At 69.0% G+C, this 56,215-nt stretch carries 57 protein-coding genes and 1 riboswitch (2 of these 58 running past the window's edge); of the genes, 35 read left to right on the top strand and 22 right to left on the bottom strand.

The features are described from left to right. The 5 genes from BM417_RS23105 to map form a co-directional block, all read left to right on the top strand. On the top strand, window positions 1-410 hold the 3' portion of the coding sequence (locus BM417_RS23105) for a GNAT family N-acetyltransferase (RefSeq protein ID WP_177320545.1). 442 nt of this gene lie to the left of the window's left edge; 410 of the gene's 852 nt are visible here — the last part of the coding sequence; its start codon lies off the left edge, out of view; it ends in the stop codon at window positions 408-410. Window positions 411-428: 18 nt separating this feature from the next. After that, on the top strand, window positions 429-2,219 hold the full coding sequence (locus BM417_RS23100) for a penicillin-binding transpeptidase domain-containing protein (RefSeq protein ID WP_177320544.1): 1,791 nt from the start codon (window positions 429-431) through the stop codon (window positions 2,217-2,219). Between the two features lie 158 nt (window positions 2,220-2,377). Continuing rightward, window positions 2,378-2,650: a type II toxin-antitoxin system Phd/YefM family antitoxin gene (locus BM417_RS23095; protein ID WP_093597867.1), complete on the top strand. Its 273-nt coding sequence runs from the start codon at window positions 2,378-2,380 to the stop codon at window positions 2,648-2,650. Next, on the top strand, window positions 2,626-3,042 hold the full coding sequence (locus BM417_RS23090) for a type II toxin-antitoxin system VapC family toxin (RefSeq protein ID WP_281251344.1): 417 nt from the start codon (window positions 2,626-2,628) through the stop codon (window positions 3,040-3,042). Before BM417_RS23095 ends, BM417_RS23090 begins: the two co-directional genes overlap by 25 nt. 10 nt (window positions 3,043-3,052) lie before the next feature. After that, window positions 3,053-3,910, top strand: a complete 858-nt coding sequence (map, locus tag BM417_RS23085) for a type I methionyl aminopeptidase (protein WP_093597861.1) — start codon at window positions 3,053-3,055, stop codon at window positions 3,908-3,910. On the opposite strand, the gene BM417_RS23080 is transcribed toward map, so the two are convergent. Next, the gene (locus tag BM417_RS23080; RefSeq protein WP_093598110.1) at window positions 3,897-4,577 is read right to left on the bottom strand and encodes an alpha/beta fold hydrolase; all 681 of its coding nucleotides are present in this window, start codon (window positions 4,575-4,577) and stop codon (window positions 3,897-3,899) included. The two genes, map and BM417_RS23080, sit on opposite strands and share 14 nt — an antisense overlap. Before the next feature lie 28 nt (window positions 4,578-4,605). Here BM417_RS23080 and BM417_RS23075 point away from each other — a divergent pair, with 28 nt between their 5' ends. Next, a complete protein-coding gene (locus tag BM417_RS23075; protein WP_093597858.1) occupies window positions 4,606-6,105 on the top strand; it encodes a cobyric acid synthase in 1,500 nt (499 codons plus the stop codon). Here the strand turns inward: BM417_RS23075 and BM417_RS23070 are convergent. Further along, complete coding sequence (locus tag BM417_RS23070) at window positions 6,029-6,922, bottom strand: EamA family transporter (protein ID WP_093597855.1); 894 nt, start codon at window positions 6,920-6,922, stop codon at window positions 6,029-6,031. The genes BM417_RS23075 and BM417_RS23070 overlap by 77 nt on opposite strands. Before the next feature lie 73 nt (window positions 6,923-6,995). Between BM417_RS23070 and BM417_RS23065 the strand changes: the two genes are divergently transcribed. Beyond that, window positions 6,996-7,886, top strand: a complete 891-nt coding sequence (locus BM417_RS23065) for a LysR family transcriptional regulator (RefSeq protein WP_093597852.1) — start codon at window positions 6,996-6,998, stop codon at window positions 7,884-7,886. Here the strand turns inward: BM417_RS23065 and BM417_RS23060 are convergent. The 3 genes from BM417_RS23060 to BM417_RS23050 are packed head-to-tail and all read right to left on the bottom strand — an operon-like array spanning window position 7,883 to window position 10,798. Continuing rightward, a complete protein-coding gene (locus tag BM417_RS23060) occupies window positions 7,883-8,974 on the bottom strand; it encodes a winged helix DNA-binding domain-containing protein (RefSeq protein ID WP_093597850.1) in 1,092 nt (363 codons plus the stop codon). The two genes, BM417_RS23065 and BM417_RS23060, sit on opposite strands and share 4 nt — an antisense overlap. Then, window positions 8,971-10,074 (bottom strand): epoxide hydrolase family protein, encoded by a 1,104-nt coding sequence (locus BM417_RS23055; protein WP_177320543.1) that lies wholly within the window; start codon window positions 10,072-10,074, stop codon window positions 8,971-8,973. The genes BM417_RS23060 and BM417_RS23055 overlap by 4 nt, the downstream gene beginning before the upstream one ends. Before the next feature lie 52 nt (window positions 10,075-10,126). Further along, window positions 10,127-10,798: a FadR/GntR family transcriptional regulator gene (locus BM417_RS23050; protein WP_093597847.1), complete on the bottom strand. Its 672-nt coding sequence runs from the start codon at window positions 10,796-10,798 to the stop codon at window positions 10,127-10,129. 117 nt (window positions 10,799-10,915) lie between these two features. Here BM417_RS23050 and BM417_RS23045 point away from each other — a divergent pair, with 117 nt between their 5' ends. After that, window positions 10,916-12,091, top strand: a complete 1,176-nt coding sequence (locus BM417_RS23045) for an MFS transporter (RefSeq protein ID WP_245822088.1) — start codon at window positions 10,916-10,918, stop codon at window positions 12,089-12,091. A gap of 57 nt (window positions 12,092-12,148) precedes the next feature. Next, the gene (locus BM417_RS23040; RefSeq protein ID WP_093597844.1) at window positions 12,149-12,553 is read left to right on the top strand and encodes a VOC family protein; all 405 of its coding nucleotides are present in this window, start codon (window positions 12,149-12,151) and stop codon (window positions 12,551-12,553) included. 6 nt (window positions 12,554-12,559) lie between these two features. Here BM417_RS23040 and BM417_RS23035 read toward each other — a convergent pair whose 3' ends face one another. The 3 genes from BM417_RS23035 to BM417_RS23025 all read right to left on the bottom strand — a co-directional run bounded on the left by BM417_RS23035 (window position 12,560) and on the right by BM417_RS23025 (window position 15,385). After that, window positions 12,560-12,973 carry an NADPH-dependent FMN reductase family protein gene (locus BM417_RS23035; RefSeq protein ID WP_093597841.1) on the bottom strand — a complete coding sequence of 138 codons (414 nt, stop codon included), beginning with the start codon at window positions 12,971-12,973 and terminating at the stop codon, window positions 12,560-12,562. Window positions 12,974-13,036: 63 nt separating this feature from the next. Continuing rightward, window positions 13,037-14,410, bottom strand: a complete 1,374-nt coding sequence (locus BM417_RS23030) for a mycothione reductase (protein ID WP_093597839.1) — start codon at window positions 14,408-14,410, stop codon at window positions 13,037-13,039. Window positions 14,411-14,857: 447 nt separating this feature from the next. Continuing rightward, the gene (locus BM417_RS23025; RefSeq protein WP_093597836.1) at window positions 14,858-15,385 is read right to left on the bottom strand and encodes a YbhB/YbcL family Raf kinase inhibitor-like protein; all 528 of its coding nucleotides are present in this window, start codon (window positions 15,383-15,385) and stop codon (window positions 14,858-14,860) included. 194 nt (window positions 15,386-15,579) lie between these two features. On the opposite strand from BM417_RS23025, the gene BM417_RS23020 reads away from it, so the two are divergent. From BM417_RS23020 to BM417_RS23005, 4 genes are all read left to right on the top strand, one after another. Then, window positions 15,580-16,245 (top strand): polysaccharide deacetylase family protein, encoded by a 666-nt coding sequence (locus BM417_RS23020; RefSeq protein ID WP_245822113.1) that lies wholly within the window; start codon window positions 15,580-15,582, stop codon window positions 16,243-16,245. A gap of 66 nt (window positions 16,246-16,311) precedes the next feature. Continuing rightward, window positions 16,312-16,764: an AMIN-like domain-containing (lipo)protein gene (locus BM417_RS23015; RefSeq protein ID WP_143138763.1), complete on the top strand. Its 453-nt coding sequence runs from the start codon at window positions 16,312-16,314 to the stop codon at window positions 16,762-16,764. A 12-nt stretch (window positions 16,765-16,776) separates the two neighbouring features. Next, on the top strand, window positions 16,777-17,247 hold the full coding sequence (locus BM417_RS23010) for an AMIN-like domain-containing (lipo)protein (RefSeq protein ID WP_143138762.1): 471 nt from the start codon (window positions 16,777-16,779) through the stop codon (window positions 17,245-17,247). 62 nt (window positions 17,248-17,309) lie between these two features. After that, the gene (locus BM417_RS23005) at window positions 17,310-17,786 is read left to right on the top strand and encodes an AMIN-like domain-containing (lipo)protein (RefSeq protein WP_143138761.1); all 477 of its coding nucleotides are present in this window, start codon (window positions 17,310-17,312) and stop codon (window positions 17,784-17,786) included. A 63-nt stretch (window positions 17,787-17,849) separates the two neighbouring features. On the opposite strand, the gene lon is transcribed toward BM417_RS23005, so the two are convergent. Together lon and BM417_RS22995 are read right to left on the bottom strand one after the other, a co-directional pair. Then, entirely contained in the window at window positions 17,850-20,198 is a 2,349-nt protein-coding gene (gene lon, locus BM417_RS23000; protein WP_093597822.1) for an endopeptidase La, read from the bottom strand. Between the two features lie 76 nt (window positions 20,199-20,274). Next, window positions 20,275-20,985, bottom strand: coding sequence for a cytochrome P450 family protein (locus BM417_RS22995; RefSeq protein ID WP_143138760.1), 711 nt, complete (start codon window positions 20,983-20,985; stop codon window positions 20,275-20,277). Window positions 20,986-21,070: 85 nt separating this feature from the next. On the opposite strand from BM417_RS22995, the gene BM417_RS22990 reads away from it, so the two are divergent. Continuing rightward, window positions 21,071-21,868, top strand: a complete 798-nt coding sequence (locus tag BM417_RS22990) for an SAM-dependent methyltransferase (RefSeq protein ID WP_093598101.1) — start codon at window positions 21,071-21,073, stop codon at window positions 21,866-21,868. Here BM417_RS22990 and srmL read toward each other — a convergent pair. The 8 genes from srmL to BM417_RS22950 all read right to left on the bottom strand — a co-directional run bounded on the left by srmL (window position 21,841) and on the right by BM417_RS22950 (window position 30,997). Further along, complete coding sequence (srmL, locus tag BM417_RS22985; protein ID WP_093597816.1) at window positions 21,841-22,869, bottom strand: PheS-related mystery ligase SrmL; 1,029 nt, start codon at window positions 22,867-22,869, stop codon at window positions 21,841-21,843. The genes BM417_RS22990 and srmL overlap by 28 nt on opposite strands. A gap of 130 nt (window positions 22,870-22,999) precedes the next feature. Continuing rightward, complete coding sequence (locus BM417_RS49895; protein ID WP_093597813.1) at window positions 23,000-24,880, bottom strand: patatin-like phospholipase domain-containing protein; 1,881 nt, start codon at window positions 24,878-24,880, stop codon at window positions 23,000-23,002. A 77-nt stretch (window positions 24,881-24,957) separates the two neighbouring features. After that, window positions 24,958-25,635, bottom strand: coding sequence for a hypothetical protein (locus tag BM417_RS22975; protein WP_093597810.1), 678 nt, complete (start codon window positions 25,633-25,635; stop codon window positions 24,958-24,960). After that, the gene (locus BM417_RS22970; protein ID WP_093597807.1) at window positions 25,632-26,141 is read right to left on the bottom strand and encodes a SigE family RNA polymerase sigma factor; all 510 of its coding nucleotides are present in this window, start codon (window positions 26,139-26,141) and stop codon (window positions 25,632-25,634) included. The genes BM417_RS22975 and BM417_RS22970 overlap by 4 nt, the downstream gene beginning before the upstream one ends. A gap of 87 nt (window positions 26,142-26,228) precedes the next feature. Further along, window positions 26,229-27,443, bottom strand: coding sequence for a chymotrypsin family serine protease (locus BM417_RS22965; RefSeq protein ID WP_143138759.1), 1,215 nt, complete (start codon window positions 27,441-27,443; stop codon window positions 26,229-26,231). 119 nt (window positions 27,444-27,562) lie between these two features. Beyond that, the gene (locus BM417_RS22960; RefSeq protein WP_093597801.1) at window positions 27,563-28,195 is read right to left on the bottom strand and encodes a CatB-related O-acetyltransferase; all 633 of its coding nucleotides are present in this window, start codon (window positions 28,193-28,195) and stop codon (window positions 27,563-27,565) included. Beyond that, window positions 28,192-30,066 (bottom strand): ABC transporter ATP-binding protein, encoded by a 1,875-nt coding sequence (locus BM417_RS22955; RefSeq protein ID WP_093597798.1) that lies wholly within the window; start codon window positions 30,064-30,066, stop codon window positions 28,192-28,194. The genes BM417_RS22960 and BM417_RS22955 overlap by 4 nt, the downstream gene beginning before the upstream one ends. A gap of 34 nt (window positions 30,067-30,100) precedes the next feature. Further along, a complete protein-coding gene (locus tag BM417_RS22950) occupies window positions 30,101-30,997 on the bottom strand; it encodes an alpha/beta hydrolase (protein WP_218164521.1) in 897 nt (298 codons plus the stop codon). Window positions 30,998-31,066: 69 nt separating this feature from the next. Between BM417_RS22950 and BM417_RS22945 the strand changes: the two genes are divergently transcribed. Genes BM417_RS22945 through BM417_RS22935 form a run of 3 tightly spaced genes read left to right on the top strand, consistent with a single transcriptional unit; the run spans window position 31,067 to window position 33,630 of the window. Then, entirely contained in the window at window positions 31,067-32,089 is a 1,023-nt protein-coding gene (locus tag BM417_RS22945) for a M48 family metallopeptidase (protein WP_093597795.1), read from the top strand. Between the two features lie 15 nt (window positions 32,090-32,104). Next, window positions 32,105-32,881, top strand: a complete 777-nt coding sequence (locus BM417_RS22940; protein ID WP_093597792.1) for a S1 family peptidase — start codon at window positions 32,105-32,107, stop codon at window positions 32,879-32,881. Between the two features lie 23 nt (window positions 32,882-32,904). Next, window positions 32,905-33,630: a S1 family peptidase gene (locus tag BM417_RS22935; RefSeq protein ID WP_093597789.1), complete on the top strand. Its 726-nt coding sequence runs from the start codon at window positions 32,905-32,907 to the stop codon at window positions 33,628-33,630. Here BM417_RS22935 and BM417_RS22930 read toward each other — a convergent pair. Further along, window positions 33,602-35,797, bottom strand: a complete 2,196-nt coding sequence (locus tag BM417_RS22930) for an ATP-binding protein (protein WP_143138758.1) — start codon at window positions 35,795-35,797, stop codon at window positions 33,602-33,604. The genes BM417_RS22935 and BM417_RS22930 overlap by 29 nt on opposite strands. A gap of 93 nt (window positions 35,798-35,890) precedes the next feature. Here BM417_RS22930 and BM417_RS22925 point away from each other — a divergent pair, with 93 nt between their 5' ends. Further along, window positions 35,891-36,739 carry an RICIN domain-containing protein gene (locus BM417_RS22925; RefSeq protein WP_177320542.1) on the top strand — a complete coding sequence of 283 codons (849 nt, stop codon included), beginning with the start codon at window positions 35,891-35,893 and terminating at the stop codon, window positions 36,737-36,739. A 5-nt stretch (window positions 36,740-36,744) separates the two neighbouring features. On the opposite strand, the gene BM417_RS22920 is transcribed toward BM417_RS22925, so the two are convergent. Next, window positions 36,745-37,353, bottom strand: coding sequence for a LysE family translocator (locus tag BM417_RS22920; RefSeq protein WP_093597780.1), 609 nt, complete (start codon window positions 37,351-37,353; stop codon window positions 36,745-36,747). 148 nt (window positions 37,354-37,501) lie between these two features. Here BM417_RS22920 and BM417_RS22915 point away from each other — a divergent pair, with 148 nt between their 5' ends. Further along, window positions 37,502-38,236: a serine protease gene (locus BM417_RS22915; protein ID WP_093597777.1), complete on the top strand. Its 735-nt coding sequence runs from the start codon at window positions 37,502-37,504 to the stop codon at window positions 38,234-38,236. Window positions 38,237-38,249: 13 nt separating this feature from the next. Next, window positions 38,250-38,708 carry a GNAT family N-acetyltransferase gene (locus BM417_RS22910; protein WP_245822087.1) on the top strand — a complete coding sequence of 153 codons (459 nt, stop codon included), beginning with the start codon at window positions 38,250-38,252 and terminating at the stop codon, window positions 38,706-38,708. Here BM417_RS22910 and BM417_RS22905 read toward each other — a convergent pair. Further along, a complete protein-coding gene (locus BM417_RS22905) occupies window positions 38,662-39,855 on the bottom strand; it encodes an 8-amino-7-oxononanoate synthase (RefSeq protein WP_245822085.1) in 1,194 nt (397 codons plus the stop codon). The genes BM417_RS22910 and BM417_RS22905 overlap by 47 nt on opposite strands. Before the next feature lie 43 nt (window positions 39,856-39,898). Here BM417_RS22905 and BM417_RS22900 point away from each other — a divergent pair, with 43 nt between their 5' ends. Continuing rightward, window positions 39,899-40,960 (top strand): cytochrome P450 family protein, encoded by a 1,062-nt coding sequence (locus BM417_RS22900; RefSeq protein ID WP_218164520.1) that lies wholly within the window; start codon window positions 39,899-39,901, stop codon window positions 40,958-40,960. Here the strand turns inward: BM417_RS22900 and BM417_RS22895 are convergent. Continuing rightward, window positions 40,944-41,777, bottom strand: a complete 834-nt coding sequence (locus BM417_RS22895) for a quinone oxidoreductase family protein (RefSeq protein ID WP_093597771.1) — start codon at window positions 41,775-41,777, stop codon at window positions 40,944-40,946. The genes BM417_RS22900 and BM417_RS22895 overlap by 17 nt on opposite strands. A gap of 80 nt (window positions 41,778-41,857) precedes the next feature. Between BM417_RS22895 and BM417_RS22890 the strand changes: the two genes are divergently transcribed. The 14 genes from BM417_RS22890 to BM417_RS22825 all read left to right on the top strand — a co-directional run. Then, window positions 41,858-42,364 carry a helix-turn-helix domain-containing protein gene (locus BM417_RS22890; protein ID WP_245822084.1) on the top strand — a complete coding sequence of 169 codons (507 nt, stop codon included), beginning with the start codon at window positions 41,858-41,860 and terminating at the stop codon, window positions 42,362-42,364. 10 nt (window positions 42,365-42,374) lie between these two features. Beyond that, window positions 42,375-43,334, top strand: coding sequence for a threonine aldolase family protein (locus tag BM417_RS22885; protein WP_093597768.1), 960 nt, complete (start codon window positions 42,375-42,377; stop codon window positions 43,332-43,334). Window positions 43,335-43,412: 78 nt separating this feature from the next. After that, window positions 43,413-43,937, top strand: a complete 525-nt coding sequence (locus BM417_RS22880; RefSeq protein WP_093597765.1) for a hypothetical protein — start codon at window positions 43,413-43,415, stop codon at window positions 43,935-43,937. 147 nt (window positions 43,938-44,084) lie between these two features. After that, window positions 44,085-44,200, top strand: a riboswitch (cobalamin riboswitch). A gap of 38 nt (window positions 44,201-44,238) precedes the next feature. Next, window positions 44,239-46,143, top strand: a complete 1,905-nt coding sequence (locus BM417_RS22875; protein WP_093597762.1) for a putative cobaltochelatase — start codon at window positions 44,239-44,241, stop codon at window positions 46,141-46,143. Window positions 46,144-46,154: 11 nt separating this feature from the next. Next, window positions 46,155-46,769, top strand: coding sequence for a cob(I)yrinic acid a,c-diamide adenosyltransferase (gene cobO / locus BM417_RS22870; protein ID WP_090074249.1), 615 nt, complete (start codon window positions 46,155-46,157; stop codon window positions 46,767-46,769). A gap of 100 nt (window positions 46,770-46,869) precedes the next feature. Further along, window positions 46,870-48,249 (top strand): cobyrinate a,c-diamide synthase, encoded by a 1,380-nt coding sequence (locus tag BM417_RS22865; protein WP_245822083.1) that lies wholly within the window; start codon window positions 46,870-46,872, stop codon window positions 48,247-48,249. A gap of 31 nt (window positions 48,250-48,280) precedes the next feature. Beyond that, window positions 48,281-49,324, top strand: a complete 1,044-nt coding sequence (locus tag BM417_RS22860; RefSeq protein ID WP_093597759.1) for a cobalt-precorrin-4/precorrin-4 C(11)-methyltransferase — start codon at window positions 48,281-48,283, stop codon at window positions 49,322-49,324. After that, on the top strand, window positions 49,324-50,145 hold the full coding sequence (locus tag BM417_RS22855; RefSeq protein WP_093597756.1) for a hypothetical protein: 822 nt from the start codon (window positions 49,324-49,326) through the stop codon (window positions 50,143-50,145). The genes BM417_RS22860 and BM417_RS22855 overlap by 1 nt, the downstream gene beginning before the upstream one ends. Then, entirely contained in the window at window positions 50,142-51,398 is a 1,257-nt protein-coding gene (locus tag BM417_RS22850) for a cobalamin biosynthesis protein (protein ID WP_093597753.1), read from the top strand. Before BM417_RS22855 ends, BM417_RS22850 begins: the two co-directional genes overlap by 4 nt. 103 nt (window positions 51,399-51,501) lie before the next feature. Further along, window positions 51,502-52,875, top strand: a complete 1,374-nt coding sequence (locus BM417_RS22845; RefSeq protein ID WP_093597750.1) for a M36 family metallopeptidase — start codon at window positions 51,502-51,504, stop codon at window positions 52,873-52,875. Window positions 52,876-52,999: 124 nt separating this feature from the next. Beyond that, window positions 53,000-53,776, top strand: coding sequence for a S1 family peptidase (locus tag BM417_RS22840; RefSeq protein ID WP_093597747.1), 777 nt, complete (start codon window positions 53,000-53,002; stop codon window positions 53,774-53,776). 51 nt (window positions 53,777-53,827) lie between these two features. Then, entirely contained in the window at window positions 53,828-54,541 is a 714-nt protein-coding gene (locus BM417_RS22835) for a PIG-L deacetylase family protein (RefSeq protein ID WP_093597744.1), read from the top strand. Window positions 54,542-54,592: 51 nt separating this feature from the next. Beyond that, entirely contained in the window at window positions 54,593-55,801 is a 1,209-nt protein-coding gene (gene cobA / locus BM417_RS22830; protein WP_093597741.1) for a uroporphyrinogen-III C-methyltransferase, read from the top strand. Window positions 55,802-55,923: 122 nt separating this feature from the next. Beyond that, window positions 55,924-56,215, top strand: partial view of an RICIN domain-containing protein gene (locus BM417_RS22825; RefSeq protein ID WP_245822081.1) — the 5' end (the start) only. Its footprint extends 572 nt past the window's final position; 292 of the gene's 864 nt are visible here — the first part of the coding sequence; the start codon lies at window positions 55,924-55,926; its stop codon lies off the right edge, out of view.

Genomic DNA, 56,215 nt, shown 5'->3' with positions numbered 1-56,215 from the left:
GTCCCAGCGAGATCGGCCGCTACCTGCCGGCCGCGATCTCCATGTTCATCGAAGAGGTCGGCATCGACCCGTGCGCTGAGGACGGCGGTGCGGGCTATCGGGCTCGTGTGTCGGAGCTGATCGCCGCGGGCCGGGCGTTCGCGCGGTTCGAGCACGGCGAGGTCGTGTTCAAGGCCGAGATCGGCGCCATGTCGTCGCGCGTCGGCCAGATCCAGGGCGTCTGGGTTCGCCCGGACCGCCGAGGTGAGGGCATCGGCACCGCCGGAACGGCCGCGGTGGCGGACCGGCTCGTGCGCGTGCTCAACAGGACGGCCAGCCTCTACGTGAACGGCTACAACCACGTGGCCCAGGCCGCCTACCGGCGAATCGGTTTCGAACAAGTCGGGCAATACGCCACTGTCCTCTTCTGAACGGGCATACTCGCGCGAGTGCGACTTCTCGCGACGATCACGGTGGTGCTGGTGACGGTGAGCGGCTGTGGGCTGTTCAAGTCGGAACCGGGGGCTCCGGAGATCACCAACGACTTCCTGGCGAAGCTCGCGTCCGGTGACGTGCAGGGTGCCGCCGGGATGACCGACAACCCGGCCGACGCCAAGGAGACCCTGGACAAGTTCCGGGGAGCGCTCAAACCGGAAGGCCTGAGCAGCAAGGTCGACCAGATCCGCAAGAACGGCGAGCTGGCGTCGGAGGCGTCCGTCACGCTCGACTGGAACCTCGGCAAGAACCGCCACTGGACGTACTCGACCAAGTTCGACGTGCGCCAGGAAGGCGACACGTGGAAGGTGCACTGGGCGTCGTCGGTGGCGCACCCGAAGCTCGCCCCGCAGCAGTCCATCAAGCTCGCCGAGCTCACGCCGGACCCGGCGCCGGTGCTCGACCGCGACGGCACGCCGTTGCTCGCACCGGAACGCGTCGTCTCGGTGATGCTCGTCCCGAAGGAGGCCGGTGACGTCGCGGCGGTCACGAAGTCCCTCGCGGACGCGCTGAACCCGCTCGACAAGGCCATCACCCAGCAGACGATCACCGACGGCGTGGCCAAGACCCCCGAGGGCCAGGCCTACCAGGTGGCGGCGCTGCGCGACCCGGACTACCAGTCCGTGAAGCCGCTGATCTACGAACTGCCAGGCGTGCGGTTCAGCTCGCAGACGTCGTTGCTGGCACCGAGCCGCAACTTCGCCACCCAGGTGCTGCCCGCGGTGCGCAAGCTCGTCGAGAACGACATCGCCGGCAACGCGGGTTTCCGGGTCAGCACCGTCGACGCGCAGGGCACCGAGGTCGAGGAGCTGCACTCGAAGGCCCCCGAGCCCGCCAAGGCCGTGAACATCGCGCTGTCACGGGCGATCCAGGCCGCCGCCGAGGACGCCGTCGAGCCGGTCACGCAGCCCGCGATCCTCGTGGCCATCCAGCCGTCGACCGGCGACATCCTCGCCGTCGCGCAGAACGACCCCGCCGACGCCCAGGGCGCCCTCGCGCTGACCGGGCGTTTCCCGCCGGGCTCCACGATGAAGGCGGTCTCGGCGCTGGCCGTGATCCAGTCCGGCAAGGTCAACGCCGACACCCCGGTCCCGTGCCCCGGCAAGACGACCATCGACGGCCGGCGGATCGTGCCGAACTCCAGCGAGTTCGACAAGGGCACGATCCCGCTGCACTCGGCGTTCGCGTTCTCCTGCAACACCACGTTCGCGACGCTCGCCGTCGACATGACGCCCGAGTTGCTGCCGAACGCCGCGTTGTCGCTGGGACTCGGCGTCGACTTCGACATCGCGGGCCTCACCACCATCACCGGTTCCGTGCCACCCGCGACCGACGTCGTGGAACGGGCGGAGGACGCGTTCGGCCAGGGCAAGGTGCTGGCCTCGCCGTTCGGCATGGCGCTGGTCGGGGCGTCCATCGCGAAGGGCTCGATGCCGGTGCCACAGCTGGTGCGCGGCAAGGAGACCAAAGCGGACAAACAGCCCGCCGCACCGCCCGTGGCCGCGCTCGACCCGGTGCGCGCGATGATGCGCGAGGTCATCGAGTCGGGCACTGCACCGCAACTCAAGCCGTACGGGGACGTTCGCGGGAAGACTGGTACCGCACAGTTCGGTGACGGCGTGCACTCACACGGGTGGTTCATGGGCTACCGGGGCGATCTCGCGTTCGCGACCTTGGTGCTCAGTGGAGAAACTTCGACTCCAGCCGTGGACGTGGCGGCGAGGTTCCTCAAGGCGGTGCCGTGATGGGCAAGACCAAGGATCTGACCATGCGTGAACGCCTGCTCCGGGCGGGCATCCTGCTGCCCGCGCCGCGGGTGCCGGAGCCGCGTGAGGCAGCTGAAGAGCGGCGGTGGCTGCGGCGGAGCCAGGCCTGAAACCCTCCATGTGCTACCATGTAGCACATGGAGACCGTCGGTGTGCGCGAGCTGAGGCAGAACGCCAGCGTGTACCTGCGTCGCGTGGCTGCGGGCGAATCGATCACGGTGACCGATCGCGGTGTGCCGGTGGCGATGCTGGTTCCGCCGCCGCGAGACGTGATGTTGCGGGAGAAGCTGATCCGCACTGGGGAGCTCATCCCTGCTGAGGGAGATCGAGGCATTCTGACCTCGCCGCCGATCGAGTCGGACGTTGACATCTCGGCAGAGCTGCAGTGGCAGCGAGAGGACAGGCTTTGATCTACCTCGACTCGTCCGCACTGGTGAAGCTGGTGCGGACGGAGGCTGAGAGTGCTGCGCTAGGGCGGTGGCTCGGACTGAACCCCGATCCTGTCGTCAGCAGCGCGTTGGCGCGGACCGAGGTCGCGCGTGCAGTGCTGAACGGAGAAGAGCGACTCCGGGTTCGAGCACGTTCCGTTCTGTCCGCGGTCGACTTGGTTCCGATGACCAACGACCTGCTGGACGAAGCGGCCACGTTGACAACCGTGTTGCGCACGCTCGACGCCATACATCTGGCAACGGCGTGCCGCTTGCGTGCGGACCTGCACGCGTTCGTCGCATATGACAAGCGCTTGCTCTCCGCTGCCGCTGACGTGGGACTCCTGACCGTGGCTCCCGGCGCGGACGGCTAATCTGGAGCGCATGTCTGTTCGTGCCCCTCTGCAGCCCGGTGTGCAATCTCCGCGGCGTCAGGTGCCCTCGCGCATCGTGCGTCCCGAGTACGTCGACAAGCCCGCGCCGCAGCGCGGCACCGACCCGTGGGTGCAGACGCCGGAGATCATCGAGGCCATGCGGGTCGCCGGGCGTCTCGCGGCCCAGGCGCTGCAGGAGGCCGGCAAGGTCGTGGTGCCGGGCGTGACGACGGACGAGATCGACGCCGTGGCGCACGAGTTCCTGTGCGACAACGGCGCGTACCCGTCGACGCTGGGCTACCGCGGCTTCCCGAAGTCGTGCTGCACCTCGCTCAACGAGGTCATCTGCCACGGCATTCCGGACACCACGGTCGTCGAGGACGGCGACATCGTGAACATCGACGTCACCGCGTTCATCGGTGGCGTGCACGGCGACACGAACGCCACGTTCCTCGCGGGCAACGTCTCCGAGGAGGCCAAGCTCCTCGTCGAGCGCACGCACGAGGCGACCATGCGCGCCATCAAGGCCGTGAAGCCCGGTCGCGAGCTCAACGTCGTCGGCCGCGTCATCGAGGCGTACGCGAACCGGTTCAACTATGGCGTCGTGCGCGACTTCACCGGCCACGGCATCGGCCGCACGTTCCACAGCGGGCTCGTGGTCCTGCACTACGACGAGCCGTCGGTGAAGACCGTGCTGGAGCCCGGCATGACGTTCACGATCGAGCCGATGATCACGCTCGGGGACTACGAGGGCGAGATGTGGGACGACGGCTGGACCGTCACCACGAAGGACAAGAGCTGGACCGCTCAGTTCGAGCACACGATCGTCGTGACCGAGACCGGCTCGGAGATCCTCACAGTTTGCTGATCACTGCCTTCAGCGCGGCCGCGACAGCCGAGGGCGACGTCGCGGCCGCCAGGTGGTGCGACTCCAGGCGTTCGACGGGCCAGCCGAGCGCCGTGGCCTGGGCCGCCGCGTCCTCGTAGGCCGACGACAGCTGCACGTATCCGCACGCCCCGGACCACTCGACGCTCGGGCGCTGCTCCTTCAGGAACTCCCACGGCACCTCGGGTGCCTCGTCGCGCATCTCCTCGCGCAGGCCGGCGGGCACGAGCACCAGCGGGTCCGAGTCGAACCAGCGGTCCCAGCGCGGCAGCTTGCCGTCCCGCACGGACGCCTTGATCTTGTTCACGAGGGCGGGATCGACGGTCTCGCGCCACGACCTGCCCGGCGTCGGCAGGTCGGAGTCGAGGAACACGAGGCCCGCCACCTCCACTTCGAGGGCGTCGGCGAAGCACGGCAGCAACGGGCCCGCGCCGCTGTGGCCCACGAGCACCAGCGGGCCGCCGACGCCGGAGTCCTCCAGGGCGTCGGAGAAGGCGCCGATCAGCCGCTGGTGCACCGGTGCCTCGTTGATCGTCATCTGCAGGTCGGCCAGCAGGACGGCCACCCCGTCGGAGGCCAGTTCGTCGGCGAGCGGGCGCATGCTCGACGGGCCGAGGAACGGGCTGTGCATGAGCACGACGGTGAGCATGGGGGTGATGATGGCAGCATTGGCGTCCATGCGGGGCGCGATGTTGATCTGTGGGACGACCTCGGACGCGGGCAAGAGCGTCCTGGTGGCCGGTCTGTGCCGCTTTCTGGCACGCCAGGGCGTCGACGTCGTGCCGTTCAAGGCCCAGAACATGTCGAACAACTCGTTCGTCACACTCGACGGTGGCGAGATCGGGCGCGCTCAGGCGGTGCAGGCGCGAGCGGCGTTCAAGGAGCCCAGCGTCCGGTTCAACCCGGTGCTGCTCAAGCCCGGCAGCGACCGCACGTCCCAGGTCGTCGTGCTCGGCCAGGCGGTAGGTGAGGTCTCCGCGCTGAGCTACCGCGAACGCAAGCAGCAGCTGCTCGGCACCGTTTTGTCCACTTTGGACGGGCTGCGGCGGGACCACGAGGTCGTCATCTGCGAGGGCGCGGGCTCGCCGGCCGAAATCAACCTGCGCCCCAACGACATCGCGAACATGGGGCTGGCCGTCAACGCGAACCTGCCGGTGCTCGTCGTCGGCGACATCGACCGCGGTGGCGTGTTCGCCCACCTCTTCGGCACGGTCGCGGTGCTCGACGCGGCGGACCAGGCGTTGATCTCCGGTTTCGTCGTCAACAAGTTCCGCGGCGATCAGCGGTTGCTCGAACCCGGCCTGCGTCAGCTCAAGCAGCTGACCGGACGGCCGGTGCTCGGCGTGCTGCCGTGGCGCGAGGAACTCTGGCTCGACGCCGAGGATTCGTTGTCCTACAACGCGGACGGCGTGATCGGCAGGCCGCAGCCGCCGAAGCGCGACTGGCTGCGGGTCGCCGTGATCCGGTTGCCGCGCATCTCGAACGCCACCGACGTGGAGGCGCTGGCCTGCGAGCCCGGCGTCTCGGTGCGGTTCGTGACGGAGCCGTCCCGGCTGGCCGACGCGGACCTGGTCGTGCTGCCTGGCTCGAAGGCCACGGTCTCCGACCTCGCGTGGCTGCGGGAAACCGGTCTGGCGCAAGCGATCCAACGCTTCGACGGATCGGTTCTCGGCATCTGCGGCGGCTTCCAGATGCTGTCGAAGCACATCGAGGACGACGTGGAGTCGGGGTACGGCACGGTCGACGGACTCGGCCTGCTCGACGTCGACATCCGGTTCCAGCCGCGCAAGACGCTCGCCACGCCGTCGGGCACCGCGTGGGACGAACCCGTCGCCGGCTACGAGATCCACCACGGCCAGGTCGTCCGCAGCGCCGAGGAACCGTTGATCGGAACGGAAGGCGCGCAGACCGAAAGGATCATCGGCACCCACTGGCACGGCCTGCTGGAGAACGACGCGTTCCGCCGGAGGTTCCTGCGCTGGGCGGCCGAGCGCGCGGGCCGCGACTTCGAACCGGGTGAGGTGAGCTTCCAGGCCGCCCGCGAGGCCCAGCTGGACCTGCTGGGCGACCTGGTCGCCGATCACCTCGACACGAAGGCGGTCATCGACCTGCTGGAACGAGGGGCTCCGGCAGGACTTCCGTTCGTGCCGCCCGGCGCCCCAGCAGCAGCGGAATAGCGAGCCCGGCCAGCACCAGGCCACCGGCCGCCGCCTGCAGCCAGCTCAGGTCCTCGCCGAGGAACGCCCACGCCGAGAGCATCCCGAACACCGGCACCAGCAACGAGAACGGCGCCACGACCGAGGACTCGTACTGGCGCAGCAGGAATCCCCAGATGCCGAACCCGAGCAACGTCGAGATCCACGCGACGTACCCGACGGCGGCTGCTCCGCTCCAGTCGAGGCGGCCGAGCGCGCTCATGTCCTCGGTCAGGGCCGACAGCGCGAACAACGGCAGCACCGCCACCGCGCTCACCCACACCATGAACCGCAACGTGTCCGCGGGCCGCGCGTACCGCATCAGCACGTTCGACACGCCCCAGCAGGCCGCCGCCGCGATGATCAGCGCGAACCCGAGCAGCGGCGACGAGAGGCCGTAGTCCCACGCGATCACCCCGATGCCCGCGACGGCCAGGGCGATGCCGGTGATCTGCACGCGCTTCGGCCGTTCGCGCAGCACGATCGCCGCGAACACCGTCGTGAAGATCACCTGGCTCTGCAGCACCAGGCTCGACAGCCCGGACGGCATGCCGGCCTTGAGGCCGATGAAAAGGAAGCTGAACTTCGCGACGCCCAGCACCAGCCCGACCGAGATGACCCAGCGCCACGGCACCGACGGCCGGCCGACGAAGAAGATCGCGGGCACCGCCGCCGCGAGGAACCTCAGCGCGGAGAACAGGATCGGCGGGAACTCGTCCAGGCCGACCTTGAGCACGACGAAGTTGAAGCCCCAGATGGCGGCAACCAGCACTGCGAGCAGGACGTGACGGGGACTCATGCCCTCAAGCTTGCGCGTGACAACTATTTAGCACTAGTTCCGATTTCTAAGGACCTGGGTTTAGCATTGCTACATGCTCGATCTGGGAAGGCTGAAGGCCCTGAACGCCGTCGCCGTGCATGGCTCGGTCGGCGCCGCGGCCGAGGTGCTCGGCTACACGCCGTCCGCGGTGTCACAGCAGATCGCCAAACTCGAACGCGAGACCCGCACCACGCTGCTGGAACGCAGTGGCCGCGGCGTCCGCCTCACCGACGCCGCCCGCCTGCTCGCGGACACCGCGAGCCAGGTCCTCAAGCTCGTCGAGGAGGCCGAGGTGGCGCTGGAGGAACAGCGAGGCGCCGCGATCGGCCGGCTCTGCATCGGCGCGTTCGCCACGGCCGCGCGCGGACTGCTCCCCGGCGTCCTGGCGGGCCTGATCGACCAGCACCCGGCCCTCGACGTGCGGCTCACGGAGATCGACCCGCCCAACGCCACCGAGGCCGTCGCCCGCGGTGAGCTCGACATGGCGATCGTGCACGACTGGGCGAACACGCCACTGCCGGTGCCGGAGTCGCTGTCCCGCGTCTTCATCGCCGACGACGTCGCCGAGGTGCTGATCCCGGCCACGAACCCGTTGTCGCACAGGGAGTTCCTCGAACCCGCCGACCTCGCCGAGCAGCGGTGGATCTGCCAGACCGAAGGGTCGATCTGCTACGACTGGCTGGTGCGGACGTTCCACGGCGCGGGCATCGAACCGGTGGTGGCGTACCAGATCAGCGAGTACCGGACGCAGATCGCGTTGCTGGCCAAGGGGATCGGGGTCGCGCTGATCCCGCAGCTGGGCAGGGGCGAGGTGCCGGACAGCGTCAGGGCCGTGCCGTTGCGGCCCACGCCCACGCGGCGGCTGTACGCGGTGTGGCGGACCCAGGCCTCGCGCAGGCCCGCCATCACCGCGGCTCTCGACGTGATCAGGCAGGTTTCCTAGGGTGCGATGATCACGTGCGGTTTCTTGGGGGACATCACCTTCAGCACCGCCTTGGCCTCGCGGACGACGCCGGCCATGTCCTTCTTCGTGGTCTTGAAGTACGGCTCGATCGTGAGCGTCGCCGCGTCCTTGTTCTCCACCACGTTCCAGGTGCCGCGCAGGAACCCGTCCACGAGGAACGTCGGCGGGAACACGCCGTTGCGCACCGCGCCCCACCGCGACCGCGCGTCCTCGCTCATGATCCGCTTGCGATCGGCGTGACCCAGCAACACGTTGTCGAACGCGGGCAACAGCCGTGCGGGCGCCGGCACGTCCTCGGACACGATCACGCCGCCCGGCACGTCGAGCAGCACCTTGCCGTCCTCGTTCTTGTACTCCACCAGGTCGAGGTCCGCCGCGTGCGCCTTGAGACCGATCAACCTCGACCAGGCCTGCATGTCCGCGAGCGTCGCCGGTCCGAACGCCCGCAGGTACCGCTTGATCAGCTCCGGCACCGCGGCCTGCTCGGGAAGTTCGCGCCCGAGCCACGACGCCATCGCGACGTTCTGCGGAACGCCGCCCACGCCCCAGATCCCGCGCGGCGGCACCTGGATCATCGGCACCAGCATCTGCGCCTGCGTGGACATCTCGCGCGCCTTGGCCTCGGGGAAGTGCTCCTCCAGGTGCGCGCCGATCTCCGCGACCGTGCGTGGTTCGGCGTCGATGTACTCGCGGGTGATCCGGGCCAGCTTGTCGAGGTCGATCTCGACGCGGGTGGCCGGCGGCATCACGATCTTCGCCCACTTGTTGAGCTCCGGCTGCAACGCCGTGCGCATCAAGTACACGTCGTTGGCCGAGATCAGGTGCAGAGTGCCGCGCCACAACGTCATCCGCACCAGCGAACGGTCGGTGATCAGCTTGCTCAGCGCATCGACCTTGTACGGCTTGAGCCGCGTCCACAGCGCGAGGTACGGCGGAATCGGTGCCTGGGCCTGGAGTCCGCCGAGGTGCTCGACGGCCTCCACGATCGGCATGGACGTCCGCTCCAGCAGCATCTGCCGCGCGAGCAGCGTGCGGTTGAGGGTGCGGTTCGAAAGTGTTGTGCTCACAGCGATCCGAAGAACTTCCTGATGTCTTGGACCAGAAGGTCCGGCTCCTCCATCGCGGCGAAGTGGCCGCCGCGGTCGAACTCCGTCCAGTGCACGATCGACGGGATCATCTTCTCCGCCAGCGACCGCACCGGCAGGCTCAGGTCGTGCGGGAAGACCGCGACGCCGGTCGGCACGGTCGAAGGCTGTTGCTGCCCCCAGGACGCAGACTGCTCCTTGTACAGCGCCGCCGACGAGCCCGCCGTGCCGGTGAACCAGTAGATGGACACGTTGGTCAGCATCTGGTCGCGGTCCACCGCGTCCTCGGGCGCGCCCTCGTTGTCCGTCCAGTCGTGGAACTTCTCCGCGATCCACGCCAGCTGCCCGACGGCCGAGTCCGTCAGCGCGTAGGAGAGCGTGCGCGGCCGGCTGCGCTGCAGGTGCATGTAGCCGGAGAGGTCCTTCTGGTAGTGGTCGAGCGACTCCAGCGCCCGCAGTTCCTCGGGCGAGAGGTCGTTCACGCCCTGAGGCCGGAACGTCTGCAGCATGTTCACGTGCACGCCGATGACCTGCTCGGGGAAGACCCGGCCGATCTCCTGCGCGATGCCGGAACCCCAGTCGCCGCCCTGCGTGCCGTAGCGGTCGTACCCCAGGCCCTCCATCAGCTTCGCGAACGCCCACGAGACGCGCAGGACGTTCCAGCCGGGCTTGCGCACGGTGCCGGAGAAGCCGAAGCCGGGGATCGACGGGATGACGAGGTGGAAGTCCTCGGACAGCGGCCCGATCACGTTCAGGAACTCGACGAACGAGCCCGGCCAGCCGTGGATCAGCAGCAACGGCGTCGCGTCCGGGTTCTGCGAGCGGACGTGCAGGAAGTGGATGCGCTGCCCGCTGATCTCCGTCGTGAACTGCGGGAAGGAGTTGAGCCGCTCTTCCTGCGCGCGCCAGTCGAACCCGTCGCGCCAGTACTCGGCCAGCGGGCGCAGGTAGGTCAGCGGGATGCCATAGGACCAGCCGACGCCCGGTAGGTCCTCTTCCGGCCATCGGGTGTTCGTCAGCCGTGTCCGGAGGTCGTCGACGTCGGTCTGCGGGATCTCGATGCGGAACGGCGTGATCTCCATGGCCCCCACGCTATGAGCTCATGCGGACAGCCATTGTCCGCGGTTCAGCGATTCAGCAGAACTTCTCGATCAGCTCCTCGAAGAAACCGCCTGCCTCGATCGCCGCCTTCTCCTGGTCACCGTCCCGGACCGCGTGCAGCAGCCCGGTGTGCGACACCTGGTCGGTACCAGGCTGGCTGGTGTCGACAGACGCCGCCACCGAAGCTTTGACGGCCTCGGTCAAGCCCTGGTAGAGCTCGGCTAGAAGCGTGTTGTGCGAGCACTGCACGAGCAGCACGTGGAACGCGGTGTCGTGCTCGATCACCTCGGCCCACTGCTCGTCCTCCATCGCCGCGTCGCGCTTGTGCAGCAACTCGGTGAGGCGCGCCAGTTCGGTGTCCGTGCGGTGCTTGGCGGCCAGGCGCGCGCCCTCCATCTCGAGGGTGCGGCGGACCTGGAGCACCTCCTTCAGCTCCGTTCCGCACATGCGGCGGACCGCGCCGGAGATCTCGCTGGTCGCGCGGACGAACGTGCCGTCGCCCTGCCGCACCTCCAGCAGTCCGGCGTGGGAAAGCGCGCGCACGGCCTCTCGGACCGTGTTCCGACCCACCCCGAGCGCGGTGACCAGCTCGGGCTCGGGCGGGATGCGCTGCCCGACGGGCCATTCACCAGTCGTGATCGCGCTGCGCATCTGCTCGATCACCTGGTCGACGAGGCCCGCCCGTCGGGTAGTGGCCAACGGCACAGCGTCATCCTTTCATCCGAACATCCTACGTCTGCGATAGTGGTGCCCGTGACGATGAAGCAGACGACTCTTGCCGCACAGACTGCCACCGATCCAGGTCGCAGGGTGACGGTCGTCATGAATCGTCACGTTCCGCTGGTCGGGTCCGCGTTGCTCGCGATCGGGGTCGCCCTCGCTGCCGCGAATCTCCGCCCTGCGGTGACCAGTCTGGCCTCGGTGCTCGGTGATGTCCGCGCCGCCCTTGGGGTTTCGGCCGCTTGGACCAGTGCTCTGACGGCCGTTCCGGCGCTTTGTTTCGGCTTCGCGGCGTTCGCTGCCCCTTGGCTGGGTCGCCGCCTCGGCATGGCTCGTGCGATCGGACTGTCATTGGGGGTGCTCACGCTCGGCCTGGTGCTGCGCGTGATCGACGGTCCGTGGGTCGTGCTGGGCGGCACCTTTATCGCGTGTGCGGGCATCGCGGTGTCCAACGTGCTGATCCCGGTGGTGGTGAAGGCGTCCTTCCCCTCGAAGGTCGGCCTGATCACCGGTGTCTACACGGGAGCGCTCGCCGCTGGTGCGGCTTTGGCCGCGGCGCTGACTCCTCGACTGGAGGACTGGCTCGGCTCCTGGCGGCCGGCCGTCGGCGCGTGGGCGTTGTTGTCGGCCGGCGCGGTGGTCGTGTGGTTCGCCGCGGCACGGCACGGTGAGGCGGCTTCCGTGGTGCGGTCGGTCGCGCCGGTCGAGAAGCGCTCGTTGCTGCGCAGTCCGCTGGCGTGGGTGATCACGGTGTTCTTCGGCCTGCAGTCGTTGTTCGCCTACACCGTCATGGGCTGGCTGCCCGCGATGCTCGTCGACTCCGGCGTCGACCGGAACACCGCCGGCATGCTGCTCGCCGGTTCGATGCTGCTGAGCGTTCCGGTGAGCCTGTTCGTGCCGCCGATCGCCGCCCGGTTCTCCAGCCAGGCGCCGGTGGTGCTGGCGCTGGGAGTCCTGTCGTTCGCCGGGATTCTGGGCATGCTGGTGGCGCCCGCCGCCGCACCCGGACTCTGGGTGGTGCTGATCGGGTTCGGCATGGGCATGTTCCCGCTGGCGCTGCTCGTCATGTCGCTGCGCACCAAGTCCACTTCGGACACCGCACGGCTGTCGGCCATGGCGCAGAGCATCGGCTACCTGATCGCGGCGTCCGGGCCGTTCGCGTTCGGTGTGCTCCGCGAGGCCACCGGGACCTGGACCGCGTCGCTGACGCTGCAGCTGGTGCTGCTGGCCGCGCTGACCGTGCTGGGCATGATCGCCGGCCGGCCCCGGTACGTCTGACCCAGTCGGTCAGGAATCGAGAAGCGGCACGTTCTCGCTGGTCCTAGCGTTGCAGCCATGGACATCAGCATTCACGCCACGTTCCTCCCGCACACCGACCCCGACGCCTCGCTCGCGTTCTACCGCGACCTGCTCGGCTGGGAGGTCCGCGCCGACGTCGGCCAGGGCACGATGCGGTGGATCACGGTCGCGCCCGCCGGCGCGGGCTCTGCCGTGGTCCTGGAACCGCCCGCCATGGCCGATGGTCTGACGGACGGTCAGCGCACCGCGATCGCCGAGATGATCGAGAACGGCTCGTACGCGTTCATCAACCTGTCCACGCCCGATCTCGAAGGCGCGTTCGACAAGCTTCAGGCCGGTGGCGCGGACGTCGTGCAGGAGCCGGCCGATCAGCCGTGGGGTGCGCGTGACTGCGTGTTTCGCGACCCGGCGGGCAACACCGTCCGGATCCAGCAGGCCTGAGTCGCCTCAGTTGGAAACAAACCCGCGGTGCAGCACCGTGAGCTGGTCGGCCAGGTAGCGGGCCCACGCCTTCGCCCGGTCCCAGTCCGGTGCGGCGCCGTCGAAGCTGATCGGCCCGTGGGCGTTGAGCTTCCGGGCCATGCGCGTGACGTCGTTCGGTGCCGGGGCGATGCCGCGGTGGAACAACCACACGGGCGTGTGTTTGAGGGAAACCTTGTGCCGCCGCACGAACCGATGCGCATCGCGCGTCGCGGCGTCACCCAGAATCACGGCACCGAACCCGTACAGCGTTTCGGCCGCGGTGACCGGGAGCACGATGACTCGCAGTCCGCAGCCCGCGAGTTCGGTGCCGATGATCTGGGCGATCTCGTCGGTGGCGGCGACCTTGGAGGTGTAGGCGACGAGGACTTTGTCTGTCATCGCTGCATCTTTGTCGGTGATTCCCGTTCGCGGCAGCGGCGGAAGTCCTGTCGTTCAAGGACTTCAGTCCAGCGGCAGGTTCAGCAACGCGTTCTCGACCAGCTCGGGCATCGCCGGATGGATCCAGTACTGCCCCTGCGCCATGGACTTCGCGTCCAGCCCGAAGCTCATCGCCTGGATCAACGGCTGGATCACCGTCGACGCCTGCGGCCCGATGATGTGCGCGCCGAGCAGTTGTCCGGTGGCCGGGTCCGCGATCAGCTTCGCGAAGCCGGTCGTGTCCTCCATCGCCCAGCCGTACGCGATGGACGCGTAGGCCTGGCTCGCGGTGACGTAACGGATTCCGCTCGCCTTGGCCTGTTCCTCGGTGAGCCCGACGCTCGCGATCTGCGGGCTGGAGAAGACGGCGGCCGGCACGAAGCGGTGGTCGCTCTTGATCTGCTCGTCGGGGTTCAGCAGGTTGTGCCGGACCACCTTGGCCTCGTGGTTCGCGACGTGCTTGAGTTGGTGCTCCGAGCTGATGTCGCCCAGGGCGTAGATGTGCGGCTGGGTCGTTTTCTGGAACTCGTCCACCTTCACGCGGCCGTCTTCGTGCGTGTCGATGCCGGCGTTGTGAGTTTGGAGCAGGTCGCTGTTCGGCTGCCTGCCCGTTGCGATGAGGAGCTGTTGTGCCTCAACGGTTTCCTCGCCGTTGGGGCCCTCCAGGTGGAGCTTCACGCCGGTCGCCGTCTTCTCGGCGCGGGTGGTCTTGCGGTTGAGCAGGACGTTCCACTTCTGCTTCGCGATCTCCGTGAAGCGCGTGGCGATCTCCAGGTCCTCGTGGCGGAGGAGGAGGTTCGAGCGGGCGATCACCGTGACCTCGACGCCGAAGCTGCTGAAGACGTGCGCGAACTCCGACGCGATGAAGCCGCTGCCGACGATGATCAGGCTCTCGGGGAGCTCGTCCAGACGCATGATCGTGTCGCTGGTGTGGAAGCCCGTGGTGTCCAGGTCCGCGATGTCCGGGACGGTGGGGCGGCTGCCCGCTGCCACGACGATCCGGTCCGCGGTGATGGTCTCGCCGGTGCCCGTGTCGATCGTGTGGGCGTCGATGAAGTGCGCGGTGCCTTCGTAGACCGTGACGTTCGCGTTCTCGTTGGCGCGCCAGTTGCGGCCGCCTTCGGCGATCGGGTCGATCCTGTTGAAGATGCGGTCGCGGATTTCTGGCCAGTGGACTGCGTCTGTGTGCGCGTCTACGCCCAGTTTTTTGGCGTTGGCCGGGGCTGCGGCCTGGTCTGCGGTGTGGACGAACATCTTTGTGGGGATGCAGCCCACGTTCAGGCAGGTGCCGCCGAAGGTCCCCTTTTCCAGGATGGCGATCTGCCAGCCTGCCATGGCGTCCGTCGGGATGCTGTTGCCGGAGCCGGTGCCGATGATGACCAGGTCGAAGTGCCTCACGTGTGGATCCAACCATTTTGGGATGGGTCGTGTTCCCTTGATGGGGTTACGTGGGGCTTACGGGATTGTCGCGGCTTTGTTTGCGTTCCCCGGTTGCGTGCGGCGGGCCTGCGGTTGAGTGCTTCCCTCTGGGGGCTCTGCCCCCAGACCCCCGGCAATCTGATCGGGGGAGGGCGCCGTGGGTGGGTTGATGGCACGCCTGTTGATTTGGGCGGCCGCCGGTTGCTTGGAGAGTTGCGTTGGCGGTGGGGTCCCGTCACGAGCCGCACCAAGAGCGGGCCACATGCAGGTAGGGGTGTCAACTCGACGAAAAGCGTGTCGAGTTGACACCCCTACCTGCATGCAGCAAGAGCTATGGCGCGACTCGTGACGGGACCCCACCGCCCTGACCGCGCGGTAAGGACGGCTCGCCTTCGGCTTCGCGGGCAGGCGGGTGGGTGGGTGCTGTCAGTGTTGGTAGGTCGGGGTGATGATCGCCCTTGCCAGGGTGTGGAAGGCCAGGTTGAAGCTGACCACTGCTGGGGAGGCGTCGCCGTCCACGTCCAGCTTGTCTACGTCTACGGCGTGCACCACGAAGTAGTAGCGGTGCGGGTGGTCGCCCTTGGGTGGGGCGGCGCCGCCGAAGGCTCGGGTGCTGTAGTCGGAGCGGACGTGGAAGGCGTCACCCGGAAGTGTGGCGTCCGAGGTGCCTGCGCCGGTGTCCAATTGAGTGGTGGTAGCCGGGAGGTTGACTGCCACCCAGTGCCAGAAGCCTGAGGGGGTGGGGGCGTCCGGGTCGTAGCAGGTGACTACGAAGCTGCGGGTCTCCTCCGGGAAGCCCGACCAGGAGAGCTGAGGTGAGGTGTTGCCGCCCTCGAAGACCTGGGCGTCGTCCAGCTGTTCGCCGTCTCGCACGTCCGTCGAGGTGACGGTGAAGGTGCCGACCTGCGGGAGCAGTTCGTAGGGGTCGGGAGCGACTGGGCGCTCGAGGCTCATGGGAGTCCTCCTTTTGTGATCAGTTCGACCCTATCCCCGTGCAACCATGGAGGCCTGCGCGACGTCTTTCGCGTGGAGGGGGATTTTTGATGTCGAGGTTGCGGCTTTTTGCTGCCTTTTTGCTGGTTGCCGGGGTGGTGGCGTGTGCGGACGCGCCCGATTCCGGGGCCGGTTCGCCTGTGCTGACCACGTCCATGCCGCCGGTGAGCACGACTGCGCCGGAGCGGCCCAAGCGGATGTTCGAGCCGCCGTATCCGTACGGGACTGTGCAGGCCAAGGCGCCTGCGATCGCCGACGGGATGGTGCCCGTCGTCACGCACATCCAGACTGACAAGCCGTACGTGTTCATCACGATCGACGACGGGGCCGTGCAGCATCCGAAGGCTCGTGAGCTGATGATCGAGGCCGGGGTGTGGCCGTCGGTCTTCCTGAACACGAAGTACGCCGAGGGGCACAAGGACTACTTCAAGCAGTTGCCCGTCACGGTCCACAGCCACACGTCGAACCATCCGAACCTTCAGGGCAAGGGGTTCGAGTTCCAGAAGCACGAGATCTGCGGCAACGCTGACTTCCTGGCGGGGGACTACGGGAAGCGGCCCACGTTGTTCCGGCCGCCGTTCGGGAACTACGACGCGACCACTCGCCATGCGGCGGCCAGTTGTGGGTTCAAGGCGCTGGTCAACTGGACTGCGGCGGTCAACGACGGGCGCGTGCAGTTCCAGCAGGGGGACAAGCTCAACCGCGGCGACATCGTGCTCATGCACTTCCGGACGACGTTCGTCGAGGATTTCACGGCGTTCCTGAACCGGGCCAAGCAGGACGGGCTGACGCCGGTGCCGCTGGAGGACTTTCTGGGGTAGCGGGGCAACCAGGAGGCCTGGCCGGGCGTGACCTGTGCGGGCGTCTTCTGGGGAAGAGGGGGAGCGATGAAGCGGATCGCAGCAGCAGCGCTTGTCGCCGTGGGGATGGCGGTCGGTGTCGTGCCGGCCGTGTCGGCGGCTGAGGGGAACGAGCTGACGGCCATTCGGACCGGGCTGCACGCCGGGTTCGACCGGGTGGTGTTCGACTTCACCGGGCCGCGGCCGAGCGTGACGGAGTACCGGACGACCTCGCTGGAGCACTGCGCGTCCGGCAAGCCGATCACGGCCACGGGCGACGAGTTCCTGGTCGTGAGCATGCAGCCGGCGAACGCGCACGACTACGCCGGGCCGCGTGCGTTCGACACGCCTGGCCTGTCGAAGGTCCGGAGCGTCACGAACACGTGCGATTTCGAGGCTCACCTGGACTTCGCGATCGGGTACGCCACGAAGGGGAGGGCGTACCGGATCTCGTTCCTGGACAACCCGACCCGTGTCGTGGTCGACGTCAACAACAGCTGACGGGGGAGACGAGTGAAGAAGCGTCTTGGTGCGGTGCTGCTCGCGGTGGCCGCGGTGTTCACGTTCGTTCCGGTGGCGTCGGCGCAGGGGCATGCCGAGCTCACGAACATCCGGACCGGCAAGCACGACGGGTACGAGCGGATCGTGCTCGACCTGAACGGGCTGCCGAGCAACTCGATGTCCCGGGAGGCGACCGAGGTCTCGAACTGCGCCTCGGGCAACCCGGTTCCGATGGCGGGCAACGAGATCCTGGAGACGATGTTCTTCGGCGCCGCGTCGTACGACGAGAACTTCGACCCGACGTACACCGGTCCGCGCAACTTCGTGCCGCAGGGGCTGACCAACGTGAAGGGCATCGCCTTCACGTGCGACTTCGAGGCGACCATGGGCATCGCGGTCAGCTACGAGAACGCGAACTCGTGGCACAAGGTCTTCACGCTGACCAACCCCGACCGGGTCGTCATCGACATCTACTCGTACTGACGCAACTGTGGTCTGGGTCACACGTCTTCAGGGTGTGGGAAGAGCCCTGAGAGGGGGCCGAGATGAACAGACGTCTTGTCGCGGTGCTCGTGGCGGTGTCGGCGGTGTTCACGTTCGTGCCGATGGCGTCGGCGCAGAGCACGGCCACGCTGTCGGACATCAGGACCGGGCAGCACAACGGCTTCAGCCGGGTGGTGCTGGACCTGTCCGGGGCGCCGACCGAGTACCGGGTCAGTGAGGTCACCGGCGTGTCGCACTGCGCGTCCGGGAACCCGATCACCGTTGCCGGGCCCGGGATTCAGGAGATCCTGGCAGTCACGTTGATCGGCGCGGCCGCGCACGACGACAACGGGAACCCGACGTACACCGGGTCGCGGAACTTCGCGACGCCTGGCCTGAGCAACATCCGCGGGGTCGCGCTCACGTGCGACTTCGAGGCCACGCTGGGAGTTGCCGTCGGTTACGCCAACGCCGCGTCGTGGCACCGGGTGTTCACGTTGACGAGCCCGAACCGGCTCGTCATCGACGTTGGCCTGTAGAAACGAAAAAGCCTCGTGGGGGCAGCGGTCGCCGCTACTGCCCCCACGAGGGGTCTGTTTCCGTTACGCCGCAACGGTCGCGGCGGCCTGCTTCGAGAGTGCGTGGTCCAGCACCTGTGCCACGTCCGAGACGAAGTGCACGGTCAGCTGCTCACGCACCGACTCCGGCACGTCCTCCAGGTCCGGCTCGTTGCGCTGCGGCAGCAGCACGGTCGTGATGCCCGCGCGGTGAGCGGCCAGCAGCTTCTGCTTCACGCCACCGATCGGCAACACCCGGCCGGTCAACGAGATCTCGCCCGTCATCGCCACGTCCGAGCGCACCGGGCGGCCGGACAGCAGTGATGCCAGCGCGGTCGTCATCGTGACGCCCGCGGACGGCCCGTCCTTCGGCACCGCGCCCGCCGGGACGTGGATGTGCACTCCCCGGTCGGCCAGCGCCGCGGCGCCTTCGTCGTGCGAACGCAGGTACGACAACGCGATCTGTGCGGACTCCTTCATCACGTCGCCCAGCTGACCGGTCAGCGTGACGCCGGACGCGCCGGTGTCCTTCGGGGCCAGCGAGGCCTCGATGAACAGCACGTCGCCACCGACACCCGTGACGGCCAGACCCGTTGCCACGCCTGGGACGGAGGTGCGTTCCGCCGATTCCGGCGTGTTCTTCGGGCTGCCGATGTAGGACTTCAGCGACGGCTGGTCGATCGTGATCGGGAACTCCGTCTCGCCCAGGGCCACCTTCGCGGTCGCCTTGCGCAGGATGCGCGCGAGGGCCCGTTCCAGTTGCCGCACACCGGCTTCCCGCGTGTACTCGCTCGCGAGCTGGTGCAGCGCGGGCTTCTCGAACGTGACGTCCTCAGGCGTGAGGCCGGCGCGTTCGATCTGGCGCGGAAGCAGGTGACCGCTGGCGATCGTGACCTTCTCGTCCTCGGTGTAGCCGTCGAGCTGCACGAGTTCCATGCGGTCGAGCAGTGGCGCCGGGATCGTGTCCAGGACGTTCGCGGTCGCGAGGAACACGACGTCCGAGAGGTCCAGCTCGACCTCCAGGTAGTGGTCGCGGAACGTGTGGTTCTGCGCCGGGTCCAGGACCTCGAGCAACGCCGCCGTCGGGTCGCCGCGGTAGTCGGAGCCGACCTTGTCGATCTCGTCGAGCAGCACGACCGGGTTCATCGAACCGGCCTCGCTGATCGCGCGGACGATCCGGCCCGGCAACGCGCCGACGTACGTGCGGCGGTGACCGCGGATCTCGGCCTCGTCGCGCACGCCACCGAGCGCCACGCGAACGAACTTGCGGCCCATCGCCCGTGCCACGGACTCACCGAGCGACGTCTTGCCGACGCCGGGAGGGCCCGTCAGCGCGAGCACAGCGCCCGAACGACGTCCGCCCACGACGCCCATGCCGCGGTCGGCACGACGCTTGCGCACGGCCAGGTACTCGGTGATGCGCTGCTTCACGTCGTCCAGGCCCGCGTGGTCGGCGTCGAGGATCTCGCGCGCCGCCTTGATGTCGTAGGAGTCCTCGGTCCGCTCGTTCCACGGCATCTCGAGGACGGTGTCGAGCCACGTCCGGATCCAGCCCACCTCGGGCGACTGCTCGGAGGTGCGCTCCAGCTTGTCGACCTCGGCCAGCGCGGCCTTCGCGACCTTCTCCGGCAGGTCCGCCGCCTCGACACGGGCGCGGTAGTCGTCCTGCTCGGTCGCGGGCTTGCCGTCGAGCTCGGCCAGTTCCTTGCGGATCGCGGCCATCTGCTGGCGCAGCAGGAACTCCCGCTGCTGCTTCTCGACGCCTTCCTTCACGTCCTTGGCGATCGTCTCGTTGACGTCGAGCTCGGTCAGGTGCGCCTGACCCCACTCCACCAGCTTCTCCAGCCGGGTGGTGACGTCGCTCGTCTCCAGCAGCCAGATCTTCTGCTGGTCGTCGAGGTAGGAGGCGTAGCCCGCGAGGTCGGCCAGCGCCGACGGGTCGCTGATCTGCTGCACCGAGTCGACCATCTGCCACGCGCCCCGCGTCTGCAGGATGTTCGTCACGAGCGCGCGGTACTGCTTCGCGAGCTCACGCGTCCGGTCGGTGATCGGGGAGTCGTCCGCGATCGTCGCGTTCACCCACAGCGCCGCGCCCGGCCCCGTGGTGCCCGTGCCGATGCGCACGCGCTTGGTGCCGCGCACGACGGCAGCGCGTTCGCCACCGGGCAGGCGGCCGACCTGTTCGATCTCGGCCAGTGTGCCTACTGCTGCGTACTTCCCGTCCAGCCGTGGAACGAGCAGCACTTGATGATTTGCCGCGGTCGTAGCCGCGTCTACGGCCGCACGGGCCTCAGCGCTCGCGTCCGCACCCGAGATGCGGATCGGCACCACCATGCCGGGCAGCACCACGACGTCGTCCAGCGGCAGTACCGGCAGGGCCAGAGTCTCGCCCATCTCGTCACCCTCCAAAGTTGAGTCTGTACCGCTCAACCATCTGGAGTGGGGCAGTGTTCCCCTGACGTGTTCGCTGTCAGCGAGCAGCTGCCCGAAGGCGTCTGACCAGCGCGATCTCGCCGGTCACGCGGGCGAGCGCGGTGCTCGTGGGGCACGCGGACAGCACGCCGACGGGCCTGCGTCGCAGGTCGAGACGCTCGCCGCCGGGAAATTTCACCGAGCACCGGTTGGCCGCCGCGACGAACGGCAGGAGCATCTCGCCTGCCTCGACCGTACGCCCGCTCAGCACGACGGGGCGGGACGTCCGGCGGGCGGGAGCTAGGGGAATCGGGGTGTCGAACCGCAGCAGTTCCTCGACGGCGTCCCGCGCGAGCCCCGGTTCGTTCCTGAGCAGCTCGGCCTGGGCCGGATGATCGTTCAGCGCGTGCAACGCGTTCGTGAGGAACGCCTGCGTGGTGGCCAGAGCTGTCGCGGCGAACGCCTCCACGCCGTGCGCGAGCGTGAACGCCTCGGCCGCCGTCGCCGCAAGCGATTGCGCGAACGTGGCGTCGTCGGCGTCGGCCAGCTCGATGGTGCACATCGTGACCACGGGCCGCACGACCTTCATGGCGTGCGCGATCACCCGTTTGGGTAACGGGTCAGGGTCGCCCGCGTCCAGGTCGAGCACTGTCAGTACGTCGTCGTAACGGGTGATGCACCAGCCACCGATATCGGCGTCGAAGTGCACCGGCGAGCGTTCCCTGAGAAGGCGGAACCTCGCGTGGAGCTCAGCGGTGCTGGAGGGCATGTCCACCCACACGTGACCGAAACCATTCCGGTTCGGATGTGTGGTGGTGGACACCCGTGCGGCGACGACGGAGGATGCGCACGTGATGGAAGAGCTGAAGTGGGTCCCGTCCACGGTCGACGTCACCCGCCCGAGCGTGGCGCGGATGTACGACTACTACCTGGGCGGCTCGCACAACTTCGAAGCCGACCGTGCCGCCGCCAAGCAGGTGGAGCAGATCTTCCCCGGCGTCGCCCAGAGCGCGCAGGCGAACCGCTCGTTCCTGCGCCGGGTCGTCCGCCACCTGATGACGCAGGGCGTCGAGCAGTTCCTCGACCTGGGCTCCGGCATCCCGACCGTGGGCAACGTCCACGAGATCGCCCAGCACGACAACCCGAACGCACGCGTGGTCTACGTCGACTTCGAGCCGGTCGCCGTCTCCCACAGCAACGCCCTGCTGGCCGACAACCCCAACGCGAACGCGATCCTCGCCGACCTGCGCGCCACGTCCTCGGTGCTGGCCGGCGCCCGCGAGACGCTCGACTTCTCCCGCCCGGTCGGTGTGCTGGTCATCGCCGCGCTGCACTTCGTCTCGGACGCCGACAGCCCGTACGAGGCCATCGCCCAGTACATGGCCGACCTGCCGTCCGGCTCGTACCTCGCCATCACCCACGCCACCTGGGACACGCTGTCCGAGGCCGAGCTCGCCGAGGCCCGTGAGGTCGCCAAGATCTACAGCAACTCCGACAACAAGCTCACCATGCGCACGCACGCCGAGGTGACGCGGTTCTTCGACGGCATGGAGATGCTGGAGCCGGGCGTCGTCGCGGTCAACGACTGGCGCCCGGACTCCTTCGACGAAACCCACGTGGGCATCTACGGCGCTGTCGGCCGCAAGCCCTGAAGCAGCCTGTCCCTGATCTCGTTCGTCTCGCGGTCGGTGAGGGTGCGTTCCGGCGCCCTCATCGTCACGCGGATGAGCACGTTCTTCTGACCGCGCTTGGTTTCCAGCCTCTGCTGGACGTGCGGCGGTAGTTCTTCCGCCGGTGTCTCGCTGAGGATCTCGATCTCCTCGACGACGTCCTCCGGCACGAGCGCGCGGATCCGGTCGCCCAGCGTTTCGGCGTCGTCCTCGGTGTTCGCGACGATCGAGATGTCCCTGATCGCGGCCGGGTGCCGGGAGATCGGCCGGTACTCGGTGAGGTCCAGCATCTGCGTGCTGATGCGCGGATCGGAGTTGCGCAGCAGGCGGATGTCCGGGATTCCCTTGCGCAGCATCAGGATCCGGTCCAGGCCGAGGCCCATCGCGAGGCCGTGCGGATGGTGTTTGACGACGTGCCGCGCTGCCCTGCCGCACTCACCGACCTCGACCCACTCGCCGTCGTGCTCGACGTCGATCTGCTTGCCGTGCGTGGTGTACGGGTGCTGCGCGTCGATCGTGCGATAACGCTTGCCGGGCAACAGGGTGGTGACGACCGTGTGGATGAGGTCCTCGAGTGGTTCCGCTGCGTTGCTGATCCGCCAGACGTCGAGCTGGTGCGGTGTGCCGGTGTGCAGGCGGTCGACCGTGTCGCGGCGGTAGACCAGTCCCGGGCAGAGCAACGTCACGTCCGGGTTCGCGTTCTTGAGCGCCGGCGGGATCATCGCCGTGGTGTGGCTGCGCAGCATGCACGTCTCGCTGACGTACCTGGTGTAGCGGGCGTCGCGGGTGATCGCGTCCCGCGGGTAGCCGAGGTGCTCGTAGTTGTGCTCCACCGGGACGAGCGGGTGGTGGCGGACCTCCCGCGGGTCGTCCAACGCCTGTTTCAGGTCGGCGATCAGGAGTTGCAGGGCGTGCGGGCCCTGCGCGGGATCGGTGAGATCGCGGACGTTCAGGGCGTGCACGAGTTCTTCGGTGCGGTACATGGGGTTTCCCGTTCTCCGGTCTGGGTTCCTGGCTGCGGAGTCCCCCGACCGACGGGAAGGTCTTTCAGGCGCGAGCCACCCACGCGGGTCGGGGGCGGCTAAATCGCGTCACGAACCCAGGCTAGCGCGCCTACTCGGGTGGCGTCAGCCGCAAATCCGGATCCACCGGCGGCACCCCGTCGAACGGCCCGTCGTCCTTGAGCCGCCCTACGTGGTCCAGCGCGACCTCGATCCCGTCCCGGAACGGATCACCGTCCGCAGGGGGAGTGCGGAACCAGTCGTGCAGTTCGGCCGGGATCTCGAACCGCTCCAGCAGCTCCTCGTACAGCGCGTCGCGGTCGGCCGCCTGCGTGCCGAGCTCCTGGTACTCGCGCAGCGCCATGCGCAGCCGGATCCAGCGGTAGCGGTCGGTGTTGCGCTGCTGCTCGAATCGTTCGCGCAGCATGTCGCCGGCCTGCTGTCCGCGCAACGCCAGCCGCTTGATCGTGGCGGGCGGCATGAACAGGTTCGAGCCGCCCTCGTCGTCGGACTGCCGCACGTGCGCGATGCGGCCGCGGTAGCCGGGGAGCGCCGACTGCATGGTGTCGCGCCAGTCCAGGAACGTGTCCAGGATGGACACCAGGAAGCGCGGCACGGTGCCGATCGACGAGTAGGGGGTGCCGGAGGCCGACGCGTCCTGCTCCGGCAGCCACACGTCGGTCTTGTCGCCGTTCGGGTAGGGCTGGATGGTCAGGCCGAACGTGGGCCAGCGCGGCAGCAGCGCGTCGAAGAAGTGGATCGGGAAGTTGCTGGTGATGCCGCCGTCGGAGAACCAGTGCACGCGTCCGTCCCGGCACAGCGGCACCGCCGCGATCAGACCGGGGAACGACAGGGACATCCGCACGGCGAGCACGACCGGCAGCTGGTCGCGCGAAGGCAGTTCCCGCAACGGCATGTACTTGTGCAGCGGGCACTTCGACGTCGTCTCGCGCCCGTTGAGCTGCTCGACCACCCGGCTCGGCAACACGTAGCCGAGGCACTCGTCGCAGTACTGCCACTCGTCCTTGAACGGCAACCGGTACGGCCGCCCCTCGGACAGGTCGGTCGTCATCAGCACGAGGTTGATGTCGCCGAGGTCGCCGAACGTCAACGCCTCGGAGGTGCCCGCGATGTCGTCCAGCCGGTCGGCGATCCAGTCGGCCAGCGGCGGCACGTTCGTCGACTTCGGCACCCCGGCGAGCCGATCGAGCCACGACGGCCTGAAGTCACCCGTGCCGGGCACGAGTCCGAAGTGGATGGACCGGGCGTTGTCCTTCAGGAAACGCTGCATCGCGTACCCGTACGTGACGATCAACGCGCTGACGGCCGCGAGCGACAGCACCAGCCACACGAGCAGAACGATCGCCGCCGTCGCGTAATGCCGGGAGAACGCCAGCCCCAGCACGAGTGGCACCGCGGCGAACACCCAGGCGGGCCACGGCAAACTCGCTCGCAACGGCCACAACACCATCACCAGGCACGCCAGCGCCAGCACGACGACCAGCGCCGTGATCCAGCCCGGATACGCCGAGGGCGCGAGCCACGCCGAGAACAGCACAGGCCCGCCCAGCCACAGCAACGCCATCAGCGCCAGCACCGACTTCGCGCGCAACCCGACCGCGCCCAGCAACGCGAAGAACAGGCACGAGATCGCGCTACGCCCGGTGGTCTCGCGCTTCTGCATGGACGCGATGACGATCCGATACAACGCACGGGTCTTCTCGGCGGGCTGGAACAGCTGAGCCATCCGCCACCGCTCCGCGCCCGAACCGGACGTGAACCAGTCGATCAGCCCGGCGAGCTTCTCGAAGCCACCGGACGCCCGGCCACGCTCGGCCGCCGCCGTGAACCCCGCGGCGATCGCACCGGCGGACGCGCCACCGATCTGCTTGAACTCGTAGTGGCGGGCCAGCGCGGCGACCGCGAGGGGGTACACGACTCCGCTGGTCGTGCCGCCCCGCATGGTCAGGTCGCAGTAGCGGTCGTACTCCATGTGCCCATGATCGCGCGATCAACGCCGGCGTTCGGCAAGTTCACCCGGATGCCACCGGATCGTTCTCCGCACGCCCGTCACCACTTCCAGGGCGGGTCGGGAACGGCGCCGCCCTGAGCGCGGTAGCTCGTGGTGAACGCGTCCAGTGCCTTGGTGATCTCCCCGAACCGCACGACATCACCGTTTTCGACGGTGCCGCAGTTCATGGCGAAGTCCACCGTGCTGCTGGAGCCGTCCGGGTACTCGAACCGCATCAGGTACTGGGGTCGCAGCGACATCGTGCACCCCGCATCGCGTGCCTCGGGGTGCTCCGCGACGAACGTGTCGTGGTCGGGCAGCGCGTTGAGCGTGGAAACGACCTCGGCGACGTCCCTGTCGATGGTCACGGCCTCGGTCTGCCAGTCGTTCCCCGACGTGCCGACGCGGTAGACGCACATCGTCGCCCGCACCGCCCCGTCCGGCAGCAACTGCCCGGCGGCGCCCTGTCCCAGCTTCGTGGGCCGTGCGGTGTAGGCGGGGCAGCCGGCGGTCGGTTCCCCGCCGGCGGTGAAGGGCTCGACCGGCTCGCCGCGCAGCAGGAGGGGCACCGTTGTGGCGGCGGCGACTGCCAGCAGCACCACGGCTCCCGAGACGACCGAGCGACGACGGCGCCTGTGCCGGGCGGCGCGGTCACGCACCGCGGCCACCCGATCGTTCGATTCGGGCAGATCAGGTACCGCCCCGGACAGCAGCGTGCGGATGTCGTCATCGTTCATCGTTCGCCTCCTCGCCGGATCAGGTCGTGGAGGCTCTCGTCCGCTCGCAACGCCGCCAGCGCGCGGCTCGTGTGCGTCTTCACCGCACCGGTCGAGCACTTCAGCACCGCCGCGGTGTCCGCGACCGACCGGTCCTCGAAGAACCGCAGCACCAGCACCGCGCGCTGCTGCCTGCTCAGCCTGGCCAGCCCGGCGAGCACCACGGTCCTGCTCGTCACGTCGTCAGCGTGGTCGAGACCGGCGAGCACGTCCGGAACGTCGCCGGTCGGCACCTCGGACCTCCAGCGCCGCCGCCACCAGGTGAGGTAGGTGCTGTAGAGCATGCGCCGGGCGTAGGTGTCCAGGTGCTCGACCCGGCCGCGCCGCAGCCACAACTCCGTCAGCACGGTCTGGAGCAGGTCCTCCGCCTTGTGCGCGTCACCCGTCAGCAACCAGGCCGACCGCAACAGCGATCCCGACCTGGTCGCGATGAAGTCGACCAGCCCGGCTTCCGCGTCCGTGTGCATGCCACCTCCCCCCATCAGACGACCTGGGGACATGATCCGGTTGACGCGAGTGCCGGAAGACGGCGGCCCGTCTCCCGGCACGTCAGGTCACGGGGTGACCGGCCAGACTCCGAAATCGTTGTACACGGTCGCGAAGTCCTGGAAGAACATCGTCCGGCCACCGTCCGGCGTGCCCGTCACGGTGCCGCGCGCGAACGCCCGGTTGTCCGTGCTCAGCCCGTACACCGGCCCGCCGCTGTCACCCGGCCGCGACGAGGTGCCGCTCGGTGTCGCGGCCGCCACCAGATCGCTGGCGCAGGTGTAGTCGCCGTCCGAGTCGATGCCGCAGACCCGCCTCGTGAAGTCCGGCTGGACGACCAGCCCGCACAGCTGGCTGCCGATCGCGCCGGCCGTGGTGATCCCGGACTGGCAGTACACCTCGCCGGGGATGGCGTGGGCCCAGCCCCCGATGCGCACCGCCCCGTGGTCGTCGCGCCCGCCAGTGAACAGGTAGCCCTGACTCGGCCCCCTGACCCCGGCGGCGACCAGCAGGATGTCGTGTTGCCACACCTCGCGCGTGGCCTGCCCGACGTTCTCGCCGGCACCGTCGCGGAAGGTGTCCGGCGGGGTGCCGCAATGTGCGGCGGTCAGCATCCACTGACCGCCGCCGCCATCCGTCACCGGGAATCCGGCGGTGCAACCGCCGCGACCGTTGGCGTTGTTGAGCGCGCCACCACCCCACCACGGCGCGCTGTCGTTGTTTCTCGTGTGGAACTCGAATTTCCCTGTCGGGGCGAATTCGACCGGCACGCCCACGTCAGGTGCCGAGACATTTTTCGCGTTCGTCGTCGTACCTACTCGAAGGCCGCTGCCATCACCGAGAATCGTCACCGACCGCGCCCCGGACTCAGGGCCTGTCAGCACCGCGTCAGCGAGGTCGTCGGCGGCTTTCTCCAGTTCCGCATACGAGTACCTGGCGGACTCGACGCGCACCGGAGCGATCTTGCGCGCCTGCTCGACGGCCGACCTGGCCTGGTCGGGAAGCTCTCCGCGCCAGCGGAGCACGACGGAGTCGCCGTCGACGAGCAGGTTCGTGAACCCGCCACCCGCAGGCAGCGCGTTCTTCAGCAGTTGAGCGGCCCTGCTCGGCTCGAGTTGGGCCTTCATCATGGCCACCACTTCCGCTGGGACGCCCCGGAAGGCATCGGCGTGCGGGGTGGTGGGCTTTTCTTCGATGCCGGCGGTCGCATCGACCGCGGTCAGCAGGGCACCGAAAGTTGCGACCGAAAGAGCGCATGCCATTAATCGCTTCGACGTGAACAAGAAAGAACCCCCAGCTCTTTTTTGTCGTCCCCTCGGCACAGTCCTGCGAATGGTGCGTGTGAGGGTGGCGAGCAACGACCGTGGCATCTGTCCGGTTCGCCCGCAACAAGCTGAACGGCTCAGTTGACCGCGGCGAGTTCGGCGGGCGTACCGGCCATGATCACGCGGACGTGCTCGGTCACCTTCTCCACCGGCCAGTCCCACCACGCGATGCGTTCGAGCAGTTCGACGTCCGAGTCGCTGTAGCGCGTTTTCACGAGCTTCGCGGGGTTGCCGCCCACGATCCCGTACGCGGGAACGTCCGACACCACCACGGAACCGGCGGCGACGATCGCGCCGTTGCCGATCCGCACGCCCGGCATGATCAGGGCGTTGTAGCCGATCCAGACGTCGTTGCCCACCACGGTGTCGCCCCGGCTCGGCGCGCCCAGGGCGATGTCGAGCGTCTTCTCGCCCCAGACGCCACCGAAGATCGTGAACGGGAACGTCGACACGCCCGCCATGCTGTGGTTGGCGCCGGACATGATGAACCGCACGCCTTCGGCCAAAGCGCAGTAACGGCCGATGACCAGCTTCTCGGCGCCGAAGTTGTAGAGGACGTTGCGCTGCTCGAACTCCGTGGCGTGGTGAGGGTCGTCGTAGTAGGTGTACTCGCCGATCTCGATCTGCGGGTTCTTCACCAACGGCTTGAGCAGCACCGTGCGGGCGTAGTCCGGCAACGGGTACAGGTTGTCCGGCGAGGGGATGGTCACGGGGCTCCGATCGGCTCTTCGCTGAACTGAGTGCGGTACAGCTTGGCGTAGTGGCCTTCCCGGGCCAGCAACGTTTCATGCGTACCGCGTTCGACGATCTGCCCCTTGTCCACGACGAGGATCTGGTCCGCGGCCCGGATCGTCGACAGCCGGTGTGCGATCACCAGCGACGTCCGGCCCGCCAGAGCCTCGACCAGCGCCTCCTGCACCGCGGCCTCCGAGCGCGAGTCCAGGTGCGCGGTGGCCTCGTCCAGGATCACCACGCGCGGCTTGGCCAGCAGCAACCGGGCGATGGTCAGCCGCTGCCGTTCACCACCCGACAGGCGATAGCCGCGTTCACCCACGACGGTGTCCAGCTGATCGGGCAACGACGACACCAGGTCCGCCAGCCGGGCACGGGTCAGCGCGTCCCAGATCTCCTCGTCGGTGGCCGCCGGAGCCGCGAGCCGCAGGTTCGCGCCGATCGACTCGTGGAACAGGTGCCCGTCCTGCGTCACCATGCCGACGGTCTCGCGGATCGAGTCGAACGACAGGTCGCGAACGTCCACACCGGACAGTCGAACCGAGCCGGAGTCCGTGTCGTACAGGCGAGGCAGCAGCGACGCGATCGTGGACTTGCCCGCACCCGACGCGCCGACGAGCGCGATCAGCGAGCCGGGCTCGGCGACGAACGACACCCCGCCGAGGATCACCTCGCCGCCACGGGTGTCGAGCGACGCCACCTCCTCCAGCGAGGCCAGCGAGACCTTGTCCGCGGACGGGTAGGCGAACTTCACGTCCGAGAACTCCACCGACACCGGCCCGTCCGGAACGGAGACCGGCGAGGCCTTCTCCTTGATCAACGGCGGCAGGTCCAGCACCTCGAAGACCCGCTCGAACGACACCAGCGCCGTCATCACGTCCACCCGCGCGCCGGCCAACGCCGTCAACGGCGCGTACAGCCTGGTCAGCAGCAGTGCCAGCGTCACGATCGTGCCCGGCGCCATCGTCCCGGCGAACACGAAGTACCCGCCCAGTCCGTAGACCAGCGCCAACGCCAGCGAGGACACCAGCGTCAGCGCCACCAGGAACAGCCACTGCGCCACCGCCGTCCGCACGCCGATGTCGCGCACCCGCCGTGCCCGCGACCCGAACTCGGCGCTCTCGATGGAGGGCCGGCTGAACAGTTTGATCAACGTCGCGCCCGGCGCGGAGAACCGCTCGGTCATCTGCGTCGTCATCGCCGAGTCGAGGTTCGCGGCCTCGCGGTGCATCGACGCCAAACGCCTGCCCATCCGCCGCGCGGGGATCAGGAAGATCGGCAGCAGCACCATCGCGAGCACCGTGACCTGCCACGACAGCGTCAGCATCACGATCAGGGTCAGTACCAGAGCGATCACGTTCGTGACGACACCGGAGATCGTCTCGGAGAAGGCCCGCTGCGCCGCGATCACGTCGTTGTTCAGCCGCGACACCAGCGCACCGGTGCGCGTGCGGGTGAAGAACGCGATCGGCATCCGTTGCACGTGGTCGAAGACGGCCTGCCGCAGCCGCAGGATCAGGTCCTCGCCGACGCGCGACGACTGCCACCGCTCGGCCAGTGAGAACCCGGCCTCCAGCACCGCAACCCCGGCGATCGCCAGCGCGAGCCACACGACCAGACCGAAGTCCTTGCCGCCGATGATGGTGTCGACGACACGTCCGGCCAGCACCGGAGAGGCCACCGCCAGTACGGCGGCGACCGAAGAAGTGCCCAGCAACGCGTACACGGCCCGTCGCTGCGGGTGGGCGAACCGGGCGACACGCTTCAACGTCGCCCGGCTCACGCGACGGCTTTTCTCGTCCTGCATCGCGCTTTCGAGCGCGTACCAGGCGTTGAAGTCGATGTTCATGACGCCCAGTCTCGAACCTCGACCTACAACGAGGTCAAGCCGTTTTCAGGAACTCGTCGACTTCGGCGAGTGCCGCCGCACGCACTGGCTCAGGCGACAGGAACAGGTCGTGCATGCCGGCCTTGATCTCCACGACCTTCACCGATGATCCGATCTTCGGACCCCACCTGCGCATGCCCTCGACGTCGAGCACGGCGTCCGCCTTCGAGACGTCCTCGCTCCACTCCTTGGCGTTCAACATGCTCTTGTCGGAGTGCAGCACCAGCACCGGCACCCGCACGTCGAGTCCGTTGTGGACCTTCTCCTGCGCCAGCAGCACCGCCCGGATCCATCCGGCCAGCACGGGGAAGCCGGCCAAAGGCTTCCACTTCAGGTCGAAGTCCCACTCGCCGTTGCGCGAGTTGTGGATCGCGGCCCCGTACGCCTCACCGAGGTTCGCGCGGATCTTCACCTTCGGCGCGACCCCGCCGATCAGCTTCACGACCTGCCGCATGAACGGCGGTTCGACGACGTCCAGCCACGGGCTGTTGAGCACCAACGCGTCGATCAGGTCGCTGGAGCGTCGTTCGTGCGCCCACAACGACGTGGTGAGGCCGCCGGTCGAGTGCCCCATCAGCACCACACGCGAATGCTCTTCACGAATGACGGCGATCGCGGCGTCGATCTCCTCGAAGTACACGGCCATGTCGGTCGTGTAGTTCGGCACCTCGCCATCGCGCAACGATCGGCCGTATCCGCGCAGGTCGACGGCGTAGAAGTCGTAACCCTGGGCCGTGTAGTGCGCGGCCACGTGCTCCTGGAAGAAGTAGTCCGCGAAACCGTGCACGTAGAGGATCGCCCCACGGTCGTTGGCGACCGCACGGCGGCGGACCAGAGTCGCTGAGGCCCCGCCGCGCAACGGCAGAACTGTGGTGTCTTCGTCGCTGCTCACCGCGCAAGTTTGCAACGGTCCAGGGTGGATTCCGTGCAGCCTTGTCCGGATCGTGTCTAACCTGGGGGAGTGACGGGGGATATTGAGCAGTCATCGAGGGTGCGGTTCCCGGGCATCAGCCCACGCGCCTATGAGCATCCTGCCGACCGAGGCGCCCTCGCGGTGCTGAGGGCGGTGCCCGCTGTGGCACCGATCCTCAAGGCGGTCGCCGGAGCCTTCACCGAGCGGGGTGAGCGCCTGCTTCAGGTGGCGTCCTCCGTCCGGGTGGGCCCCAAGCAGTACCCGACGCTCGACCGCATCCGCAACGAGGTGGCGGCGACGTTCGACCTCGCCGAGGTGCCCGAGCTCTTCGTCGAGCGCAACGCGCAGGCGTACGGCTACACCTACGGCATCGACAAGCCGTTCATCGTGATCAGCACCGGCTCGGTCGACCTGCTCGACAACGAGTCGCTGCGCTTCCTGATCGGTCACGAGATGGGCCACGCGATGTCGGGCCACGCGCTCTACAACACGCTGCTGCGCAGGCTGGTCGACCTCACGACGTCGTTCGCGTGGGTGCCGGCCGGTGCGCTGGCCATGCGCGCGGTCATCGCGGCGTTGCGCGAGTGGCAGCGCAAGACCGAGTTGTCCTGCGACCGGGCGGGCCTGCTGGCCTGCCAGGACCCGCAGGCCGCGCTGCGCACGCACCTCGCGCTCGCGGGCGACCTCGGCGGTCAGGTCGACATCGCGTCGTTCCTCGCCCAGGCCAAGGAGTACGAGGAGGTCGAGGACATTCGCGACAGCATCCTCAAGCTCCTGCACACCGAGACGCGCACGCATCCGCTGGTCGTGGTGCGGGCCGCCGAACTGCAGCGCTGGTCGGCGAGCGAGGAGTACCGCGAGATCCTGACGGGCACGTACGCGCGCCGTGAGGACGACAGGCCGACGACGAACCTCACCGACGACGTGAAGTCCGCCGCCCGGTCCTACAAGGAGTCCATGAGCAACTCCGCCGACCCGCTGATCAAGACGATCAACGACATCGGCGAGACGGTCATGGGCGCGGCGGGCAAGATGTGGAGCAAGGTTGCTCCGAATGGCACAGCGGAGTAGCTACCATCTGGAGTCATGAGACGACTCCTGGTGTTGGTTCTCTCCGCAATGCTCGCTTCAACGGGCACCGCAGCCGCCAACGAGCAGGTCGTTGGCGGCGAGCGGGCCTCCATCGAGGCCAACCCGTGGGCCGTCTACCTCCTCGACGACCGCGGTGCCCAGTTCTGCGGTGGCACGATCGTCGCCCCGGCGAAGGTGCTCACCGCGGCCCATTGCGCGATCGGCCGCTCGCCGAGTGAGCTCAAGGTCGTCGCGGGTCGTGAGGACAAGCAGGACCGCGGCGCCGGGGTGACGGCCACCGTCACGAAGATCTGGATCCACAAGCAGTACACCGCGGCCGACGAGGGCGAGGACGTCGCCGTCCTGACGCTGAAGGACGCCCTGTCGTACCAGCCGCTGCCGCTCGCCGAACTGTCCGATCGGGCGCTTTACCAGCCCGGCACGGAGCTGCGGGCGCTCGGCTGGGGACGCACGGCCGAGAACGGCAAGACGTCCCGCTTCCTCATGCAGGCCACCGTGCCGGTGCTGCCGGACGACTTCTGCGTCGACACCTACCCGCAGTTCGTGAAGGCGGACATGTTCTGCGCGGGCTACGAGGGCGGCAAGATCGACACCTGCCAGGGCGACTCGGGCGGCCCGATCGTGGCGGACGGCAAGCTCGTCGGCGTCACGTCGTGGGGCGAGGGCTGCGCCCGCAAGAACAAGCCCGGCGTGTACGTCCGGATCTCCCGCTATGCCAAGGATCTTCACTCGGTCGTGGATGCTTCGCCGCCTGGAGTTGTCGACCCGTAGGCCGCTGGGTTCTGCTGGGCGGCATGCGACTGCTGGCGGTTCTGATCCTGTTCGTGATCACGGTGACCCCGGCTCACGCCGCCCCTCGGATCGTCGGCGGCGAAGTGGTGGACGACGCCGGCGAGGTGCCGTGGATGGTGGCCCTGACGACCTCGTCGGGCCACCAGTTCTGCGGTGGCGCGCTCCTCGGTCCCGGGCAGGTGGTCACGGCGGCGCACTGCGTCGACGACCGCACTCCCGGCTCGATCACCGTCGTCGGTGGGCGGCTCGACCTGCGCACCGACGGCGGATCCACCTCGGTCGCCGCTTCGTACGAACTCGTCGAGGGCTATTCGACTCCCTCGCGCGGCAAGGACATCGCGTTGCTCACGCTCGCCGAGCCGATGCCGTACCGGACGTTGCCGGTCGCCGCCGCCGGCGTCCACATGAACGGCAGCGTCGGCGTCGTGTACGGCTGGGGGCGGCAGGCGGAGAACGACACGGACAAGAGTCCGTTGCTGCACAAGGCCTACGTCCCGATCATGGCGGACGAGCAGTGCGCCGCGACCTATGCGCGGTACGACGCTCAGGCCATGTTCTGCGCGGGATATCCCGACGGCGGCATCGACGCGTGCATCGACGACTCCGGTGGCCCGTTCGTGGTCGGCGGCCGGCTGGCGGGCATCGTGTCGTGGGGCATCGGCTGCGCCCGTCCGAACGCGCCCGGCGTCTACACGCGCGTCACGACGTACCTGAACGCAGCCTCCTGACCAGATCGGCCCGGTAGCGCAGTCCCGCGCTCTCCGCTCGTTCGATCGCCTTGTCGTACAACGCTTCGTCCTGCGTCAGAGCGGCTTTGCCCGCCAGCGCGCGCACCTCGATGATGCGGAACCCGGCGTCGGCCGCGCGTCGCAGCACCTCGTCGTACTCGGCGACCGACCGGTTGACCTCCGCGAGCACCAGGCCGGCGTCGACCTCGATGAACAGGTCGTCGTCGCCCGCCAGTTCGAGCGCGCGTTCAGCGTGGTCACGGGCTTCGTCGCGGCGGCCGACAGCGATGAGCAACTCCGCGTACTCGACCCGTGCGGACATCTCGATCGGCCGCAGCCCGTGCTGCCGTGCCAGGTCGAGTGCCTCGCTGAACGCGGCTTCCGCGTCCGCGTGCCGGTGCCGGGCCGCGAGCACCACACCGAGGTTGTTCAGGCCGTTCGCGAGGTGCTGCCAGTCGTCGATCCCCCTGGCCAGGTCGACGGACCGGCGCAGCGCGTCCTCGGCGGAGGAGAGCCCGCCGAGCTCCAGGTCGACCAGCCCGAGGTTGCCGAGGCCGCCGATCAGCTGCGCTCGCATGCCATTGGGCCCGTAGAGCTCGATCGCCGACGCGAGGTGCTCGCGGGCGCGGGCGAGGTCGCCGAGGTCGTGGTAGATCCCGGCGAGGGTGTTGAGCGCGGTGGCCTCCGGAGCCTGCGCGCCGGCGGCGCGGTACTCGGCGATGGCCCGCTCGCTGTGCTCGATCGCCGTCCGGTGCTCGCCGGACCGCCAGTCGAGGTAGGCGAGGCACACCCGCATCGCCGCCGCGCGTTGCCCGGTCTCGCCACCGTCCAACGCGGCACGCGCGATCGTGCGCAGGTCGCCGTACTGGCCGGTGAGCAGCAGGAACGGCCTCGTAGCCACGACCAGTGCCGCATCAGGCTGCTCCTGCGCGAGCGCGACGAGGTTCGGCCGTTCCACCTCGAACCAGGCCATCGCCTCCTCGCGGTCCGCGAACGCGACGGAGTCCGAAGTGGACGGAAGCAGGCGGGTGAAACCGACCTGCAACCGGGCTTCGGCACCGTCGGCCCGCCTGAGGTACCAGTCGAACACCGTCTGCCGGTCCTGCGCTGTCGCCCGTTCGTGCGCGTAGAGACGCAGGAGGTCGTGCAGCTGGTAGCGATTGTTGTTCTGCTGCACCAGATTCGCCGCGACCAACTCGTCGGTCGCCGCTCCGGCCAGGTCGCGCGGAATGTCCGGGCCGGGCACCGCGCCGAGGAAGTCGAACGTCCTGCGCGCCCGCGGTGAGAGCTTCCGGTAGGAGAGGTCGAACGTCGCCTGCACGGCCGTGTCGTCGTCCTCGATCTCCAACGCCTCAAGCCGGTGCTCGCGCAGTTCCTCGACGTAGTCCGGCAGGTGCCGCCCGGCGAGGTTCGCCCCGGCGATCCGCAACGCCAGCGGCAGCCGCCCGCACAGCCTGACCAGCTCGCCCGTGTCGCCGTCGACCCGCATGCCCTTGAGCAGCTCCCGTGCCTCCTGCTCGGCCAGCACGGACAGGGTGACCTGCGCGAACTGCGGCAGGTCCTGGCGGCTCGTGACCAGCGCGGCGCAGCCGGGGGCGGCCGGCAGGAGGGGCTCGATCACCTCGGCGGTCGCGTTGTCGAGCACCACCAGCACCCGCCGGTTCCGCAGCAGCTCCTGGTAGTCGTCGTTCGGCCCGCCGCCCAGCGCCTTCACGAACCGTTCCAGCGCCTGCTCGACCGTCATCGACGGCCCGGTGGAGAAGCCGCGCAGGTTGACGTAGAGCTGCCCGTCCGGGAACTCGGGCCGCAGCCGGTGCGCCTCCCGGATCGCGAGCACGGTCTTGCCGACGCCGGGCAGCCCGGTGATGGCCCGAACCGGCGCGTCGATCAGCTCCAGCCGCGCGATCTCCTCTCGTCGGCCGACGAAATCCGGCAGGTCCGCGGGCAGCTGGCACGGCGCGGGCGGCCGCGGCACCAGCCGGTACCCGGTCGGTTCGGTGATCACCTGCTCGGTGCCGCGCAACCGGCTGACCAGCGTCCGCAACGCCGCGCGTGGATGCATCGGCGGCTCGTCCGGCCACACCTCGGCGGCCAGCACGTCGAACGGCACGGGCTCGCCGGGACGTGCGGCCAGCGCGGCGCGCAGTGACTGCAGTCGATCCACCACGAACTCGATCGTAGGTCCGTAGCGTGCGGGGGTATGGGGAAAAGATCATTGGGTGTCGTCGCCGCCATCGCGGCCGCGCTCACCCTGGGGGCAATGACCACAGTTCCCGCGGGCGCCGAGCCCGCCGGGAACCCGATCGTCGAGCTGAAGAGCGTGGCGCGCGGCCAGTGCATGACGACCGGCGCGCCCGATCCGTTCGTGGTGGAGACGGCCGGCTGCACCGGCGCCGCGAACCAGCGCTGGGAGAAGGTCGGCCTGCCGAACGGGCAGTTCTTCCTGCGCAACATCGCCGACCGGTGGTGCGTGGACGGCCAGGGCTCCCTGGCCACCAACCCGTGCGACGAGACCGACGAGTACCAGCGGTGGGAACTCGTCACCGACGCGTCCGGGGCGACGAAGCTGAAGCTGGCCATCTCCTGGCCTTCGTACGCCGACACGTCCTGGTACGACGTGCTCGACCTCAAGATCATCACGGACGAGCCTCAGGACACCGACCACCAGCGCTGGGTCGTGACCGAGGTCGGCTCGGTGTCGCCGTTGCCGGACACCACCGGTGCCGCGGTCACCCTGGAGAACTCCCGCTGGTGGGCCGTCGAGCTGACCGACTACTGCGCCAACGGCGCCCGCATGGGCCCCTGTCCCGGCTCGGCGTTCCAGCGGGTCGAGCTCGGTGGCGGCGCGTTCCAGTTCCGGGCGGGCGACGTCTGCCTGCGGCCCAAGCCGGGGGCGCGGTTCGACCTCGACCTGCTCGGGGACTGCGCCACGACCGATCCGGGGCAGCAGTGGCGGTTGGAGGGGCCCGACGTGTTCGGCGGTCACCTGGTCCGCAACGTCGACAAGGGCACCTATCTGACGCGCGTGTCCGACAACCTGGGCCTGTACGCGAAGGGCGGCTTCAGCGGGAACCCGCAGGCGCAGAGGTGGTACCTGCACCTCGCGTGAGGTGATTAGAGGACCAGTCCGACCGACATGGTGAGGAAGACGGCCGCGCAGACAGCGTCGAGCGCGGTCGTCACACCAGGTCGCTTGAGCTTGCCGGCCACGCGGGAGGCCGCCAGCACGATCATCAGCTCCCACACCGCCGCGAGTCCGAGGAACACGACCGCGAGCATCGCGAGCTGAGGCGCCGGTTCACCCGATCCGATGAACTGTGGCAGGAACGCGAGCGAGAACAGGATCATCTTCGGGTTCGTGATGTTGGTCAGGAAGCCCTGCCGGAACGGCCGCGTGCTCATGACCTCCTCCGGCTCGCCGCCGGAGCGCTTGATCAGCCCGCGCGTGATGGAAATCGCCAGGTAGAGCAGGTAGCCGGCGCCGATCCAGCGCAGCGCCGTGAGCACCATCGGGTACCGCGCGAGCACCACTCCGAGGCCCGAGATCACCAACGCCACCTGGACCGCCGCGGCCGCGTGAATGCCGCCCAGCGCGAGCAGTCCGGCGCGGGTGCCCGAGCGCAGTGACGTGCGCAGCAACAGGAAGGCGTCAACACCGGGGGTCACGATGACGACCGCGCATGCGATGAGAAAGGCCGGAACCTGGCCGAAGTCGAACAACACCGTACATACCCCCGTGATCTATGACACTGGCCGCAAAATCTCCGGCTTGACGCGACACTAACACGAGAATCTTCGGTTTTGACGCCGTCCTAGCGCGATCGCTACCGTTGGTGACCGATCGTCCACCTGGCGCAACGAGGAGTGGTCCGTGAGGGGTAAGCGGTGTGCCGTGCTGGTAGCGGTGATCGCGCTGGTCAGCGGTGGTTCGTCCGCTGATGCGATCGTTGGGGGGACACCCGCGCGGGTGGCCGACACCCCGTGGGTTGTGGCGATCACCACCACGGACGGTCAGCTGATCTGCGGTGGCGCGCTCGTCGCCCCGGACAAGGTCATGACGGCCGCGCACTGCGTGACGCTCAAGGGCGTGTTCGGCAAGAACCAGCGCCCCGCCGAGCAGCTGCGCGTGGTCGCCGGCCGCACCGACCTGCGGAACAGGGGTGAGGGTGTCGACGCGGCGGTCGCGAGCGTGTGGCGGCACCCCGAGTACGTCGAGGTCACCAAGGGCGACGACGTGGCGATCCTGACGCTCGCGAGCCCCGTGCCGTACCGGACGATCTCGCTCGGCGAGGTCGGTGACGACGGAGTGGTGCTCGGCTGGGGCCGTACCGCCGAGAACACCCCGCCCGCCATGACGCTGCGCAAGGTGACGGTGCCGATCCTGTCCGACTCCGAGTGCCTGCTGAAGGAACCGGACTACCGGCCGGGCGCGATGCTGTGCGCCGGGCGCGGTGGCCGGGACGCCTGCACCGGCGACTCGGGCGGGCCGCTCGTGGTGCGCGGCAGGCTCGCGGGCGTCGTGTCGTTCGGCCGCGGCTGCGCACGGGCAGATGAACCTGGTGTCTACACCCGGCTCGCTCACTACCGGCAGACGCTGGGCTTCTGATATCCACGACCAGGTGCGAACCACACAGTTTCCGGCGACCCTGCGCCGTCAGTGGGGGCTCGACCTGAGCCCCGCCCAGCTCTACGCGATCTTGCGGCTGCGTCAGGACGTTTTCGTCGTGGAACAGAACTGCGTCTACGCCGACGTGGACGGCCACGATCTCGCCCAGGGGACGCGGCACTTCTGGTTGGAGTCCGAAGGATCGCACGAGCCGCTCGCGTACCTGCGACTGCTCGAGGAGGCAGACGGCACGTTCCGCGTCGGACGCGTCGCCACCGCGCGCATGGCCCGCGGCCGCGGCTACAGCCGTCGCCTGATGCAGGCCGCGCTCGTGGACATCGGCACCGCGCCGTCAGTGCTCGACGCGCAGACGTACGTCGCCGACTTCTACGCGTCCTTCGGGTTCGTCGCCGAGGGCACCGAGTTCATCGAGGACGGGATTCCACACCTGCGGATGCGGCGCTCTCCCTGATCACGCGCACCGCGCGCTCGATGTCGGCCTCGGTCAGATCGGCGCGCGCGGTTAGCCGCAGCCTGCTGATCTGGTCCGGCACCGACGGCGGCCGGAAGCACCCGACGACGACGCCGCTCGTGCGGCAGTTCTCGGCCCACTGGAACGCCTGCTCCGGCGATGGCGCACGGACGCTCACCACGGCCGCGGTCGGCGTGCTGACCTGGAAACCGGCTTCCTTCAGCCGGTGGCTCAGGTCGTGCGCCACGGTCAGCGCCCGTTCGGGACGGTCCGGCTCCTCGCGCAGGATCTTGATCGCCGCGAGCGCCGCCGCCACGCTGCTCGGCGCGAGGCCGGTGTCGAAGATGAACGGGCGCGCGGTGTCGATCAGGTGCTTGATCACCCGGCTCGGGCCGAGCACCGCACCGCCCTGCGCGCCCAGCGACTTGCTCAGCGTCAGCGTGGTGATCACGTCCGGCGCCTTGATGATGCCCGCCGCGGCCACCGCGCCCCGGCCACCGGGCCCGACGACACCGAGGCCGTGCGCGTCGTCCACGACCAGCGCCGCACCGGTCGCGCGGCAGGCCTCGTGCAGTTCGCTGAGCGGGGCGATGTCGCCGTCGACGCTGAACACCGAGTCCGTGACGACGATCGCGCGCCGCTTGCCGCGGGTCTCCAGCGCGTGCCGGACCTTGCCGACGTCGCAGTGGTCCGCGACGACGACGTCGGCCTTCGACAGGCGCGTGCCGTCGATCAGCGAGGCGTGGATGTGCTGGTCCGCGACGATCGCCGTGCCGGGCCCCGTCAGCGCCGTGACCGCGGCGAGGTTCGCCATGTACCCGCTGCTGAACACCAGCGCGGACTGCGAGCCGCAGAAGTTCGCGAGCTCGAACTCCAGCTCGGCGTGCAGCTCCGTCGAGCCGGTGACCAGGCGCGATCCCGTCGAACCGGAACCCCACTTCAGCGTGGCGGCGGCCGCGGCACCCGCGACGCGCTTGTCCTTGGCGAGCCCCAGGTAGTCGTTGCTCGCGAGGTCGAGGTCCGTCGAGTCCGACGTGCGCGGCCGCAGCCGCCGGCTCAGACCAGCCTTGGCTCGCGCTTCAGAGCGGACGTCGATCCAGTCGAACGTCGACTCACCACCACTGGAAATCGCCTCAGTTGTGCTCACGGTCACCGCCTGAGTCTCCCATCCGCCCGCTAGCGTGCCGCTCGTGGACCTGTTCACCTTCACGCGCGCCGAACTCACCTCGCCGGTGCAGTTCCTCGGCGGACGCTGGGTGGTGTCGGCCTACGACGACGTGCGCGCCGTGCTGGCCGATCCGGTCACCTACCTGCCCGACAACGCCCTGACCGCCGTGACTCCGGTGGGCACGGCCGCGCTGCGGTCCTTGGTTCGCGCCCGCTTCTCCCTGCCGCCGACGCTGGCGAACAACGGTTCTGACTCGCACGCTCAGTTGCGCCGCCTCGTCGCCTCGTTCTTCACGCCGGTCCGCGTTGCCGCTGCGGAGCCTCGCATCCGGTCCCTCGTTTTGGAACGGCTGGGTGGCACGGATCTCGTGCGCTCGCTCGCGTGGGACCTGCCGGCGATCGTGCTGATGGACCTGCTGGGGTTGGAGAACGTCGACATCCCGACGTTGAAGCGCTGGAGCTCCGGGTCGCTGGAGTTCTTCTGGGGCGACATCACCCGCGAACGGCAGCTGGAGCTGGTCGACGACGTCGGCGACTTCCACCAGTGGCTGATCAAGCGCTACCACGCCCGTGACGGCGAACTGTTCTGCGCGCTGGCCGATGCCGGAGTGTCCGCTGAGGACTCCGCCGGTCTCTGTTACTTCCTGCTGATCGCCGGTCAGGAGACGACGACCCAGTTGTTGTCCACGGCGTTGCGTCGTGCGTTGCAGGACCGCGCGTTGTGGGCGCGTCTGGGTTCGCCTGGTGTGGCCGAGGCGTTCGTCGAGGACGTGCTGCGGACCGAGACGCCCGTGGTGACCTGGCGGCGGCTGACCGCGCGTGATGTCGTGCTGTCGGGTGTGCGGGTGCCTGCCGGTGCGGAGCTCGTGTTGTTGTTGAGCGGTAAGGAAACTGACCCGCGTCACCTGGCGTTCGGGTACGGCCGTCACTTCTGCCTCGGTGCCGGGCTGGCTCGGCTGGAGGCCGCGGTGACGTTGCGAACGGTGGCTGAGCACGAGCCGTCGTTGCGGCTGGACGGCTCGGAGCCGGAGTGGCTTCGGCTGCTGTCGTTCCGGGCGCCCCGGTCGGTCACGGTCGCGCGATGAGCTTGCCTGTCGTCGTGCGGGCTTCGAGTGCTTTGTGTGCTTCGGCGATCTCGTCGAGCCGGTAGACGTCGCCGAGGTTCGGCTTGAGCTGTAGCTCGAACACTTCTTCTGGCGTGGTGTCGCGGGGCAGACCCATGACCGCGACGCCCTTGCGGAAGATGTCGCTCGCCGTGACGTCCAGCGGTTCGCCACTCGCGTACCCGAACACGACCATGCGGCCGACACCGTCCTTGAGCAGCTCGAACGCGCTCTTCCCGACCGTGCCGCCGATGGACTCGAAGACGACGTCGACCGGTTCGAGGCCGTCCCAGTCGTAGCCGAGACCGCCCTTGCTGGACGCCGCGAGCACGGTCGCGCCCGCCCGTTCCGCGAGCTGCACGAGCAGGCTGCCGACGCCACCGGACGCCGCCTCCACGAGCACCCGGTCACCCGGCCGGATGCGTGCCGCCTTGGCCGCCGCGACCGCTGTGGTGCCTTGCAGCAGCAGAGCGAGGGCCTCGTGGTCGCTCACGTCGTCGGGCACGTCGATCGGGTGCTCGATGACGGCCTTCGTGGCATAGGCGCCGTCGCGCGGCACGCCCATGACGCGTCGGCCTTCTCCTGTGGTGCCAACGACTTCCGAGCCGAGCGTGGCGGGGAGCGACGGCCCCGGATACCACGGGAACAGCTCCCTGCCCTTGCCCCGGCGGATCACCGTCTCGCCGTAGTTGAGGCCGATCGCGGTGACGTCGACGAGCGCGTCGCCGGTCGGATCCGGGACCTCCTCGACCTTCAACACCTCGGGCCCGCCGAACTCGTGGAACCGCACTGCCTTCATCGTTGCCCCCCAGTAAGCGGACCGTCGGTCCGGTTGCTAGAATACGGACTGCCGGTCCGCTTGTGTCAAGGGAGAGTTCGTTGGAACGTGCCGATGCCGCCCGCAACCGGGCCGCGATCCTGGTGGCCGCCACCCGGCTGATCGGTGAGCGCGGCATCGACGCCGTGTCGGTGGAGGACGTGGCGCTGGCGGCGGGCGTCGGCAAGGGCACCGTGTTCCGGCGGTTCGGCGACAAGGCGGGCCTGGTCAGGGCGGTGGTCGACGAGACGGCAGCCTCGTGGATCCAGACCGCGTCGTTGGAGTGCCGCTCCGCCGGAGAGTTCGCCGGCACGCTGTTCGACCACGTGCTGGCGTCGTTGCCGCTGGTCATCGCCGTGGAGCGGACGACGGTGCGCAGCTGCGAGGGCAACTTCCGGATCACCGTCGAGCGGCTGGCCCGGTTGGTCGGCTCGACGTTCAAGGCGCACACCGTGCTGGCCGTGCTGCGGGGCGAGCACATCGAGTTCCTGCTGGCCCAGGGCATGAAGGCCGCCGAGATCCGGGCGGGCGTTATCTCGCTCGCGGACACGCTCGCCGCTGAGGTTTGATGCCCGGGTGATGAACCGACAGCTCTCCGGAACCCGCAAGAAGACGCTGCTGGAGAGGCTCGGCCCGGTGCCGGACGTCGATCCCGACCGCTACGGCGACGGCGGCCCGGTGGGCGCGCTGGAGACGCGGGTCGCGCAGCTGCTGGGCACCGAGGCCGCGCTGTTCGTGCCGACCGGGACCATGGCGCAGCAGATCGCGTTGCGCTGCTGGGCCGACCGCACCCACAACCCGATCGTGGCGATGCATCCCCAGGCACACCCGTTGAACCACGAGGACGACGCGCTGACCGTGCTGTCCGGCCTGCGCCCGATCAAGGTGGCGAACTCCGAGGTCGCGACCTGCCCGGAGCCGTACGGGACGCTGCTGCTGGAGGTGCCGGACCGCGAGGCCGGGTTCGTCCTGCCGACCTGGGACGAGCTGACGTCGCTCGTCGATGCCGCTCGCGAACGGGACGCGGTCGTGCACCTCGACGGCGCCAGGCTGTGGGAGAGCACCTTCGGCCTGGGCAAGCCGCTGCCCGAGATCGCGGGCCTGTTCGACTCGGTCTACGTGTCGTTCTACAAGTCCCTCGAAGGCATCTCCGGCGCGGCGCTCGCCGGCACCCAGGACTTCGTCGACCAGGCGCGGGTGTGGCGGCACCGGTACGGCGGCATGCTGTTCCAGCAGTGGCCGGCGGCGCTGTCCGCGTTGCACGGCCTGGACACCGTGCTGCCCCGGCTGGGCACCTACGTCGAGCACGCCAAGGTCGTGGCGTCCGCCATGGGCCTGCCCGAGCCGCACACCCACCAGTTCGCGCTGCACCTGCCCGGCGACCCGAAGCGGCTGACCGAGGTGAGCGGCAAGTTCCTCGGCAACTTCTGGCGGGACGGCATGCTCGCGAAGAACGAGATCACCGTCGCCGAGCCCGCGCTGGAGTGGACGGCGGACGAGGTGCGGGAGGCCTGGGCGGAGTTCCAGAGCCTGATCTGAGGGCGACATCGCTCAATCGTGTCGCCAAGCCTTCTGTCACGATCTGATCTCGGGGTGTGATCAGGAGGCAATTTCAGCATGACCGCCCACGTGTTCGTGGACGAGACCAAGGAGAAGGGTTACCTGGTCACAGCAGCCGCTTTGGTACCAGGCGACCTCGCGGCCGCTCGTCGCACCGTTCGAGGCCTGATCATGGCCAACCAGCGGCGCATCCATTTCCACAAGGAGTCCGACCAGCGGAGGAAGCAGATCCTCGACGTCGTTGTGGAGATCGCGCCCGAAGTCACGATCTACGACGGTTCCGCGCACGCCCGGCGCCGCCAGCGTGACGCATGCCTCGTTCGGCTGGTTGCCGACCTTGCCGGTTCCGGTGTCTCGATGCTGGTGCTCGAACAGGACGATTCCGTCCTGGAGGCGGACAAGAAGCTGCTCTACCGCTGTGTTCGGGATCTCGGCTGCCACGACACTCTCGTCTACCGGCACCATCGCGCCCACGAGGAGCCTCTGCTGGCGTTGCCTGACGCGGTCGCGTGGTGCTGGCATCGCGGTGGCCACTGGAAGAAGAGGGTGGAACCCTTGGTGGCCTCGCTGGAAGTCCTCTGAAATACGCGAAACCCGGCCCACCCACCGTCCGGAAGGCTGCCGGGTCCACTTCACAGCGCTAGTGCGTCTGCGCAAGCCAAGACTACCGCATTCCTGACGCGACATCGCTCACCTGGCTGTTGGACCTGAGGGTGCGAAATGCGACGATGCCGGGGCTGTGAGGGGAGTGCGAGGAAGCCGGTGCGAATCCGGCGCCGTCCCGCGACTGTGACCGGTAGTGAGAGAACCGGGAGTCAGGAACTCGTTCCCCTCTTGATCACCGACCGCGGGCGTGGACACCCGAGGAAGGACTTCGCCGAGCATGTTCCCCTTTTCGGCTGTTGTCGGACATGACGACCTCCGGCTTGCCCTGCTGCTGAACGCCGTTCATCCCGGCATCGGCGGCGTTCTCGTCCGCGGCGAGAAGGGGACCGCGAAGTCGACCATCGTGCGCGCCCTCGCCGCGCTTCTGCCCGAGCTGGACGTTTCGCGAGGCTGCCGTTTCGGCTGCGTGCCCGGCAGTACCGACTGCCCCGACGTGCCGCACGACGGTGTCGAACGTCGCCCGGCCAAGCTCGTCGAGCTGCCCGTGGGTGCCACCGAGGACCGCCTGGTCGGGTCGCTCGACCTGGAGAAGGCGCTGACCGAGGGCGTGCGGGCGTTCCAGCCAGGGCTGCTGGCCTCGGCGCACCGGGGCGTGCTCTACGTCGACGAGGTCAACCTGCTGCACGACCACCTGGTCGACCTGCTGCTCGACGCCGCCGCGATGGGGCGCGCGCACGTGGAACGCGAGGGCGTGTCGGTCTCGCACCCGTCGCAGTTCCTGCTGGTCGGCACCATGAATCCCGAGGAAGGCGAGCTTCGGCCGCAGCTGCTCGACCGGTTCGGGCTGACCGTGGCGGTGAAGGCGGCGCGGGACGTGAGTGTGCGCACCGAGGTGATCCGGCGCAGGCTCGCCTACGAGGCCGACCCCGTGACGTTCGCGGAGAAGTGGGAAGCCGAGGACGCGAAGCTCAAGCAGCAGATCGCCGACGCGAAGCAGAAGCTTCCTCAGGTGTCCCTTCCGGACAGTGAGTTGCGCCGGATCGCCGCCGTCTGCGCGGCTTTCGAGGTCGACGGCATGCGCGCGGACCTCGTCGTCGCCCGTGCGGCGACTGCCCACGCGGCGTGGCGAGGTGCCGAAAGCGTCGAGGAGACCGACGTCGAGACCGCGGTCAGGCTCGCCCTGCCGCACCGGCGCCGCCGCGACCCGTTCGACGAGCCCGGCATCGAGGAACAGCAGCTCGAGGACGCGATGCGCCAGGCTGCCGAGCACGCGGAGGAGCCGGAGGAAGGCCCGGACGACGACGGTCCCGGCGGCGGCGAGCTGCCCGAGCCGCAGGAAGGCCCGAAGGGCAATGGAAACGCGCCCAGCGACCGTCCGGCACCGGAGCCGTCGCCCGCGTTCAAGGCGCGGCTGCTGGAGGTTCCCGGAGTCGGGGAAGGCGCGCCCGGCAAGCGTTCCCGGGCCCGCGCCCGCACCGGCCGGATCGTCCGTTCGTCCAAAGTGGACGGCAACGGGCTGCACCTCGTCGACACGCTCACGAACGCCGCGCCGCACCAGCAAGCGCGTGGCCGTCGTGGCCCCGGACTGCTGCTCACCGCCTCCGACCTGCGCAAGGCGGTCAGGGAGGGCAAGGAGTCGAACCTCGTCCTGTTCGTCGTCGACGCCTCCGGCTCGATGGCGGCGCAGAAGCGGATGTCGGCCGTCAGCGGCGCGGTGATCTCGTTGCTGCGCGACGCCTACCAGCGCCGGGACAAGGTCGGCGTGGTGACGTTCCGCGGTCAGAGCGCCGAAGTCGCTTTGCCCCCAACGACTTCCGTGGACGCGGCGGCCACCAGGCTCAAGAAGATGCGCACCGGCGGCCGGACCCCGCTCGCGGACGGTCTGATGAAGGCCCACCGCGTCCTGGAGATCGAACGGATGCGCGACCCGCAGAAGCGCCCGCTCGTGGTGCTGCTGACCGACGGCCGCGCGACGTCGTCCGGCCTGGGCGGCGACCCGACCAAGGACGCGCTCAAGGCCGCAACCCTGCTCGAGAACACCGCCGTCGTGGTCGTCGACTGCGAACAGGGCCACGTCCGCCTCGGCCTCGCGCAGAAGATCGCCGAGGCGTTGCAGGGCACCTGCGTGAAGCTCGACCAGCTCAGCGCCGACCACCTCGCCGGCGTCGTCCGGGCCGCATAAGGAGAACCCCAGTGCCTCAAGGACAACCCACCGAGGTGCCGAAGGACGGCTTGACCACCCGGCAGCGCCGCAACCGGCCGTTGCTGATGCTGCACACCGGTGAGATGAAGGGGAAGTCGACGTCGGCGTTCGGCATGGCGCTGCGCGGCTGGAATCAGGGCTGGGACATCGGCGTGTTCCAGTTCGTGAAGTCCGCCAAGTGGAAGGTCGGCGAGGAGTCCGCGTTCAAGGCGCTCGGCCGGCTGCACGACGAGACCGGCGAGGGCGGCGCGGTCGAGTGGCACAAGATGGGCGAGGGCTGGTCCTGGACCCGCAAGCAGGGCACCGAGGACGACCACGCCACGGCCGCGCTCGAAGGCTGGCACGAGATCCAGCGCCGGATCAACGCCGAACGCCACGGCTTCTACGTGCTCGACGAGTTCACCTACCCGCTGCACTGGGGCTGGATCGACGTCGACGAGGTGGTGGAGACCCTGGCGAACCGGCCTGGCCACCAGCATGTCGTGATCACCGGGCGGTACGCGCCGCAGAAGCTGGTCGACGCCGCCGACCTCGTGGTGGAGATGACCAAGGTCAAGCACCCGATGGACGCCGGGCAGAAGGGCCAGCGGGGGATCGAGTGGTGAACAGGCTGACGGGCGCGGCCACCGGCCTGGGGCGGCGAGGCGACCAGGCGGCGAGCAGGCCGGTGGGCGCCGCCACCGGCTCCGGACAGCGGGGGGCCAGGTGGTGAACCGCCTGGTCGTCGCGGCCCCGGCCTCGGGCAGCGGCAAGACCACCGTCGCGACGGGCCTGATGGCCGCGTTGCGCCGCGCCGGGTCGCGGGTCGCGCCGTTCAAGGTGGGACCCGACTACATCGACCCCGGCTACCACTCGCTCGCCACGAACAGGCCCGGCCGCAACCTCGACCCCGTGATGGTCGGCGAGCACCGGATCCCCGCCCTGTTCGCGCACGGCTCCAAGGGCTGCGACATCGCGGTGGTCGAGGGCGTGATGGGGCTGTTCGACGGCCGCATCGACACCGCCGGCATCGGCTCGACCGCGCACGTCGCCAAGCTGATCAACGCGCCGGTGCTGTTCGTCGTGGACGCACGCGGGCAAAGCCGGTCGCTCGCCGCGCTGCTGCACGGCTTCCGCGGCTACGACCCCACGGTCCGGCTCGGCGGCGTGATCCTCAACCAGGTCGGGTCGGAACGGCACGAGCAGGTGCTTCGGTCGGCGTGCGACGAAGTGGGTCTCGACGTGCTCGGCGTGCTGCCGCGCGATCCGCAGTTCTCCTTGCCCTCACGGCATTTGGGGCTCGTGACGGCGGCGGAGCACGGCCCGGAGGCCGTCGCCGCGGTCGACGCCATCGCCGCCGCCGTGGCCAAGCACGTCGATCTCGACGCGGTGCGCAGGCTGGCCGCGTCGGTGCCCGCGATGGCCGTCGCCGCGTGGGAACCCCAGGTCGACCGCGTCGAGAACGAGCCGGTGATCGCGGTCGCGGGCGGGGCGGCGTTCACGTTCGGCTACGCCGAGCACGTCGAGGTGCTGGAAGCGGCGGGCGCGGCCGTCGCCGTCGTCGATCCGCTCCACGACGAAGATCTTCCGGAGGGCACTTCGGGCCTCGTCCTGCCCGGCGGATTCCCCGAGCAGCACGCGGAAGCCCTGTCGGCCAACGCGAAGTTGCGCGAGGCGGTGACCCGGTTCGCTCGTTCGGGTGCGCCGGTCCACGCCGAGTGCGGAGGGTTGCTGTACCTCGCGAGATCACTGGACGGGCACCCGATGTGCGGCGTGCTCGACGCCGAGGGGTTCATGACCCCGAAGCTGACCCTCGGGTATCGGGACGCGGTGGCCTCCGCGAGCTCACCGCTGCACCCGCCGGGCAGCCGCGTGACCGGCCACGAGTTCCACCGGACCCAGCTGTCCACACCGCACTCGGCCCCGCCCGCCTGGCACTGGCGCGGCGTCGACTCACGGCCCGTCGCCGAGGGGTTCGTGGTGGGCGGTGTGCACGCGTCGTACCTGCACACGCACCCCGCCGGTGATCCGGAGGCCGTAGCCCGTTTCGTGCGGGCCTGCCACCCGTTCGTGGCAGGAGTGGCAGACGGTACGGTCATCGCTTAAGTCTCTCCCCGAAACCCCCTGTGGAGCTGTCGTGACGACGACCGGTCGGGTCTCCTTCGTCGGCGCCGGTCCCGGTGCCGCCGACCTCATCACTCTCCGAGGCGCGCGCCGCATCGCGGACGCCGACGTCGTCATCTGGGCACCCACGGCGGTGGACGTCGAGTGCGTCCGCGAGCACGCCCGTGCCGACGCCGAACTGGTCGACTTCTCCCGCGTCACGCCGGAGGAGATCACCGACCTGTACCGCCGTGCCGCCGCGTCACGTCAGGTCGTCGTGCGCCTGCACTCGGGCGACGCCGCGACCGGCGGTGGCGTCCAGGAGCAGCACGACCTGTGCGTGCGTCTCGGTCTCGAGGTCGAGGTCGTGCCGGGCGTGTCCGTCGTCGCCGCCGCTGCCGCCAAGATCGGCCGCGAGCTGACGCTGACCGAGGCGTCGTCCACCGTGCTGATCTCGCCGGAGAGCAGCGAGCTCGTGAGCGAGTTCGCCGCGCTGCAGACCACGATGGCCGCCACGGTCTCGGGCGCGCGCACCGGCCAGTTCGTGGAGAAGCTGCTCCAGGGCGGGTACTCCGAGGCCACGCCGGTCGTCGTCGCGTACAAGGTGAGCCAGGCCGACGAACTGGTCGTGCACACCACGGTCGGCGAGCTCGAGTCGGTGGTGAAGCAGCACAAGCTGTACCGCCCGACGCTGTTCCTCGTCGGTGCCGCGGTGAAGGCGCCCACGCGTCGTGTCTCGGCCTCGGCGACGACGTCGGTGGACGAGCCGCTGCGCGCCGCCCGCCCGACCCGCTGGTCCCGCCGCGCCGCCTCGCGCATCGCGACCCGCGTGGACGAGCCGATTCCCGCGTCCGAGCCCGCTGCCGCCACCGCTCCCGTCGCCGAGCCGAACCCGGCGTGGACGGCGGTGGAGGAAATACAACAGTCGGTGCGCAAGCCCGCCGAGGAGCCCGCGCCGAAGCCGAAGCTGACGGTGGTCGCGGCGGAGAAGCCGAAGCCCCCGACGGTCCGCGCTTCGACGGCCACTCCCAAGAAGCGGCCAGCCGCCCGTAAGCCCAAGCGCACCGCCGGCAACTGATGTCGGTCGAGAAGCTGCTGGAGGCAGCGGGCCGCCCCGTCGAGATCGTCGATGCGGCGGACGGCCTGCGTCCCGCGCTGAACGTGTGCCGCGCCCGTTCCGCCGTGCTCGTCAAGCTGGCCGACGGCATCGGGCCCGCCGAGATCGGTGCCGGCCTCGCGGGCTGGCGCCGATCCCTGATCGTGCAGGACTCGGGCGAACTGACCACTGTGGACCCGCGGGACGCGGTGACGAGGCGTTGGACCGCACCGGACGCCGTGTTGTGCCTGGCGGACAACGAGTTCCTCCGTGCGAACGACGGCTGGGCGCTGCCGGACGACGCCTTCGGAAGCCGCACGCACGTGCTCGGCGCCGAGGTCCGCGCGTTCGTGCTGGCCCGCCTCGCCCCACGTCCCGGCGTGCTGGTGTGGGACGTGCTCGCAGGTTCCGGCGCGGTCGGCGTCGAGTGTGCCCGGCTGGGTGCCGCGGTGATCGCGGTCGAGCCGGATCCCGTGCAGTGCGTTCGCATCATCGCGAACGCCTCCGCGCACGGCGTCGACGTCCGTGTCGAGGAAGCCGAACTGGACGCGCCCTCGTTGCCGCGTCCGGACGCGGTGTTCGTCGGCCGCGGCAATCTGAGCGCGGTCAAGGCGAGCGCGGCGGCATCGGCCAAGCGCGTCGTCGTCGCGACGGAGAGCGTGGACGAGATCGTGCCCGCGCGGGATGCGTTGCAGGCCGCGGGGTACGAGGTCGAGGGCGTGCACTGGACCGCCTCGCGCCTGCTGGATTCCGGTTTCGCGCCTGCCGTACCGGTGACCGTGTTGTGGGGATCCAAGAAGTGATCGGTGTGTTCGCCGGCGCCGCCCAACGTGGTGACGCCGCAGATCTGGCCGGGCTTCTCGGTGCCGACGCCGTCGTCCCCGACGGTCCGGTCAAGCCCGCCGTCCGCGGTCTCTGGCCCCGCCTGGGCGCCGTCGTGCTGTTCCTGGACGCGGCCGCCGCGGTCCGGCTGATCGCGCCCTTGTTGCGGGACAAGCGATCCGACCCCGCCGTGGTGTGCGTGGACGAACACTTCGTCGTCGCGCTGGCCGGTGACGTGGACGTGTTCGCCCGCCACGTCGCGGACCTGCTGAACCGCACGGCCGTGGTGACCAGCGGCCCGTCCATCGACTCGGTCCTGGACGAGCTGGTCGAACAGCTCGACGCCACCGCGGACGGCGACGTCGCGGCCTGCACCGCCGCCATCGAGGCGGGCGAGAAGGTCGTGCTGCGCAACCCGTTGAACTTCCCGCTGCCCGCCTTGCCGCCGAACGTCGTGGCGGGCGGTGAGGACGCGACCTGGGTGATCGTCATCGACGACCGGGCCGCCGCGACCAAGGACAACGTGCTGCGGATCGTGCCGCGCACGCTCGTCGTCGGTGTGGGCTCGACGCGCGGTGCGTCGGCCACGAGCGTGGGTGCCGCACTGTCGGAACTGGACAGCCACGGTGGTCTGGATCTGCGTGCCATCAAGGCGTTCGCGACGGCGGACGCCAAGGCGGACGAACCCGGCATCGTGGACGCGGTGGAGGACTGGGGTTTCTGGCACGGCGACACCGCCGAGCTGCTGACGTTCCCGACCGAGGAACTCGCCGAGATCGGTGTGCCGAACCCGAGCTCGGTGGTGCGCAACTCGATGGGCACCGCGAGCGTCGCGGAGGCGGCCGCGTTGCGGGGCGCGCGGAGCATCGGCCACGGCGGACCGATCGAGCTGGCGGCCGAGAAGTTCAAGCGGGACAACGTGACCGTGGCCGCGGCACGGGTGCTGCCGCGCGGCCGGCTCGCCCTGGTCGGGCTCGGTCCCGGCTCCGCGGAGGAACGCACGCCCCGCGCGGAGGCGGAGATCCGGCGCGCGGCGTTCGTGATCGGGACGCCCGAGGCGATCGACGCCGTCGGGCCGCTTCTGCGCTCTGGCACCGAAGTCGGCCACGAGGGCGCGTGTGATTTGGCCTCGCGTGGGGCCGCGGTCGCGTTCGTCGCATTTGGAACCGGACCAACGCTGGACAATCCGGTCGAAGCCGACGTAATTGTTGTTCCCGGAATATGGGAACGCTGATGTTTTTCCTTCTTTCGTAGGGTCTCTGCCGAAGTTTTCTTGATTAGCGTCGCCATGCACACGGCCCACCCCTGCACCGGGCCCGAAAGCACTGGAGACCGGCATGAGAGCCCGTCGTCTCGTCGCCGTCGCCTGCACCGCCGGCGTCGCGCTGTCCCTGCTGACGATCACCGCCCAGGCCGCCGCGCCCAAGGAAGGCTTGCGGCTGCTGACCGTCCGCGACTCCCTGACCGCCACGCACACCTGGTACGAGCAGACGTTCGACGGAAAACCGGTGCTGGGCGCCTACTACGTCGAGCACGTCGACAAGTCGACCGGCGTGAAGACCGTGGACGACGGCAGGATCGCGGTCGGCGCGGTCGACGTCACGCCCGCCGTCACCGCCGAGGACGCCAAGACCAAGGTGAGTGCTCCCGAGGGCGCGAACCTCAAGGTGCTGCCCGGCACCGGCCTCGTCTACGAGGTGATCTCCGACAACGGCAAGGGATCCGAGCGCACGCTGGTGCACGCGGAGTCCGGCGCCGTCGTGAAGACCGAGAGCCTGGTCAAGCACGCGAACGGCACCGGCAAGGTGTTCAGCCCGAACCCCGTGTCGTCGCAGCAGAACCAGGACCTCAAGGACGCCAACGACGCCGACTCGGCAGTGCCCGCCGCCGCGTACAAGACGGTCACGCTGTCCGATCTGGACGGTTCCGGCTACCTCAAGGGCAGCTACGCGACGCTGACCGGCGCCAAGAGCAAGCTCGCGTACAACAAGAGCAACAAGTTCGAGTACACGCGGAACAACGACCTCTTCGAGCAGGTCAACGCCTACTGGGGCGTGACGGAGGCGCAGAAGTACATCCAGAGCCTCGGTTTCAAGAACATCAACAACGAGGCGCAGAAGATCACGACGCTCGGCCTGACCGAGGACAACTCGTTCTACGACCCGTCGAAGGACCAGATCACCTTCGGCACGGGCGGCGTGGACGACGCCGAGGACGTCGAGGTGGTGTGGCACGAGCTCGGCCACGCGATCCAGGACGCCCAGGTGCCGGGCTTCGGCTCGTCCCTCGACGGCGGCTCGATCGGTGAGGGCTTCGGCGACTGGTGGGCGTTGATCATGTCCTCCCGCGACGCACAGGACACGGCCAAGGTCCCGTTGGCGTGCATCATGGACTGGGACGCCACGGCGTACACGACCGAGACGCCGCACTGCCTGCGCCGCACCGACACCAGCATCACGGTGAGCCAGCGGCAGAACGAGGTGCACTTCGACGGCCAGATCTGGTCGCGGGCGCTGTGGGACATCTACACCCGGTTCGGCCGGGACAAGGCGGCGAAGATCGTGCTGGAGGCGCAGTTCTCCTACTCGCCCTCGACCTCCTTCGCGCAGGCCGCCACGGTGACCGTGGAGACCGCCAGGAAACTTTACGGTGACACGGATGCAGCATTCATCCGATCTGCGTTCGACGCACGAGGAATCGAAAAGAACTAAGTCAAAAGTCAAACCGCCCTAAACAGACAAGTGGCGGTTGTGCTGCTGATTCTCCGCCCGTGACGCTGTGTGTGCCGCTGCTGTACACCCTGCACACACAGTGTCATCGGGAAGGACTGGCAACATGGCGAAAACCCTGCATCGCCTGATCGTGTCCGTCGTGGTGTCCGCTCTCGCGAGCATCTTCTTCATCGCCCCCGCGGCCAACGCCGGCGACGTGTCGCCGATGATCGTCGGTGGTACGCGGGCGAGCACCTCGACCTATCCGTGGGTGGTCTACCTGGCCTCGACCTCCGGTTCGCAGTTCTGCGGAGGCACGCTGACGAAGGCCAACAAGGTCGTCACCGCCGCACACTGCGTGAAGGGCCGCACGCCTGCCAGCACGCGCGTCGTGCACGGACGTGACGACAAGCAGAGCACCGTGGGCACGGTCGCGAACGTGACCAAGATCTGGGTGCACCCGAGCTACACCACGGCGACCGCCGGCTACGACGTGGCCGTGCTGACGCTGGACCGCAACATCAGCTCGGCCACCCTGCCGCTGGCCACGCCGTCCGACACCGCGCTCTACACGGCCGGCAACTCCGCGCTGATCCTCGGCTGGGGCACCACGTCCTCGGGCGGTTCCGCCTCGCGGTACCTGCTCAAGGCCAACGTGCCGCTGACCTCGGACGCGACCTGCAAGACCGCGTACTCGCAGTACAGCAACACCTCCATGGTGTGCGCGGGCTTCCCGCAGGGCGGCGTCGACACCTGCCAGGGCGACTCCGGTGGCCCGCTGGTGTTCGGCGGCAAGCTCATCGGTGACACCTCGTGGGGCCGCGGTTGCGCCGGTGCCGGCTACCCCGGCGTGTACGGCCGGATCGCCCCGTACTACTCGGTGATCACTGCTCAGCTCTAAGCGGTCGTTTGTCTGTTGCAGGGTGCGTGCCGTGGCGCGCACCCTGCACGCATGGCTGATCTGGAAGCTGTGCCGGAAGACTGGTCGAGCGCGCTGGTCGTCGTCGCTCATCCCGATGACATGGAGTACGGCGGTGCGGGCGCTATCGCGCGTTGGACCGCCCAAGGCAAGAACATCGCGTACCTGCTCGCGTGCCGTGGTGAGAACGGCATCGACTCGTTGGAACCGACTGTCTGCGGGCCGTTGCGGGTCGCGGAGCAGATCGCGGCATGCGTGGCCGTCGGCGTGACCGAGGTCGAGTTCCTGGACCACCCGGACGGCACCATCGAGTACGGCCTTCCGCTGCGGCGCGACATCGCGGCCGCCATCCGCCGCCACAAGCCGGAGTTCGTGATCACCGGCAACCACCGCGAGACGTGGCCCGGCGGTGGGCTGAACATGGCCGACCACATCGCCGTCGGACGCGCGACCGTCGACGCGGTGCGGGACGCGGGCAACCGGTGGATATTCCCGGAGCTCGGGCTGGAGAAGTGGGAAGGCGTGAAGTACGTGGCGGCGGCGTCCTCGCCGTTGGCGACGCACGCCGTGGACATCACCGACTCCTTCTATGCCTCCGTGGTCTCTCTACGCGCGCACAAGGCGTACCTGGAGGCGTTGAGCGGCGACATGGCCGATCCGGCGACGTTCCTCCGTTCGATGGCGGAGAACGTCGGGAAGCGGTTCGGAGGGGGTCTAGCCACCTCTTTCGAGCTGCTGGCGCTGTGACCATGTTCCCTTCGGCTGGACACGGCGTGTCCCGTGTGGATGCTTCTACGCATGCCCTTTGAACAGCACTACCTGGCCGGCCTCGACCTCCGGGGCCGGCGCGTCCTCGTGGTCGGCGGAGGCACGGTCGCGCAGCGCCGTCTACCTCGCCTGATCGCGTCCGGCGCCGTCGTCGAGCTCGTGTCGCCGTCCGTCACACCCGCCGTGCAGGGCATGGTCGACGCGGGCGAGCTGACGTGGCATGAGCGGCGTTACGAGGCCGGCGACGTCGAGGGCGCGTGGTACGTGGTGGCGTGCACATCGCACGTTGAGGTGAATACGCAGATCGGCGAAGAAGCGCTCTCGCAGCGGGTGTTCTGTGTGCGCGCGGACATCGCAGTCGAGGGCACGGCCGTGACGCCGGCGACCGGCACGCACGACGGCATGTTGATCGGTGTGCTGGCGGGTGGCGAGCACCGCCGGTCGGCTTCCGTGCGGGACGGGCTCGTGGCGGCGTTGCGCGACGGGCGCATCGCGGACCAGGCCGCTCCGCCCGTGGGCGTGGCGCTGGTGGGTGGCGGACCCGGCGATCCCGAGCTGATCACCGTGCAGGGCAAGCGATTGCTGGCCCACGCGGACGTGGTCGTGGCCGATCGGCTGGCACCGCGCGAACTGCTGGAGGAACTGCCCGCGCACGTCGAGGTCGTGGACGCGGCGAAGATCCCGTACGGCCGTGCGGCGACGCAGGAGTTCATCAACCAGACGCTGATCGACCGCGCCAAGGAGGGGAAGTTCGTCGTCCGGCTCAAGGGCGGCGACCCGTACGTCTTCGGGCGTGGTTTCGAGGAACTGCTGGCGTGCGCCGAGGCCGGGATCCCCGTGACCGTGGTGCCGGGCGTGACGTCGGCGTTCGGCGTGCCCGCGCTGGCCGGTGTGCCGGTGACGCACCGAGGCGTGGCGCACGAGGTCGTCGTCGTCTCCGGCCACGTCGCGCCGGACGACCCGCGCTCTCTCGTTGACTGGTCCGCGATCGCACGCCTTCGTGGCACCGTCGTGCTGATGATGGCCGTCGAACGAGCCGGTGCGTTCGCCACGGCGTTGATGGAAGGCCGCCCCGGTTCGACGCCCGTCGCGGTCATTCAGGAAGGCAGTACTGCGTCTCAGCGCGTTTTCCGGTCCACTTTGGACTCGCTGGGTGCGGACGTGAAGACCTGGGAGGTTCGTCCTCCGGCGATCATCGTGGTCGGCCCCGTCGCGGGGATTGCTTCCGCAAATAGTTAGATAAGTTTCTTTACAAAAGCCGCGCACCCGGTGGACTCTGCATTCACGCCGCCTAAGTCCACCGGTTTGCGGAGGCCCGCATGAAACGCGTCCTGTCTTTGGCGGCAGGCATTGTGCTTGCGATGTCCGGTTTGGTCGTTTCGACACCGGCGAACGCGGCACCCCAACAGGTCTTCTGGACCTTCTACGGCTGGTACGACAACACGCCGCCCGGTGGTGACATCGCCTATCCGCAGATCCACGACTCGGCCGGCGGAAAGGGCACGTGGTCGGACCCGATCACGTTCGCGACGTCCAGCAAAGAGGCCAGGCCGGGAACGAAGATCTATTTCCCGCGGGTCAAGAAGTACTTCATCATGGAGGACTCCTGTTCCTCCTGTGAGCAGGACTGGAACGGCAACGGCCCCAACGGCG

It is taken from the genome of Lentzea waywayandensis, assembly GCF_900115955.1.
GTDB classification, from domain to species: Bacteria; Actinomycetota; Actinomycetes; order Mycobacteriales; family Pseudonocardiaceae; genus Lentzea; species Lentzea waywayandensis.
The sequence above is the reverse complement of the archived record's forward strand: the minus strand, read 5'-3'. Positions and strand labels throughout refer to the sequence as shown.

What these genes read in the sequence shown, in the direction of transcription:
- BM417_RS22995 (WP_143138760.1), bottom strand. Translation starts at nt 20,985, where the DNA reads ATGCCCTCCAGCACCGCTGAGCTCCACGCGAGGTTCCGCCTTCTCAGG.
- BM417_RS23080 (WP_093598110.1), bottom strand. Translation starts at nt 4,577, where the DNA reads ATGCTCACCGTCGTGCTCATGCACAGCCCGTTCCTCGGCCCGTCGAGC.
- BM417_RS49895 (WP_093597813.1), bottom strand. Translation starts at nt 24,880, where the DNA reads ATGGAGTACGACCGCTACTGCGACCTGACCATGCGGGGCGGCACGACC.
- BM417_RS22925 (WP_177320542.1), top strand. Translation starts at nt 35,891, where the DNA reads ATGACCACAGTTCCCGCGGGCGCCGAGCCCGCCGGGAACCCGATCGTC.
- BM417_RS23025 (WP_093597836.1), bottom strand. Translation starts at nt 15,385, where the DNA reads ATGAGCCTCGAGCGCCCAGTCGCTCCCGACCCCTACGAACTGCTCCCG.
- BM417_RS22840 (WP_093597747.1), top strand. Translation starts at nt 53,000, where the DNA reads ATGGCGAAAACCCTGCATCGCCTGATCGTGTCCGTCGTGGTGTCCGCT.
- BM417_RS23040 (WP_093597844.1), top strand. Translation starts at nt 12,149, where the DNA reads ATGGACATCAGCATTCACGCCACGTTCCTCCCGCACACCGACCCCGAC.
- lon (WP_093597822.1), bottom strand. Translation starts at nt 20,198, where the DNA reads ATGGGCGAGACTCTGGCCCTGCCGGTACTGCCGCTGGACGACGTCGTG.
- BM417_RS22955 (WP_093597798.1), bottom strand. Translation starts at nt 30,066, where the DNA reads ATGAACATCGACTTCAACGCCTGGTACGCGCTCGAAAGCGCGATGCAG.
- BM417_RS22895 (WP_093597771.1), bottom strand. Translation starts at nt 41,777, where the DNA reads ATGAAGGCAGTGCGGTTCCACGAGTTCGGCGGGCCCGAGGTGTTGAAG.
- BM417_RS23045 (WP_245822088.1), top strand. Translation starts at nt 10,916, where the DNA reads ATGAATCGTCACGTTCCGCTGGTCGGGTCCGCGTTGCTCGCGATCGGG.
- BM417_RS23055 (WP_177320543.1), bottom strand. Translation starts at nt 10,074, where the DNA reads ATGGAGATCACGCCGTTCCGCATCGAGATCCCGCAGACCGACGTCGAC.
- srmL (WP_093597816.1), bottom strand. Translation starts at nt 22,869, where the DNA reads ATGTACCGCACCGAAGAACTCGTGCACGCCCTGAACGTCCGCGATCTC.
- BM417_RS23095 (WP_093597867.1), top strand. Translation starts at nt 2,378, where the DNA reads ATGGAGACCGTCGGTGTGCGCGAGCTGAGGCAGAACGCCAGCGTGTAC.
- BM417_RS23020 (WP_245822113.1), top strand. Translation starts at nt 15,580, where the DNA reads ATGCCGCCGGTGAGCACGACTGCGCCGGAGCGGCCCAAGCGGATGTTC.
- BM417_RS22970 (WP_093597807.1), bottom strand. Translation starts at nt 26,141, where the DNA reads ATGCACACGGACGCGGAAGCCGGGCTGGTCGACTTCATCGCGACCAGG.
- BM417_RS22875 (WP_093597762.1), top strand. Translation starts at nt 44,239, where the DNA reads ATGTTCCCCTTTTCGGCTGTTGTCGGACATGACGACCTCCGGCTTGCC.
- BM417_RS22855 (WP_093597756.1), top strand. Translation starts at nt 49,324, where the DNA reads ATGTCGGTCGAGAAGCTGCTGGAGGCAGCGGGCCGCCCCGTCGAGATC.
- BM417_RS23075 (WP_093597858.1), top strand. Translation starts at nt 4,606, where the DNA reads ATGCGGGGCGCGATGTTGATCTGTGGGACGACCTCGGACGCGGGCAAG.
- BM417_RS22845 (WP_093597750.1), top strand. Translation starts at nt 51,502, where the DNA reads ATGAGAGCCCGTCGTCTCGTCGCCGTCGCCTGCACCGCCGGCGTCGCG.
- BM417_RS23065 (WP_093597852.1), top strand. Translation starts at nt 6,996, where the DNA reads ATGCTCGATCTGGGAAGGCTGAAGGCCCTGAACGCCGTCGCCGTGCAT.
- BM417_RS23015 (WP_143138763.1), top strand. Translation starts at nt 16,312, where the DNA reads ATGAAGCGGATCGCAGCAGCAGCGCTTGTCGCCGTGGGGATGGCGGTC.
- BM417_RS22835 (WP_093597744.1), top strand. Translation starts at nt 53,828, where the DNA reads ATGGCTGATCTGGAAGCTGTGCCGGAAGACTGGTCGAGCGCGCTGGTC.
- BM417_RS22940 (WP_093597792.1), top strand. Translation starts at nt 32,105, where the DNA reads ATGAGACGACTCCTGGTGTTGGTTCTCTCCGCAATGCTCGCTTCAACG.
- cobA (WP_093597741.1), top strand. Translation starts at nt 54,593, where the DNA reads ATGCCCTTTGAACAGCACTACCTGGCCGGCCTCGACCTCCGGGGCCGG.
- BM417_RS22880 (WP_093597765.1), top strand. Translation starts at nt 43,413, where the DNA reads ATGACCGCCCACGTGTTCGTGGACGAGACCAAGGAGAAGGGTTACCTG.
- map (WP_093597861.1), top strand. Translation starts at nt 3,053, where the DNA reads ATGTCTGTTCGTGCCCCTCTGCAGCCCGGTGTGCAATCTCCGCGGCGT.
- BM417_RS22935 (WP_093597789.1), top strand. Translation starts at nt 32,905, where the DNA reads ATGCGACTGCTGGCGGTTCTGATCCTGTTCGTGATCACGGTGACCCCG.
- BM417_RS22990 (WP_093598101.1), top strand. Translation starts at nt 21,071, where the DNA reads ATGGAAGAGCTGAAGTGGGTCCCGTCCACGGTCGACGTCACCCGCCCG.
- BM417_RS22885 (WP_093597768.1), top strand. Translation starts at nt 42,375, where the DNA reads ATGAACCGACAGCTCTCCGGAACCCGCAAGAAGACGCTGCTGGAGAGG.
- BM417_RS22975 (WP_093597810.1), bottom strand. Translation starts at nt 25,635, where the DNA reads ATGAACGATGACGACATCCGCACGCTGCTGTCCGGGGCGGTACCTGAT.
- BM417_RS23035 (WP_093597841.1), bottom strand. Translation starts at nt 12,973, where the DNA reads ATGACAGACAAAGTCCTCGTCGCCTACACCTCCAAGGTCGCCGCCACC.
- BM417_RS23005 (WP_143138761.1), top strand. Translation starts at nt 17,310, where the DNA reads ATGAACAGACGTCTTGTCGCGGTGCTCGTGGCGGTGTCGGCGGTGTTC.
- BM417_RS23070 (WP_093597855.1), bottom strand. Translation starts at nt 6,922, where the DNA reads ATGAGTCCCCGTCACGTCCTGCTCGCAGTGCTGGTTGCCGCCATCTGG.